Below are 57,512 nucleotides of genomic sequence, written 5' to 3'. Positions count from 1 at the left end.
AGCCTGTGATGTCGTCGGGGACGGACCGCTGGTGGTGCTCTCGCACGGCATCGGAACCTCCCGGCACGACTATCGCCATCTCGTACCGCGACTGGTCGCCGCGGGCTACCGGGTGGTGAATGCCGACCTGCGCGGGCACGGCGAATCCAGCCCCGGCTGGCCGTCGGTAACCGGCAAGGCGGCCATCAACCGAACCGATGTCGCGGGCGATCTGCTCAGTGTGGTAAGGCATTTCGGCGGCCCGGCGGTAATCGTCGGCCACTCCCTGTCCGGCGGCGCGGCGACCATTGCCGCGGCCGAGGCGCCCGAATTGGTCAGTGCCATCGTCGAGATCAACCCGTTCACCAAGAGGCAGCGACTGGATATCGGTGCTCTGTGGACGGTGCCGCGATACCGGCGCGGTCTGGTGCGGTTGATGGGCACGCTGCTGTTGGGCTCGCCTCGGCTGTGGCGCGGGTACCTCGATATCGCGTATCCGACCAAGCCCGAGGACTTTTCGAGCTACCTCGACGGCGTGCTGACGACCCTGCGCGAACCCGGCCGGTGGCGCGAGTTCCGCAAGGCCGGTAAGACCACTCCGGCCGATGCCGAGGCGGCGCTGTCACAGGTGCACCGGCCCGCGCTGCTGATCATGGGTGCCGAGGATCCCGATTTCCCGGACCCGAAGGCCGAAGCCATGGCGATCGTCGCGGCCATGCCCATGGGCATCGGCAAGGTGGTCGTCATCGAGAACGCCGGGCACTATCCGCACGCGCAGTTCGGTGACCGCGTCGCCGATCTGATCATTCCCTTCCTCGGACGGCATGCCGCCGGTGTGGTCGCGCCGGTCCGGCACGCGGGGTGATCGGACTGCACATTGCCGTGACAGCCCTGGGGGTGTGCGGTGATGATAGGGACGTGTCGACGCCCCGCACGATTGTCCTCGTGGTCTACGACGGCATCCAGCTGATCGAATTGGCCGGTCCCATGGACATTTTCGGTGCGGCCAACGCCATCCTCGGCGCACCTGCCTACCACGTAGTGACGGCATCGCCGCGGGCGGGCACCGTCGCGGTGGAGGGTGGTCTGAGGATGCATGTCGAACATGCCCTGCCCGAGATCGCCACCGGTGACGACGAGATCGACACCATGATCGTGATCGGTGGAAACGGCGCCTTCGTCCCGTCGGTATCCGCCCAGGTGGTGCGCGAGCTTCCGGCCATTGCCCGGCGATCGCGGCGGGTGGCGTCGGTATGCGCCGGTTCGCTCCTGCTGGCCGGTGCCGGATTGCTCGACGGTTATCGTGCGACAACGCATTGGGGCGCGTGTGCGGTGATGGCCGAGCGTTTCCCCCGGGTGCTGGTCGAGCCGGATCGGATCTACGTCAACGATGGCAACCGGTGGACCTCGGCGGGGGTCACCGCGAGCATCGATCTCGCGCTCGCCCTGGTCGAGGCGGATCACGGCACCGAGGTGGCGCAGTTGATTGCCAGATGGTTCGTCGTCTTCACCCGAAGACCCGGCGGCCAAGCGCAATTCAGCGCCCAACTACGTGCGCAGCCCGCGCGCACCCCGGCGATCCGGGCGGTGCAGCAATGGCTGCCCGACCATTTGGACGAAGACTTGAGTGTCGCCGCGTTGGCAGCGAGGGCGGGATTGAGCGAGCGCGCCTTCGCCCGCGCCTTTCGTTCCGAAACCGGCAGTACGCCAGCTGCTTTCGTGGAGAATCTACGTGTCGAGGCGGCCCGGCGACTGCTCGAGACGACAGATCTGACGGTTGTCGCGATCGCCAAAGCGGTCGGCTACAAATACGGTGAGACGCTGCACCGGGTCTTCTCGCGGCAGCTGGCCACTACACCCGACCGATACCGGCAACATTTTGCGATCACCGGTTCGGACACAGCCGTTTTCAGCTTCCGGGAAAGCCGGGCGGCAGCGGCTGGAAATCCGCCTTGAACTTCGGCCCCGGCGGCAGGCCGCGCAGCACCGCGCTGGTCCAGGCCACCGCGGGCGGCCAGCCGGTGACGGCATTGACGATGTGTTCGGGGACCGGAACGGTGTAGAAGCGCAGATCCGCGCCACGCTCCCAATAGCTTTGGACCGTCGGCAGCACTACCGACGGTGGGATCAGTTCATCCCACAGGCCGTGCCACCACAGGATCGGTGTATCCGGAAGGTATCTGCCCAAGCTGTTGTCCTGCAGGACTCGAAGGATCCCCGGCGACGATTCCAGCGACTTGCCGGGCTGGTAGTAGGCACTGATGGGTCGGTAGACACCGGTGAGTGCAATGGTTGCGTAGCAACGACTTCGGACGTCTTTGATGATCTGCTGCCCCTCGGTGGTCAGCAGATCGGCGGGATCGAAGACGTCCGGATACTCCCGGGCCAGACTCGCGAAGCCGAGCCACATGGTGAAGTTGCTCGTACCGGTGAGCCCGGGTTCCGCTTGGGTCGCATACCAGGCCTCTGCCACCAGGTCGCCAGGCGTGCCACCGATGGTGGTGCCGAGCAGCCGCACATCGGGTGCGTAGCTCGCTCGCAGCTCGGCCGCGCGAATGGAACCCGAACCGCCCCCGGAATATCCATACAGCGCGATGCCGGAATCGGTGAGTCCGAGGCCCGGCTCGTTCTTCAGCGCGCGCAGACTGTCGAGGACCATCTTGCCCTCGGCGTAGGTGTTGAAGGTATTGAACTTCCCGTCGAAGTCCGGCAGGTTGATCGCGAAACCCTGTGCCAGCCAGGAGATCACCAGCGCGGACTCCTTCATGGTGCCGGTCTGCAGGGTGTGCGAGGGGTTGCAGGCCGAGTCGGTGGAGTCGATCGCCTCCTGGAAGGACAGCACGGGCCGAGGGCTGCCCTGCCATGGAATGCCGGGCACCACAACGGTTGTCGCGGTGACGATCGGATTGTCGTGCACATCGTTCGAGCGGAACAGCAGCTGTTCGGTGTACACCGGGAAGGGGATGCCGAGCACCCGCGTCTGCACTTCGCGGCTGCGCACTATCTGGCCCGGCTGATACGACGCGAGATCCGCGGGATCGTCGTACCACGGGTCCTGATCCGGCGACGGGATCGGCAATAGATCGTAGATATGCGGCTCGGTCGGCAACTGCGGCAGCTGATTCTGATCCGGCGGAAAATTCGGCGGGAATGCCGGATCGGCGGCCGCCACCCCGAAACTGCCCATCGCCAGACCCGCCGCCACCGCCAGACCTGCCGCCACCGCGAGCACCGTGAGCCGCCGCCGAGATCGCTTCACCACATCCTCCGAATCTCCATTTATCCGCCAGCCGATCATGGGTTCGGCGTGCTGGATTCAGCTCACCGCAATTGACGGCGCGGGGCTATTGGCATGATGCAGAGCCTCGACCTCGGCTTTTGTGCATCTGCACGAACCGGTTGGCCGGTAGTCTCGGATGTGATCGGACCCGCTAGGGTACCCGTTGAAACTTCAAACAAACTCATTGAATGTACCGCTAAATAACGGTACATTCTTCCGCGACATGACTTCCCGCACTGGAAGGCCTGGTCGTGATCGCAGTTCGGGGACCAGTTGAATTATCGGCGCTCGCAGATGCGCTGCATGCCGAGGATGTCGGTTATCGCAGATCGCTGCGCGCGCGCCAAGTGCAGATGATCGCGATCGGCGGGGTGATCGGCACCGGGCTATTTCTCGGTGCCGGTGGGCGACTGGCCAGCGCCGGACCGGGATTGTTCCTGGTGTACGCCGTATGCGGCGTATTCGTCTTCTTCATCCTGCGCGCGCTCGGCGAATTGGTGCTGCATCGGCCCTCCGCTGGATCGTTCGTCTCCTATGCGCGCGAGTTCTATGGGGAGAAGCTGGCTTTCGCGGTCGGGTGGACCTACTTCTTCCACTGGTGCATGACCGGGATCGTCGATATCACCGCCATCGCCACCTATGTGCACTATTGGGGCGCGTTCGAGGGCGTCCCGCACTGGGTGATCGCGCTCGTCGCGCTGATCGCGGTTGTGAGTACCAATCTGATCTCGGTGCGCTGGTTCGGCGAACTGGAGTTCTGGGTCGCGCTGATCAAAGTCCTGGCCCTGGTGGGCTTCCTGATCGTCGGTACCATCTTCCTGGCCGGCCGCTTCACAATTCAGGGGGCGCCGACCGGTGTAGGGGAGATCACCCAGCACGGCGGGTTGTTCCCGACCGGCCTGCTGCCGCTGGTCACGGTGACCACGGGCGTCGTATTCGCCTATGCCGCAGTCGAATTGGTCGGCATTGCGGCTGGCGAGGCCGAGCATCCGGAGACGATCATGCCGCGGTCGATCAACTCCGTCATCGCCCGTATCGGACTATTCTACGTCGGCTCGCTGGTACTGCTCGGACTACTATTGCCTTATACGGTCTTTCGGGCCGGGGAAAGTCCATTCGTCACGTTCTTCGCGAAAATCGGTGTGCCAGCGGCCGGTTCGATCATGAATCTGATCGTGCTCACCGCTGCCTTCTCCAGTCTCAACGCCGGGTTGTACTCGACCGGCCGGATTCTGCGTTCGATGTCGATGAACGGCAGCGCACCCGGTGTGGCGTCGCGCATGTCGCGGACGGGCGTACCCTACGTCGGCATCCTCGCGACCGGCGCGATCGCCCTGGTCGGGGTCGGGCTCGATGCGGTGGTGCCCGACCAGGCCTTCGAGATCGTATTGAACGTATCGGCGCTCGGCACCATTGTGTCGTGGACCGCGGTCGTGCTCTGTCATCTGCGACTGTGGCGCGAGTGGCGGCGCGGTTTGGCCTGGCGTCCAGCCTCCCGGCTACCCGGCGCGCCCTACACCGATGTCGCGACCCTGCTCTTCCTTGCCGCCGTGGTAATCCTGATGGCCTCCAGCGGCGATATGGTTCAGCGCAGCGCCGTACTCGCCATGATCGTCATCCTGGGCCCGGCCTTGGTCGGTGGCTGGTTCCTCGCTCGCCGAAAAGTATTGCGAATAGCCCGCATCCGCGAACACCATACGGGCCAGTTCGCGGTAGTCGCCGAGCGTCCGCCGCTCGGCCCCTCCGCTGAACCGGAAGTGATCATCGAGCCGCCGAAATCCGGCTACGTCAACCCGGATCCGCTGTAGGGTCGGTATTCATCGGGAGATCCGATGATTTTCGCGATGCTGCACGCTCGCGGTCACAGCGATAGACGGGCAATCGTCGCTATTCCTCGATCGAACTAGCGGTCCAAGCCGGGACAGACCGGTAGATTAGGTCGCTATTCTGGAAAATGCTGGGCTACAGCCGCTTCAGTCGGCATGCACGCTCAGTCGAGCAGCACCATAGGCACCGCTACGGCGGCATCCGCGCCTGATGATGCGTCGCCAGCGCGAATATTCCGCGACCTGGCGGGGCGAACAAACAGTGAACAGCTCCGGTCGCGATGAAAACGAAAACCCAACGGGCTCTGTTGATTTCGCTGTGCGCTGTTCACTGAGTGGAGGGGGGTCGTTCACGGCGCGTGGTTAGCGTTCGGGTGGTCGTTTCCGGAGACTGTTGAGCAGCTCCGAGGGTTTGTCCGCTTCGATGCTCGTCTGGCCATGCCGTGCCTGCGATTCGGGTGCGCGGAAACGAATCAGGTTGTAGTGGTGAACAACTGGAGATCGGATTACTGGGATCCGGATCGTTGGCAGTTGCCCGCGGTGCTGCTGCGGTGTCGTAGGTGGATCCGCGCTACGCGCCGGCGCCGCTGGACGGTCGGGGTCCTGCTCACTGTCTTCGTTCTGGTCGTCTTCCCCGGTCTGCTCGGCGCCACGGCCTCGGCCGCGGCCGAGAGCGGCACCCGCACCGCCGGATCGTCGGTGGGCAGTGCACTCGGCTGGACTCACGTCTCCGATTCCTCGGGCGTCGAGGCTGCCAGCTATGTCTTCGCCACCGATCACGGCGGCGTACTGAGTCCGGGAAATACCGCGATATCCCTGGTGATCGGCCTGGAGTTCGCGGGCTGGAAAATCATTGTGATCACGGCAATCTGGCTGATCGGCTACGCCCTGAGTTTCCAGTGGCTGAACATCTTCTCCAAGGCATTGCTCGGGGTAGCGCACAGCCTGACCGGCCAGATCGCGACGCCGATCATGTTGGTGACCGCGGCGACGCTCGGTGCGTTCTTCGTCGCGTGGTTCGTCGTGCGCGGCTTGTACTCCAAGGCCACTCTCCAAATGGGGACCATGCTCATGGTCGCCGTGCTGGGGCCGATATTCCTGGCCGAGCCACTGGCCGATGTGCTCGCATCGGACGGTCTGCTGGCGCAGGGCCGCGATCTCGGCATTTCGGTGGCGGCCGGGTTGAACGGCGATAGCAATGTCGATCCGTCGCGCATGGTGGCGACCATGCAGGGCACCTTGACCGATAACTTCGCCCGTCGTCCGCTGCAGGTCTGGAACTTCGGGCATGTGGTCGACGATCAGCCCGCATGTCGTGCGGCGTGGTCGGCCGGTGTCACGGCGCGCAGCGAAGATCGGGTGAAAAAGGGCATCGGCGCTTGCGGGGACGGCGCGGCCGAGGAGTCGATGGACAATCCGAATTTCGAGCAGATCGGCACCGGCCTATTGCTGCTGCTGGCCGGGGCGATCCTGCTGGCCTTCGGGGCGGTGCTGGCGATCAAGGTGATCCGTGCCGCACTCGACACCATCTACCACGGCTTGATGTCGATCTTCGGTTTCGCCGCAGGCGGATTCATCTACGGACCCACCCAGACGTTCCTGATCCGCAATGTCGTCGACGGCTTCGTAGCCGCGGCGCGCATGACCGCCTACACCATCTTTCTCGGCGTCTACGTACTGATCCTGCGAGACCTGTTCACGCTGGCCCGCGATCAGGTCATGGTGGTGTTCATCATCGGCGCGATCGTCGAGATTGTCGCGATCCTGCAGCTCAAAAGGCTCAGCGCGGGTCTGGACCGGGGCAACGAGTGGATCGCCAATCGGTTCGCGCTGGCGGCGCAAGGCAGTGGCGCACGGGGTTCGGGTGGTAGCGCGACCGCACTCGGTATGGGCACGGTCGGGGCTGGACATTCCATGCGGGCGGGGATGCTGCCTGTGCTTGCCGCTTTCAGCACGGTCAGCGGTTCGCCAGCGACCGAATGGCTCTGGGGAAAGACCCGTTCACCGCTGCGGCCGTTCGCCCGGATGGAGCGCGAGGCGCAATTGGGCCAATGGGGATTCTGGGGCGCGCCAGGTGTGGGTGGACCCACGGGTTCCTATGCACAGGCATACGTGCACCGGCCCGTATTCGCGCGGGCTGCCCGGGAGGCCGCGCTTGCCGCGCCGAATGGCGGCATCAATACCGTGCGCGGCGCGGCCGCGGCGCTGCAGGGTCTGGTGGATATCGGCGGGAAGATCACCGATGCGCCTGCGGCATTGCTCGCCGCCGGATTCACCGACGAGGACATCATGTTCAACGCCATTCGCTCGTGGTCGATCGTCGATGACAACTCCAAGGGCTGGACGCTCGCCAATAACCATCTCGGTCGCGCGGTGGCCGCGGTCCAACGCGTCCAGGACTCATCGCTTCGACTCATCGACGGTGGCAGTTCTCCCGGCGAAGTCGCGGCGGATCTCGCCACCTTGCAGGCCGCCGCATTCCGGTATCGGCGCTCGGCGCCAGCAGGTGTCACCCTTACCGCGGGCGAGGAGCAATTCGTCAATGCATACCTGGGCACACCCACAGAGGACGCGGCCCGGGCTCTCCAAACAGTCGCCGGCGGCGGCACTGTCACGTCGGGCCCACTGGCTGGTGGTCCATTCGCGAACGACGCCCTCGCCGCCAGGCGCATGTTGGGTGAGATCGGCAGCAGGCAGGCGGACCTTGTCTTGACCAGCGTCAACAATGTATTGCGTAATCCAGCGGATCAAGAGTTGCTCCGCGTGGCTCGTGGGCACATCTCCGATACGGTTCTCACCGACCAAGCATTGAGCGGGGCCAAACGAACAGCGACGAACACGCCGACGCCGCCGAGGCAAGGCAGTCCGCAGCGGCCCCGCTGGGCCCCGCCGATGGCCAGGGTAGGCGCTCGGCTGAATTGAGTTGGTGCGCTATCCGCGCAGCGCGTCGCGGATCATCGGCCACGATTTGTGCAGGTCTTCCTGCCAATAGCCCCACGAATGGGTGCCGGTGGGGCGCAGGTCGAAGGTGGCGGGGATGTTCAGTTGTTGGAGGCGCTCGCGCAGTGCGTGCGCGCACTGGTTGGTGATGGCCTCCAGCACGCCGCCGTTGACGAGCTGGCCGACGAGTTTGCCCGCGTTGTCCCGGATTCCCGGGCCGTCGAGGGTGTCCAGCGGTCCGGGAACGCCGGTGCCGGTCGAGACGTAAACGGCTGTGCCGCGCAGCATTTCGGCATGCACATAGGGGTCGTTGGCGGCCCAGGCCGGATCGTTCGGCGGCCCCCACATATTGCTCGGATTGCCGCGCCAGCGCAGTACGACCGCGTCGATCATGGCTTGGCCCAGTGGGTCACTGGTCTGCACGCAACCGCTGTAGGAGCCGATGGCCCGGTAGCGCCCGGGTGCCGCGAGTGCGAGCTGGAATACCGATGTCGCGGCCATGGAGATCCCCGCGATCGCGTTGGCGCCGCTGCCGTTGAAGGCCGAGTCGATGATCGGCGGCAGTTCCCGAGTCAGAAAGGTTGTCCAGCGTTGGCGGCCCAGGATTGGATCGTCGTCGCGCCAATCGGTGAAGTAGCTGCCGTTGCCGCCCATCGGGGTGACAACCGTGACCTGCTTGTCGCGGAAGAACTCGACGATATCGGTTTGCTCGGGCCAACTACTGGCGTCCGCGCCACCGCTGGCACCGTTGAGTAGGTACAGCGTGGGGGCGGGCGCCGAACTATCCGGCGCCCGAAGCACTTTGACGAGGATATCGGTGTCCATTGCGGCCGAGTGGACGCGCAGGTCGAGCATGCCGTCCGCATTCTCGACCAGGCCCGCGAGAGCGGAACCATCGGCGGCCGGGCGTGCGGCGGCGGTGGCCGCGGCGACCGTGATCTGTCCGCTGGGTTCCGATCGTGCGGTCACGGGTACGGCGGCCAGACCCACTGCGCAGATGAGCGTCATGAGCCCTGTCGCAGTTCGCACTCGCTCATCCTTCCCACGATCTATTGCGTGGCCACGATAGTCGGCGATTACCAGCGCAGATAAGGCTATTTGGACGATCTTTCGGCGAAATCCATTGGTTCTGGGGAACATCACAAAGTTCGCGCCCGGCCATGGTCGATCGGCAATACATGCCGTTGACTGACATTCTCCTGGCTTCACGAATCGAGGGCATCCATTGGTCAATTTCGGTTTCTTCGATGAATGGCATCCCGAGCGCGGTCGGCTCACCACATGGATGGCGTCACCGAGTTCGCGGGCGGCGGTGCGGACGGCCCCGATACACCCGACAATGCCCTCTTACCAGCAGGAGGCATATCTGCGGACCGCGCATCGCAATGCCGATACGGGCGTTCGGGCATCGCGATTGTGCATGATTGCCTTCGATATTCCCGGCGCTCCGGTCCGCGAAGCGCTGACCCGGACATTCAACGCATTCCTGCGTCGCCACGACACGTTTTCGAGCTGGTTTTCGTTTACCGCCGAGGGTCGGGTCGTGCGGCATGTGGTGCGGCCGGATGATATCGAATTCGTCGCGACGGACCACGAAGAATTCCTTGACAGCGATGCGATTCGCGAGCGGGTGCAGGCCGAAACATCGGGTCCGTTCGAATGGGATTGCTTCAGTTTCGGCGTGATCGATCACGGTGATTCATTTACGGTGTACGCCGCCGTGGATCATCTGCATACCGACGGGCTCGCGCAGGCATTGTCCTGCGTCGATCTGCTGATGCTGTACGGCAATGAATTGTCCGGCGGCCGAGTCCCTTCCGCGCCGGTCGACGGCCACCTCGCGTACTGTGCGCGTGAACGCCGGCTCAATGAACAACTCACGCTGGAATCACCGCAGATCCGGCACTGGGTCGAGCTGCTACAGCTCAATGACGGTGATATGCCGTCGTTTCCACTGGACCTCGGACTGGCCGACGGCGGCATCCGTGGCGCGCAGGTGACGCTGCCGCTGATGAGCGAGGCCGACGCCGTGCGATTCGAACAGGTCTGCCAGGATCACGGTGGCCGATTCATCGGCGGACTGTTTACCGCGCTGGCCATGGCGGAGCTCGAATTGACCGGTCGGGATTGGTATTTCGGCCTCGCCCCGGCCAATACTCGCGCCACCCCCGGCGAGGCGACCTCGGTGGGCTGGTACACCAACCTCATTCCGGTCACCGCGGCGATCCGGCCCGATGACACCTTCACTTCGCTCGTTGCCTCGGTCCAGGATGCGGCCGAGCGTGCCAAGGATCTGACCGATATTTCACCGCATCGGGTGCTCGAGCTGGTCACCCCGGAGCTGGGCATCCGGACCAAGCCGGGCTGGACCGCGCCGATGCTGTCATATGTCGATGTCCGCAGGATGGCGGGTGCGGAAATGTTCGATCGGATCAACGGCGGTCTGTACGGCAATCGGGCCAGCGCGAGCGAGGTGTACCTCTGGATAAATCGGTTCAACGAGGTGACCACCCTGACCCTGATGTTTCCCGACACCCCCCAGGCGCACGCGTCGATCGATCGGTACGCGAAGGCGCTGACCGCCGTCGTTACCGCTGTGGTCGCGGACGGTGACTATGCCGTGCGGGTCGACGTCTTGTCATGACCGTCCGGGTTTGCGATGCGACGACCCGCACGGCCTGGGGGGTCGTGTCGAGGAGGCGCTTGTGACGACTTCCGCTGCCACACGGCACGCCGAACTGCGAAATACCTTGCCGCCGTTCGCATTGCGACCGGTAGTCGCGATTACCGGGCTCGTCTCGGTTGTCCTGGTCGCGCGGGCGGACCGATACGACTACTTCGGTGACGAACTGTACTTCTTATCGGCCGGTGCTCGGCTCGCCTTCGGCTACGTCGACCAGGGGCCATTGCTACCACTTCTCGCTCGATGCGTGGACTGGATAGCGCCGGGTTCGCTTGTCGCACTGCGCATTCCGTCGATCGTCGCCGCTGTGCTGGCAATCGTGACCGCCGCCGCCTCCGCCCGCGAATTCGGAGGCGGGCGTATCGCGCAGGTACTCGCGGCTCTTGCCTACGCGTGCTGTCCGTTCGCGATCACCCAGTCGGCCACGCTGTCGACCTTCGCTCTCGATGCCACGCTGGTTGCGGTCTTGATCTGGCTGATAGTGCGCTGGATTCGGATCCGTGACGATCGGCTTCTGATTGCCGCCACCGTGGTCGTCGCGCTGGATCTACAGGTGAAACTATTGGCTCCGGTGTTGGGCGCCGGAATCGCTATCGGCGTCATGATTTTCGGTCCGCGAGATCTGCTCCGGCGGCCGGCCTTGTGGTTCGGTGCCGCATTCTCGCTAGCGACGGTCCTACCGGGACTGGGGTGGCAGGCGCGGCATGGGTGGCCGCAACTGGCCATGGGCGCGACGATACGAGCCGAACAGCAGGCCGCGACCGGCGGCATCGCGGGACTGCCGATGCAGTTGGCGATGCTGACCGGTATCGGTGGATTCCTTGCCGTGGTGGGCATTTGGGCGCTGGTCCGGCATTCCGCACTGCGGCCTTATCGGTTCATCGTCGTCGCCGTTGTCGTCCAATCCGGGTTCGTGCTGGTGACCGGGACGCGCGCGTACTACGTCGCGGGGCTGCTTCCGGTTCTGTTCGCCGCAGGCGCGGTGTGGGCACAGGCCCGTGAGTTCAGCCGGTGGGAGAAGGCGACGGGGATCACCATGGCTGCGCTCGCCGCGACAATCGCTGTCGCCGTGGTGTTTCTGTTACCGGTATCGTCGGGTGCCCTGGACCGGCCGACGAATACGCAAAGCGAATTGTCCACCCGAATGCGTGTATTCGGCTCCAGCGGCTGGTCGGAACTGACGGCGTCCGTCGATGCCGCCTACCGCACAATAGATCTCGGCGCCCGCGCCCACACGGTCATTGTCACGCAAACCTATTGGGCAGCGAGCGTGCTGGACCGACTCGGTAGCCCGGATTTGCCTCCGATCTACAGCCCCAATCGTGGATTCGCCTATTTCGGTAAGCCTTCGGAGACTGATACCACTGTGCTGTATGTCGCCGCCGACGCAGCGGAACCGCTATTGCGACAGACGTTTTGGGATGTTCGTCCATTGAAGCGCCTCGATGATCGCCTCGGATTTCCCGGTATCAACCGCAACATCGTCATCTGGCGCTGCGACCGCAGCATCCGTCCATGGGCCGAAACCTGGCCGCATCTGATCACCAACGTGCTCGACCCGGGCATCTGACACTAGGCAATTACCGATGACAGTTCCGAGCACTGGATCCGCGATTCGTACCGGCCTTGTCGGCCCCGCTGTTGCTCCCCGAGCAATTGGAGCTGGTCACGGGTCTTTATCGTCGACGCCTGGCCACCGATCCATTCGACGACCCGGACGGTGGCGGGCGCGTCACCTAATTGGTGGCGCGTCCATTGCTGGCCGCATGCGAACACTCGCTCTGCGCTTGGTAGATGACGCACGCCGATCAGGAGCGCTCGTGATCGGTTCCATCGACAGCACCCAGCCTGCTCGAATCCGCTTGCTCTGTGTCGCAACGGTTCTCGGCGTCTTCGGCGCACCTGTCGCCGTGGTGCACGCCCAGCCGCCGCCGAAACCGATAGCGGTGTCGGCCGACGGATCGCGCCTGGACCGCATCCGGCAACGAAACGACCGCCTGATCGAGATATCGGTGTATTCGGCCGCGATGAACACCATCTTCCCCGTGCAGGTGTTGCGCGCCCGCGACGAGCACACCGCAGCACCCACGCTGTACCTGCTCAACGGCGCCAATGGCGGTGTCGGTGGCAGTTGGTACGACGAAACCGATGTCGCTGACTTCTTCCGTGATAAACCGGTCAATGTCGTAATCCCCATCGGCGGTGCGGGCAGCTATTTCACCGACTGGAAATCCGACGATCCGCTGCTCGGGCGGCAACGCTGGACGACCTTTCTGACCGAGGAATTGCCGCCGCTCATCGACCAGGCATTCAATGGCAACGGTGCCAACGCCATTGCCGGGCTTTCGATGTCCGCGACCTCGGTCTTCCAACTCGCTTTGGCCGCACCCGGTCGCTATCGGGCGATCGGCTCCTACAGCGGTTGTGTCCGAACCAGCGACCCGCAGGGACAGGCGTTCGTCACCGGGGTCGTCGCGCGGTGGCGCGGCAATGCACTGAATATGTGGGGCCCGCCCTCGGATCCGACATGGGCCGCAAACGATCCCTACCTGCACGCCGATCGGCTGCGCGGCACCGCCATCTACGTTTCCGCGGGCACAGGGGCACTCGGACCGTTGGACACCCCCGAAGGCACGCGAGGCGACCTGATCCAGCTCGTGTGGCAGGTGATGTTCGGAGTGCCGCTGGAAGCGGTCATGAACATGTGCACCCACCAACTGCACGACCGACTCCAATCCCTCGGCATTCCCGCCACCTTCGATTTCCGATCGAACGGCACGCATTCGTGGGGCTATTGGCAGGAGGATCTGCACAAGTCCTGGCCGATATTCGAAGCAGCACTGATCAAGTGAGCCACTCGGTAAGCGTCATCGAAATCCGGCGAATTTTTTGTGTCGCTTCACCATCGGCTGCCAGGTGCGTATCGCACGCCGATAATCTGTCGTAGCGTGACCGACCGACGGTAGCGTCGATTTTCGGCAGGGAGCACGATGGCTGGTGAATTCTCGCCGACCATGCCGCGCCCGGCCTGCCGGTCAGTGCGAATCTCAGGGGAAATGCCATGACGGTCACGAATGATTCTTTCGAGCCGAATTACTCGGCATTGTCGCGCAAGATCGTGAACCGTCTCGAAAGCGCATCGGTCGAAGGCCTCGGTGGTGCCGTTCAGGGCGACCTGATCACGGTCGCACGCTGCGGTTTGGAAGGCCTCACGGCCGCGATCCGCACGGGCAGGCCGGTACCAGAGCGAGCCGTGGCGCGGCTCGAGACCATCGCGGCCAGAATGGCGGATCGGGAGTTGCCGATCGCACTGATCCAGCACGTCATGCACGCCGGAATCAAAGCCGGTTTCGAACTCGTTGCCGCCGATCGGCCGCAGTCGGTTCGGCAGGAGATTTACACCGACGGCGCGCGCCTGATCCAAGCGACACAGGAGCTTTCGACCGCGGTATTGCGCGGGTACGTCGGCGAAGTGCGTGCCATGACCGGTGATCGCAGAGTCACCGCGCAGACACTGGCATCGGCGCTGCTGGCCGGAAAAGCGGATCCGACGACGGTGCACCGATGCGGCGCCGAACTTTCGTCGTCCTACTTTGTGATCGCGGTCGCGCTGGGGCCGCATCCCGACGAGAACGATGCTCGACTCGATTCCAGGGTGGTCGCGCGCCGCAAACTTCGCCGCGTCCAAGCCGAATTGGCGACCACTGGCGAATGCCGGGTGCTATCGCTGCTCAGTGTCGATGGCGGAACCATCCTGGTCCCAACGGAATTCGCGGCCATTACTGAAGAATGGCTGGTCGACCTGGTCGCCCGGCTGATGCGCGCCGCTGCCGCCCCGGTCACCGCGACATTCACGGCGTCGCCGCGTGGCCGGATTCCCCCTGCGGCCGACCGCGTGCACCAACTGCTCGATCTCGCCCTGCGCCTGGATCGTGGACCCGGTTTGCACCGGTTCGAAGATCTGGCACATGAGTACCAACTGATCCAGCCTGGTCCCGGCTACCAGCATCTGCGGGCGATCCTCGATCCGCTGCGGACCGAGCCCGGACTACTCGACACCCTGCGCACCTACTTCGTCGCGCAGGGCAAGCGCGCGCCGACCGCCCGCCGGCTCGGCGTCTCGACCAGCGCTGTGCGCCGCCGCCTCATCCGAATTGCCGAATTGACCGGACTCGATCCCGAAAACGTCACCGACGCCTGGTATCTGAGATCGAGCCTGGTCGCCTGCACCTTCGCGGACTTTCCGTCGAGGCAAGCACCGGGCGCGGCGTTATGCCTGGTCGGGTCCTGAGTCGTCGGTATCCGGCGGTGCGGCCGGTAATCCTTCGCTCGCCCGGAGTTTTTCCGCCATGGTGGCGAGCAGATTCTGCGATTCCTCGGAAAGGTCGAAAGCTCTGCTCGATAGTCGGCGCAGGTGATAGCCCTGAAGTTGAGACAGCAGTTCCAGATCGTGGTCGATTTTGGCGGCGTAGACGTCATTGAAGAAGTAGTCCGGTTTGACCTTGAAGAATTTGGCGAGGGCGGTCATGGTCTCGTTGGAGGGGTTGGCGCGCTGCCCCGACCGTAGTTGGGACAGATAGGGTTTCGAGATCGGGTACCCGGAGTTCGTCAACGCGTCCGCGACTTCGGCATTGGTATGCGAGCGGCGGCCCGGGGGATGCACGGTTTCGAACAGCTTGTTCAACCGCTCGGCGAAATCAGCCATCTGAGGTGCCCATCTTCTTCGCTGTCCTGGTGAACCGATCATCGGTTCGATTTGCGCTGTCGACGAAAACCGCTCCAGCCCATCGGGTCCGAAGTCGAATCGCAAGTGTGTTCGGTTGATTACCCGTGACTGCCTGGTAGGAAACGGATCGAAACATCGGCCTCGCAGGTTACCGTGCCCGCTCACGGACCACGCGGGCGACGTCTGGCTGTCCGGTGCGGGTAAGGTCCTAACATCGCACCGACGGAGGAGGATGATGGCGACCTCAGCCCGCTCGACACCATCGGACTCGGTCGACGAGGTCACCGACGCATTGCTGACCGCGTCCCGCCTGCTCATGGCCATCTCGGCCCGCTCGATCGCGCACGTCGACGATACGATCACGCTGCCGCAGTTCCGCACGCTGGTGATCCTCGCGACTCAGGGCCCGAGCAATCTGGCCACCTTGGCCCAGCAATTGGATGTGCAGCCATCGACCGCGACCAGGATGGTCGAGCGGCTCGTATCCGCGGAATTGCTTACCCGCCAACCCAATCCGCAGTCCCGGCGCGAACAGATCGTCGATCTCACCGAGCACGGGCGACGCGTCGTCGCCGAGGTGACCGCGCGCCGTCGCGCCGAAATCGCCCGCGTAGTGCAGACCATGCCCGCTGCCCAGCGCCAGGGGCTGGTGCGAGCGCTGACCGCGTTCACCACGGCGGGGGAGGAATGCGGTGCCGCCAAGGGACTGCAGGCGTACCCGCTGTAGGGCCTGACGTGCGACTACCAGGTCCGCTTCGTGCTCACGTTCGTCAGGCATCGGCACGTCGGGCGCGACGTCCGAGAGTTGATGCTTGGGCCGGATATGGGCGTACTGCAATGCGGCAAGTCCGGCAAGTGCCGCCGCAATGCTGATCTTCCACCCGGGTGGCCGCCAGGTGAGGAGCAATTCCGCGTTGTCGGTATGCGGTGGGATATCGATGGCGATGAACGTGCCTGCCACGGTGGTGAACGGAATTTCGTTGCCGTTGAGCGTAACTCGATAACCGGGCCAGCCGAGGCGTGCGAAAACGATGCGTCCGCCGCCGGTTGAGGTGGCCCGGATTCGGCTGGTAACGCTGTCACCCGATACCGAACTCGCTTGCACGCCTTCGGTATCGGCGATCAGACCGTTACGGGTCGAAAGCGGGCCGTCGACGCGTTCGAGTACCCAGATGTAGCGTTCGTGCCCCGGATAGTCGACCCACTTCCAGCCCGGCGGGGCCGGATGGTCGGGGGCATCGGGGAATTGGGCCCGCTGCAGGACGACCCGATCGACCTTCATCAGATCGACAATCGTTTTGCCAGTGGATGATTCGGGCGCGAACGCGCGCCGGTACGCGTCTGGACAGGTGCTGCCGTCCCAACCCATGCACAGCAGCGCGCTGAAGGCAGCGTATCCGATCGGGGTATATGCGTTGACGTAATCCAAGCGCAGGTTCTTGGCGTAGTTGCCGAAGGCGAGGGAGCCGTACGCGCCCGCGAGGCTCATATCGCTCGGCTGCAGAAGTGCGCGATCGGCGAGTTGCAGTGTGACACCGGGGAAATCGGCGAAGGCCGCCCGCATGTCCGAGCGCCGTTCCGGAAAGTTGTACGACATCGGCGTCGGCGGTGCGCCGTGCACCTGGGAGTAGGCGATCGGGAACATCGCCACAATGCTCAGCAGGCAGGCCACCGCGACCCCTCGGGTGCGGATCACCCACAGCACCGCGGCCCCGAGCGCGGTCACCGCGACGACCGCGACCAGATGCCACACCAGCAGTGCGGGCGCTGCCGAGAACGACCGCAGCAACAGGAACCCGATGAGCACCCCCGCAGCCGCCCCACGGCGCCGCCATTGCTGATGCCACGAGTTCGAGACACTACCTGGCAGCGGCAGTATGCAACAGTTGCTGTCTGCATCAGTTGCGGTTCGCGGCCGCTGCCCATGGAACGGTTCAGCAACTGGGACTATGCCAACAAACCGGGGGTCCGGATCCGTTCGTGGAATAGAGCGGCCGAAACCAGCAGTTGCAGAGATATGGAGATCATCGAGTTCCCTGGATACGAGTGGACGACCGTCGCGGATTCACCTGTGCGAGAGCTGTTCCCGGGCATTCGCTCGCGGGCGCTGTGGCGCGGGGCGAACGGCGCGAAAGCGTACCTACTGGAAATGGATCCGGGCACCTCGTGGGAGGGCATCGATCTGCACGAGCCCGGACCGGAGGAGGTTTTCGTAGTATCCGGCACATTCAACGACGGATTCCGCGACTATCCGGCCGGATCGTTCATCCACGCTCCGGCCGGATCGTCACACATTCCGCAGTCGACGACCGGCTGCACACTGTTCGTCTTCTACCCCGAGGGCTGAAAGCCGTCGGGTGCCGCGCTAGTCCTGGTTGAACCGCTCCCGCACCGCGTCCATTCGCGCGTGCAACTCCTCCGGGACGATCCATCCACGATCCATCAGCGTGTGAGCCGTGACGACGACCGATCGGGTGTGTACGGGAAAGTCGTGGTAGATCGTCTCTCCGAGCGCATCCTCGGCATGGCGGCGTTCCAGATTGTCCAATGCGCCACGCCAGGACAGGCATTCGCACGTCGCCTGCATGCTCGACTCCCATGGGTCGGGCTTGCGATCGAGTTCGGGAAGCGCGTTCTCTCGTCGCGACTCGGGATCCAGGGTCCGCAGAAGAACGTCGTAGGGACTGCTCGTCACTGCCCACCCCTTCCCGAGGCCGCCTCGACCTGATCCGGCGGTGCCTGCGCGGTCCAATCGACCTGCGGCACGGCAACGCCGATCATCGTGTCCCGGGTGACGATGGCCGCCAGCTGCTCCTCCGTCCAGCCCTCGGTGCCCGCCGGGCGCATCGGCATCACCATGAAACGGGACTTCTGATTCGAATCGTGCACCCGGACCTCGACCTCGGGCGGAATGTGCAGGCCGAATTCGGCGAGCACCTCACGGGGCCAACGCACCAGGCGCCGACGGTAATTGGGAGTGCGGTACCAGTCCGGTGACATGCCGAGAACCGGCCGCGGATAGCACGAACACAGCGTGCAGACGATCACGTTGTGCACCTCGGGCGTGTTCTCCAGCACGTAGAAGAAGGTGTAGTCGCTCGGCGTGCCGGATCCGGTCGGGTCACGCCAGTCGATGCCGACTTCCTTGCACGTCTCGGTGCCGTCGGCGAGCAGACGCGCCTTGAAATCGGGATCCGTCCACGCCTTCGCGACCAGTTTCGACCCACCGTGCGGACCGACCGATTCGGCCCATTCGGAGAACCGTCGATGGTCTTCTTGCGAAAAGAGGCCCTTTTCGATGGCGAGCTCGCGAACCGCCGTCTCCAGAATCTCGAACTCGCTGATCTGTGAGCTCGTCTGGATCGGCGCGTGCGCCCCGTGATCGTGGGTCTGACTCACTTGGCATCCTCCTCTGCGGGCTCGAGCCAGCGCTCGGAGACCTCCGTCTCCAGGGTGTCGACCTCGAAGCCGGTGTATTTGGGCCAAAGATCTGTCTGGCGGAACCGCACGACGTAGAACGGTTCGAAGCGACCGTCCGCACGTCCCCACGCCTCGTCCTCGGGAATCACCCATTCTGGCCGGTATTCGACGACGACACCTGTGCGGCCACGGGTGTATGCCTGGGTGCGGGTGTGGAACATCGACGTCGCGTTTCGCACACGGACGCGATCGCCGATCTCGTACTTCCTGGTCATTGCCCCGTCTCCAACCGTGCGCGTACATCGTCCAATTTCGCGGACAGTTCGTCCGGGGTGATCAAACCCTTGTTGATCAGCACCTTCGCCGCGACGGTCGCCCAGCGCGCGTAGTAGGGCAGACCGAAATACAGCGTCGCGCCGAGATCGTTCTCGGCCCTTCGGCGTTCCTCGGAATTCCACACGCCACGCCAGCCGAGGCATTCGCAGGTGACGTAGGTATTCATCTCCCAGGATTCTTCGGCCTTTTCCCGGTACTCGATCGGCACATCCGGCTGTCCGCCCACGTCGTGCAGGACGTGTCGGAGTGCGGCAAATAATTCGTTGGAGATCTCGTACGGCGAGTCCAGCGGTTTGTGGAACACGGGAGCGAGATCTGCTACGCGAGTTTGAACTTCGTCGAATCGATTCGGTGAACTCATGAGGTCTCCGTAGTGACGGATCCGATGTTCCCCCGGCAGGGTGATCGCATACTGCGCACACCCGGCTGCGGGGCCGCGAGCCCTATTCAAATTGCGTTGATCCGACTGCCAAGGCTACACGTCAAGATCGTTCGATTGAAGATTTCGCCGCCCGATCAAGGATTGCTGACCATTGCAGCGTTTATGAGGAAATCATCAGTTGATGTGATACCGTGCCGGTGTTGTGCGCGATCGCTCTGCTGATGTGTCAATTGGTGTCTCGGTGAGAGGACCCGTATGTCCCGGTATCTATTCGCGCTCGGTCAGGCCGTAGCACGTCGCCGCTGGTGGGTGCTGGCACTATGGATCGTCCTGCTGGTCGGCGCGATCGTGTTCGCCGGCGGAACCGGTGGTAAGACCAACGACAATTTCACCGTCCCCGGCACCGAGTCGCAGGATGCCGTGTCATTGCTGCAGCAGCGAATGCCCGCGTTCAGTGGCGCGCAGATGCAGGTTGTTTTCCAAACCCCCGGCATGGCCAAGGTGACCGACCAGCAGGCGAGCGCACAGATCGAGCAGGTAATGGCGGGGTTGAAGGGACTGCCGCAGGTCGCGGCGGTCATCGACCCGTTTCAGGCGCAGGTGGTATCGCCGAATCAACGCGTGGCACTGGGTAGCGTGCAGTTCTCGGTGCCGGCGGGGGAGGTCGGCGAGGACACCCTCGACGAGGTGAATCACATCGCCGACTCGGCTCGCGATGCCGGTCTCACGGTGGAATTCTCCGGTGCGGTGTATCCGGGTTTCACGGCCGAGATCCCGCATACCCCAGAGATTCTCGGCATCGTCGCGGCATTCATCGTGCTGCTGATCACCTTCGGCGCGGTGGTCGCCGCCGGACTGCCCATCATCACAGCCTTGGTGGGTGTGGGTATCGGGCTCACCGGGATTCTGGGCGTGGCCGCCTTCGTCGACGTGGCCTCGGCGGCGACATCGCTGGCTCTGATGCTCGGTCTGTCCTGTGGCATCGACTACGCGCTGTTCATCCTTTCACGGCATCGGCACCAGATCGTGCTGGGAATGGCTGCGGCCGAGTCGATTCCGCTGGCGGTCGGGACCGCGGGAAGTTCGGTGGTGTTCGCGGCGGTCACCGTGATCATCGCATTGTGCGGTCTGGCGGTCGCGGGCATTCCGTTCCTCACCGTGATGGGACTGACGGCGGCGGGTGCGGTACTGGTCGCCATGCTGGTCGCGCTGACACTGCTGCCCGCGCTGCTGGGCTTCGCCGGTGACATGGTCGCCAAGTTCATCTCGCCGCCGCTGCATCCGGGCAAGCCGGAGCAGGTCGCGCGCATCGCCGCCTATGAACCCGAACGCACATTCGGGCACGCATGGGGACGATTCGTCACCCGTTTCCGGATCCCGATGCTGGTTGTCGGTATCGCGATTCTCGTCGTCCTGGCCATCCCGGCCACGCGCATGGACCTCGGATTGCCCAGCGGTGAAACGCAGTCGGAGTCGAGCACCGCCCGCAAGGCGTACGGCATCGTCAGTGATTCGTTCGGCCCCGGTTTCAACGGGCCCCTGCTGGTTGTGACCGACCTGTCGGCCGCCACCAGCCCCGACGCCGGACAAACACTGATGGGCCGACTGCGGCAGGAGTCCGACGTCGCCGCCGTGCAGCCCGCGGGCTCGGGCAACGGGTTGCTGCTGATCCAGGTGATCCCGAAGACCGGTCCCAACGACTCGGCGACGACCGATCTGGTGAACCGGTTGCGCGACGATCGCGACCGCATCGAAAGCGGCACCGGCGCAACATATCTGGTCGGCGGTACCACCGCCGCGAATATCGACACCTCGAACCAGTTGGCCAAGGCGCTACCCATCTTCCTCGCGGTCGTCGTGGGCTTGGCGCTGGTATTGCTCACGATCGCGTTCCGCACGATCCTCGTGCCGTTGTCCTCGATCGTCGGGTTCATCCTGTCGGTCTTCGCCGCCCTCGGCGCGCAAGTCGCGGTATTCCAATGGGGCTGGGGTGCAAGTCTTTTCGACGTCACCAAGGCGCAGACGCTGAGCTTCCTGCCGATCATCACGTTGGCCATCATCTTCGGCCTGTCCAGTGACTATCAGATCTTCGTCGTCTCCCGGATCAAGGAGGAGTACACACGCACCGGTGAGGCGATCAATTCGGTGCGCAACGGCGTCGCCCACTCCGCGCGCGTCGTCACCGCGGCGGCACTGATCATGTTCGCGGTATTCGTCGCGTTCACCACCACCGATAACCCGATCGTCAAGCCCTTGGCCTTCACCCTGGCGATCGGTGTTCTGCTCGATGCGTTCATCGTCCGACTGACCCTGGTCCCCGCCGTCATGGCCATTGTCGGAAACCGCATGTGGTACCACCCGCGCTGGTTCGCGCGCTACGTCCCCGACCTCGACATCGAGGGAGCCGAACTCGAACGCCGATTTGGCCACCACACCGAAGCCGAAGTGCCGCAGGACATTACCGGAGCATCATGACGCCTGCCAGAGGCCCCAGCGATCGACGGGTTCGCTGCCGCCGACGCCGGTGGCGAATTCCCGCATGCGCAATGGTCCCGCAGCGTCGGCCGCCAATGGCGGTGTGAGGCCGCACCTCGATGCGGTCCCGGCGCGTGTGCGCAGACCGGCAACCAGCCGCCGGGCACCTCGCGGCCGTCGGCGGGCGGCGGATCCGGCAAGCGCACCACATCGCGGTCGGCGGATACCGGCGACAGGTGCCGAACGTAGACATGCGAGGACGGCACCGATGCCACACCGATGATGCCGGCGGATCGGCCGCAGCGGGCGCCCGTGCGCACCAGCGCATCGGTCACTGCGATACCGCGAGAGTCCCGGGTGTGGGTAGTCGATAGTCGCGTTCGAGGTCGCGCAGGAGCATGGGCCGGCGCCGACCGCCGCCGCGCGGCTCGACTTCCGCGTACGGAACCGGACTGTGCCTTATCGCCTTGACCTCGACAGGCGCGGCCTGCTCGGCCGTGGCGGCGGGTACGAGGAGGGTTCCTGGACAGATCATCATGCTTTCCGCCTTTCCGGCTGAATGCACTCTGGTTGGGTCAGTCGGTCGTACCCGGCGTCGGTACGAGCAAACCGACGCTATATGTGAAAGCACTCCACCGCCGAACGCGAATAGCTCGTGATGCTGCCGAACCGCATGTCTTCTGACACCGCTACCCGGCCCGGAATAACGCGGTCACTGGCGACAATTGTCCTCCGGTGACAATGCCCGCGGCGAATTTCGTTCACGCACGACGGTGTCCGGCGACGGCGTGATTCCTATCGTTGTCGTCATTCCCCGCACCCACCCCTTAGGACCGCCTATGAATCTTTCGACTCTGCCGGACCTTCGTGCGGCCGCCGCACCGGACGCAGCCGCCGTCGCCGACGACAGCACCGACCTGAACAACGCAGGATTCCTCGACGCCGTGCGGCGCGCCGCCACTACCCTGCGCGCCGCCGGAGTATCGAGCGGCGACGTGGTTGCGATCATGTTGCCCAACACTGCCGCCTTTGTCGTATCCCTGTTCGCGACCTGGCGTGTGGGTGCCACGGTCATGCCTATCGACCCGTCGCTGAGCGCCGCGGAAGCCGACTGCCAGTTGACCGACACGGGCGCCAAGGTCCTGATCACCGCGCAGCGGACCAGCACCGACGCACCGGTGCGCGCCGTCATCCCCGCCGAGGATCTCACCACCGCCGACCACGATGTCGCCGAACCCGCACGCCCCCGCAACGACGCACTGGCGCTGCTCTTCTGTACCAACGGCACCACAGGCAAACCCAACAGCGTGACGGTCGACCACGCCAACCTCAACGCCATGTGCGCAATGGTGATCGAGGCGTTCGAACTCACCGGAGCCGACCACAGCCTGTTGAACCTGCCGCTGTTCCACGTCAACAGCATCGTGGTCGGCACCTTGTCGCCGCTGCTCGCCGGTGGCCGCGCCACCGTGGCCTTCAGCCCGAAGACGTTCTTCGACCGGATCGAGCGCAGCCGCGCCACCTACATCTCCGCAGTCCCGACCATGTACGCCCTGCTATCGGATCTGCCCGACCGAATCCGGCCGAACGCCGCATCGGTACGATTCGCCATCTGCGGCGCGGCGCCGGCCGACGTCGAACTGCTGACCAAATTCGAACGCCGCTACGGAGTACCGATCATCGACGGCTACGTCTCCGAAGTTCCCGCGCGATGGACACCGTCGGAGTACTCCTGCCGGGCGAGCTGATCAGAGCGCAACCCAGCAATTTCCCGCACGGCAACCGTCGAGTAACTACCGTTGGGGGGTGACGAGTTTTCGTCGCGACGGTGATGTCGATGTGAGCGGCCTTGTCGCGGGGATCGCCGCCCGTATGAATGAGCGGGTGACGGATATCAGCGCGATCCTGCGGCGCGGTCTCGAGGACGATATCCCCGAATTGCGGGATGATCCCCGCACCATCGAACTGCTCGGCGCCAGCGTGGAAGGCAATGTCGACACCCTCCTGCACGCGCTGCAGCACGACATACCACTGGCTCGGATCAACGCTCCCACGGCGGCCATCGAATACGCCAGACGTCTTGCCCAGCATGGAGTTCCGCTCAATGCCCTGGTGCGCGCCTATCGGGTCGGCCAGCGTCGGATGACAGAGTTGGTCTTCGCCGAAGTACGGGCGACAGGTATCGCGCCAGCGGATCGGATCACGGTGGTGGAGGCGATCACGACGACGTTGTTCGAATACATCGACTGGATTACCCAGCAGGTCGTCGCGGTGTATGAGACCGAGCGCGAGCAGTGGCTGGAGAGCCGCAACAGCGCTCGGGCCGTGCGCGTGCGTGAGGTGCTGGCCGGGGGGAAGCCGGTCGATGTTGATGCCGCGACCGAATCCATCCGCTACCCGCTGCGGTGGCACCACTTGGCGCTGATCCTCTGGTATCCCGACACCGGTGCGAGTAGTGACGAGCTGAGTCGGTTGCAACGCTTCGTTCGTGAGCTGGCCGAGGCGGTCGGCACTGCGGCGGCGCCGCTGTTCGGGGCCGCTGACCGGATGAGCGCTTGGGCTTGGCTGCCTTATCGGTCCGAGCAGTCCGATGCGGTGGCCAGGGTCTGTGATTTCGCGAGTAAGCGTCCGGACGCACCACGGCTGGCGATCGGCATCATGGGCCAGGGGGTGTCGGGCTTCCGTCGGTCCCATCGGCATGCGCTGCGCGCACGCTCGGTTGCGCTCGCGCGCGGCGGCGTGGAACTGAGGATCATCGCGGCGAGCGAGCCGGGGTTGTCGGCCGCGGCGTTGCTCGGCGGCGGCGCGGAGGTCGGCGAATGGGTGGGCGGGGTGCTGGGCGAATTGGCTGCCGATACCGATAACGATGCCCGGTTGCGCGAGACGTTGCGGGTGTTCCTGCGCACCGGATCCAGTTACAAGGCGGCTGCCGCGGAGCTGGATCTACATTTCAACTCGGTGAAATACCGGGTTGGGCGGGCGGTTTCGCGGCGCGGGCGGGTGATCACCGACGACCGGTTGGACGTCGAGCTTGCGCTGCTGATCTGCCACTGGTACGGCACAGCGGTGCTGCGGCCGAATACGGACTGACCGCGGAGACGGCACGGCGAGTCGATTCTCAGTCGAACAAGTCGACGAGCATCGGGTCTCAGTCGAACAAGTCGATGAACATCGGGGCCCGATAAGAATTCGTCGGTGGATACTTCGGGCTCGAGCCTGTCGACTCAGGTCGGCGCCTGCAGGGTGTGCAGGACCCAATGCCCTTTTTCGTTTGTTTTCGCGTAGTAGAGGCTGGCGTCGGCCGCGTCGAGCAGGGATTCGGCATTGGCGCCGGCGATCGGTGTGATCACGGCACCGATGCTGGCCGCTATTCGCAGCTGCTGGCCGTCGATGGTGATGGGGTCGGGAAATACCGACAATAGTTGGTTCGCGATGCCTGTTATTTGGTCAGTGGTGGCTGGTGGCGGGATCAGCACCACGAACTCGTCGCCGCCGAGGCGGGAAATGAGGCAATCGTATCCGCGCAGTTTGTCATGCAAGCGGGTGGCCACCGCGACCAGGACTTTATCGCCGGTTCCGTGTCCGAAGCGGTCGTTGACATGTTTGAAGTGATCTAGATCGGCGAAACACAGTCCAGCCCGGTCGCTTTCGTCGGCGGCCGTGATGAGTTCTTCGATCCGCTCGAGCAGGTAGCGTCGGTTCGGGAGGCCGGTGAGGGGATCATGTCGGGCCTGCCGACGAAGTTCGAGTTGGAGCCGGTGTTCCTCGGTGATGTCGGCTCCGATGGCCAGCAGGTAGTCGGGCTGTCCGTCGATGCCTTTGACATAGGAGATGGCGAATGACATCCAACCGACGCTGCCGTCAGCACGCACCAGTCGACGCTCGAGTCTGACCGTGCCTTCCTCGGATGGAACCAGTTTGTCGTAGAGCAGGGCGCGGATATCGTCTCGGTCGTCAGGATGGGCGAAGTCGTACACCGATATCCCGCGCAGCGCCTCGACCGGTACGCCGATCATGTCGGCCAAGCCCCGATTGGCTTCCAGCAGTGTGCCATTGGTGTCGCCGATGGCGATCGCGACGGTCGTATTGTCGAACAGGATGCGATATCTCGCGTCCTGTTCGTCGCGGTTGTTGTTTTCGGTCGAGTGATGGTGCGCACGAGACTGATCCAGGTGTGCCTGATGGCCTTGTCCGAGAGCGGCCAGCAGTCCGGCGAGTCGTTGTCCGGCATCGGGCCGAGCGGTGTAGTCGGCCAGCCGGCACAACACCTGTGCCGACACCGTGGGCACTCGGCCATCGGCCAAGTGCGCAGCCGATAGTGCCGCCCCGACTCGGGCGCCCACGGTCACGTCGAAGGGTTCGGCATCGAGGGCTGTGGAAAGTTCAACGATCAGGTCGGATAACTGTTGGTATCCGAAGTCATCGGGCATACGCATGCCGTCGACGGCGGCAAGTGTTTGCCACCAGGTTCGAGCCAGTGCCGCACACTGGGAGTCGTCCACCACAACCCTTCGATACCTCGCGCCGCTCGTCAACCCCTGACCGAGAGCGGCGTTGTGTTCAACGAACGATAGACGGTGGATACCGTTTCGTGTGGAAATTTCCGGCTAGAACAAGATTCACGAGCGATGGTTTTCGCCGAAGATCGACGTCCCTTTATATCTGAGGGTTGTGTTCTGCCATACCCAGGTGGCTTGCACACACCCGAGCAGGTCCTCGACATGGGCTGATACCGGCTCAGCGACGTAGCTGTCGGTGATTTCCGCGCACCGACAATCGATCCTGGCCCGAATCTTGCGGAATTCGCTCAGCCGGTCGCGCACGAGTCGTGCGGCGTCGTGCACGGCGTCGGCAAGGCTGGCGCCCGGAGTGTTCAACAGGCAGACCGGGATCAAATTGAAATCAGCGCCGTCGTGGATGCATTCCTTTTCGAAGGAGAACATGTCGTTCATCAACGCTCCGATCTCCACGGTCGCGCGCCGTAACTGCCGCAGATCGGCGTCGAGACCGACGGCGCGAATCCCATCCCACGGCAGATATGCGTCGCGACCGAACTCGCACAGCGCGATCGCCGGATACATACCCGACACCTGCGCACGCAGGTCGATGTAGTCCGCCACGGTGAGCAGCTCGCCGCGGGCGCGGGCGTTCTGATCCCGGATCGCCGGACGCAGATGGTCGATGGTCGAATCCAGGAACCGAGTCAGCCAGTCCGGGTCCGCCCGAGGCCCGACCCGCTCCAGGAATTCCAGTGTCGCGGCCGCTACGGGGGTGGGATTCGTTGCGGCACAACGTGTATCGAGAAGCTGACACAGCTGATCCACTGTCGCGCGGGCCTGCTGTTTTTCGGGATCGGTCAGATGGGCGAACTTCTCCCGGCCGACAGTATCGTTGAGCCAGAACAGGATCGCGTTGTAGATCCCGATAGTCGTCATCCGCTCCGCGGTGACAGCATGCGGATGCAGGTACGGAGTCATGCTGTTGTAGTGCGCGCCCCCGGCGTCCAACCAAATCCCGTACCGGCGGCAGAGTTGTTCCACCTCCGCACATGCCTGCTCCCCGAACCGATTCGGCGCGAAACCCGCACAGAAGTCGACGATGTCGCGGTCGGAAGTGCTGAACAGCTCGCGCAGCGACCACCTCCGCCGCGCGCGCACCAACTCCGCATACTCTGCCTGCATCGTGGCGAGCCGCGCCTCGACCACCGGCGTGTACTCGCCAACCACGAAACTCCCTCCCCGACCACACCGCGCCTCGACAGAGTGCCGGACCGAATCCGGCAGTGGCCGCACCAGGCAATCAAATGATAAACGATCGTAAGCCAGATAGCTTCACTCGATTATCTGGTGAAAGGTCTTGCCGGAGAACGGGTGTACTCGAGGTGGTCCGGGCAGGGCAGCCCAGCGTCTGAGATGTGCCAGCGCGTATCGCCGGCCAGTGCCGCACCGGGAGTTCACCGGTGCAGTTGGCCCACGCCACACGACGGTGCCGCCCGGACGCCCGGCCTGGACGGCGGTTCTGATCCCCCGAGCCGGACTACAGGCTTGGGTCCTGCTGGGCGAGGACGAAGGTGCCCTGGCCGTTCGGGTCCAATTCGGTGTCGAGGATCTTGTCGTCGAGGAAGGCGGCGGCCTGCTCGTCCAGGAAGATCCGCGACCCTTCCGCAGTCAAGACCTGGTCCTGTTCGGCCGGTTCCGCGGCGATCGCGAGGGACATCGTCTCGGCGCCATCCGTCGTGGAGATCCGCAGCCCGGCATCGGTCGGCGTGCCCTCTGCGGAGGTGATGGTGCGAACTGCCTCGATGGCATTAGGGGTGAGCATCAGCATCTGTCTGGTTCCTTCCGCTGTCATTACAGTCGGCCGAGGTGGGCAAACCGCATTTCTCGCAGGCCGGTCTCCAGCCCTGATCGTCAGCCGGTGGCCCCATCGGCACCGGCATCCACCTAGCAGTAGCCATGAACTGGCTCGCGCAAACAACCTTTTCGCCGACCTGCGCGAGTCGATGGAGGACGGGCACGACCGAACGTCTCGCCGACCGGTCCGCAAGCGTCACCCGCTGACCGGGTCCTCCACGCCGTCGGATTGCCGGGTGTGGCGGATGCCTCGCCAGCCCAGTGGCAGTTGCACGCGGCCTGCCCGGATATCGCCGATGAGGTGCGCATAGCCGTCACGGACCTCGCCGAGATGGACCCATGCCGAGTGTCGAAGCTCCTCGCAGTCGGTGTGCAGCACCGTCCACCACGCCTCGGCGTAGGTCTTCGCGACATGACTGATCACCTCACCGAAGGTGTGGGTGTAGCGGCGGGCGCATCGGCTGTGGCGGACGTAGGAGGCCGCCCAAGAGTTGATCTTGTCGATGACCTTCGCGATATCCGCATGCAGGGCTGTCTCGGTGACCTCGGGCGGATGTCGCTGCGGATTCAAAACCGCCGAAATCAGGGCAGCGTGCAGATCGCCGAGTTCTCTCGCCCACGCGATCATTGGGAACGGCTCGGTGAGGCGCCCGGCGATCGCGGCCAACAGTTGGTCCGGCGACAGCACCGATGCCGCATCGATCGTGCCATCACCCTGCGCCGCTATACCCGCATCCATGGGGAGCACATGTCCTTCCGGCAGCGAGTGCTCACGGCGCTGTGGACCACCATCTGCGGCCGGCGCCGAGGTAGCGGTCGCCGCCTCGGGCGATGCCGTCGAGATGTTGGCGGTGCTGGCAGAGAGGCTGGTCATGCGAAGTATTCGCAGGCTCGATGTTCCGCCTCGGCGGTATGGGCGTACTGATTCATAGGTCGTGCTCGACTATTTCGAGATGAATGGTTGATGCGACGAGCGCGTCGCTGCGGCTCGGCGCATAATGCTAATACTGACTGCGCACTCAGTCAACGACTGGCTGGGCAGTCAGTGAGTGCTAGAGTCTCCGGAAATTCGGCCGAGGAGGGGTGGGTCAGTGGGTGAGCGTGCGACGGGACCGGGCAAGTCGGGCGCGATTCTCGATATTTTCACGCGCCATGTCGCCGAGAAGGGGTACGACGGGACCAGTTTCAGCGGAGTCGCAAGCGAGCTGGGCATCTCACAGGGCTTGATCGTGCATCACTACGGCACAAAGGCGCGGTTATTGGAGGCCCTGCATGTTTCCTATATGCGGCGCCGCCTCGATGAGGCACAGCGCATCGTGTCCGAGTTCGCTACGTCGACCGAGCAGCTTGCCGGGCTGTTGCACGCGGCCATGCTCTATCAGGTGCACGATCGAAATCGGACCGTCGCCTTCCAGCGTGAGGTCGCACGGCTCGCGCAGGAGGATGAGAATTCCGAGGGGCGCAAGCTGCGCAGGAGTTACCTCGGAATCCTGCACGGCGTGGTCGATGCCGGCGTTGCGTCGGGTGAGTTCCGCGCCGTCGATACCAGTATCCGGAGCCTGCTCATCTTCGGTGCCGCCCAATGGGCGTGGACGTGGTTCGAGCCGGAAGGGCGACGATCTGCCGCGCAGGTCGGTGCCGAATTGGTAGATCTCACTCTCGGATCACTGTTGGTGAATCGCAGATCGTTACCGCGCCTCAAGGATCCCGACGGCCGCCTGGTCGCAGCAGTGATCAAAATAATCACCGCACCGGGTTCGCCCGAACGAGACGAGTCCGCCGCAAGCCTTCGAGACCACGATAAGAACGGCTGATCAGCGAGAATCAGGCTTTTGCGAGACCACCCGCTCGAGCGCGCGCAGGTCTGCATCCAGCTTGCGGAACAACCAATAAGCCGCGACGAACGCGAGCCCGGAGGCCGCGCACAACCCCAGAACCGAATCGCGTACGAGCGGAAGCTCCTCGGGTTCGAGGGCGGTGAATCCAGCCAGCACTCCGACCAGCGGCACCGACGCCGTCACCGCGAGATAGGCCGTGATCCTGCGACGCAGCGCCCGCAAATAGGCGGCGTCGTGCGCCGATGTGCGGCCGTGGCGCAGGTAGACGGGATAGACACAGCGCACGACGTAGAACGTGGAAAGGAAGAATGTGTAGGCAACGGAGATGGTGCCCGCCACCAGAACGGTCGCCGCAGCATGGACCATTAGCCGCGCCGGTAGGTCGGTGAACCAGCGAAGCAACATCACCCCCGTCACGGTCGCGCAAACCGCGAACAGCAGGGTGTTCATCGCACACAGGTCGCCCCAGAACAGCGTTCGCGACCGCACCCGCGCGAGCATTGCCTCGTCGTAGCGTCTGCCGGCGCGCAAGCCACGAGGAACCGCGATCAAATCGCGCGACATGTATGCGTAGATGAGGATGGCCGGCGGCGAGGCGCACAGGACGAAAATGATGACACCCTCGTCGAGCTGCGCGTTGGTGGCATCGGAGAGCCGCTCTCTGATCAGTTCCTGGACGTGCACGGCCATGTAGACCGTAGCGAGGGTGACGCCGACCAGCGAAGATAACCACAGGACGGGGGTTGGCCATCGTGAAAGTCGTGCCCGCCAACTGTTCGGCGGCGGATAAACAAGGTCGCGCGCTCGTTCCTCGAGGCACAGGTCGAACTGCTGGGCCAATTCCGAACCGCAGGAGTAGCGGTCTTCGCGCTCGGGCGAAAGACACTTCAACAGCACCCGGCGCAACGCCACGGGGCAATCCGGGGGTAGCTCCGCTAAGAACGTCGACTCGACGGGTCGGCGTCGCAGTTCGAGCATGCGGGCCAGCGATGTCTGCGACTCGCCGGCCGAGGTTTCGTCCGCGAATGGTCGGTGTCCCGTGAGCAACTCCCACAGCATGACACCCAGCGCGTAGATGTCGCTTCGGGTATCGAGGTCGGCGGCGGTCGCCGGGAAGTCCGGATGGCAGGCTTCGAGCTGTTCAGGCGACATGTATGCCAGTGATCCGCCGAAGTACGCCAGGGGACTTGTCCCCCCGAGGTGTTTGCTGGAGCTGACATTGAAGTCGGCCAACTTCGGGATTCCCTCGGCGCTCAGCAGTACGTTCGCGGGTTTGATGTCTCGATGCAATACCCCTCGGTCGGACGCGTGCTGCAGCGCGTCCGCGAGTCGGCGGCCCAGCCAGGCGACGGTCTCCGGCCATGTCAGTGCGGCGAGCTGTGTCCGAACAGCTGATTCCGTGGGTCGAACCTCGCCCTTATCGGCAAGTACCTTGTCGATGGCATCGAGCAGCAGTTGCCCGCTGCGGTATTCCGGATGCGTCGAGCGCTGTAGGCGCAGCACGTCGAGCAGCGTGCCCCCAGGGAGGTACTGCATGTACAGCAGCTTCAGCTCGCCGTCGGCGATGAGTCGCTGGTCGAAGATGCGCACGATGTATTCGTGGTCCAATTGCGCGAGGGTCTGCGGCTCGTTGCCGTGGTTATGGGAAATCTTGACCGCGACCAGTCGCTGCATTGATTGTTGTCGAGCGAGATAGACCTGGGCGAAGGCGCCCGCCCCGATCCGCATCAGGAGATCGAAATCGTCGATCCGGTGGCCGACATCGATGGCGTCGAGAACCACTTGGGCACTTGGACGAGCAATCATCGTGCTGCGGTAGTCGCTGGTGAGCTGTGCGAGCTCAGGGCCGGCCGCCGTGGCGGTGGCCTCGGCGAGCATGCCGGCCGCATCGACTGCGTGTGAACCGCGGCGCAGGGCGTGGAACTCCTCGTAGACCAGCTCGGCCGGAAGCGGACCACCTTGCAGCTCTGCGAATTCCGCACGATATTCGATCAGTCGTTTGGGAAAGTCATAACGAAGCCAGCGGTATTCGAGATCGATCTTGATCAGTTCGATCAGTACCGTGCGCCGCTCAGCCTGCGCACGCGGCAGGTACGCCGCCAGGTCTGGTGGGGACTCGGACGCCCAAGCCTTGGAAAACCGCGCCACCGCAGCGGCAAGCGCTGTGCGGGTTCGCGCAGCTGGATCGACCAGATCGGTCGGCTCGTACATCGGTCGCTCGGAGATCAGCGCCGGACGATCAGCTGGCGGCTACGCGTGATGCGGTCCATGTCGCAGTTGCCCGACATTATTTCCTTTCCGCCAAACCTCCCTGCCTAAGGGTATCGCCCCGATACGAGCGCATGGTCGCCGAATTCGCCGAACCGAGCATGGTGTGCGCGAGCATGGTGGTGCGATATTGGAGGTGAAGCGACACAGTCCCTACTGATCTGGAGGGCAGTGCGAATGCCGTCGAAAACTTGGAACATCGCCATCGCCATCGAAGAACTCGACCGCCTGACCAAAGTAAAAGCCCAGCTGATCGGCCGCGGAGATGAGCCGTTGGTCGCCGCCGGGTCAGCTCACACCAATCCCGCCGACGAGAACATTCCTGCCATCGGTGATGAGCTCGCTTGTGCCCGTGCACTGCAAGATCTGGCCCACCAACTGCTGCACGCGGCGATTACGGATATCGAAGCCCACACGCACAAGCCGGTTCAGGGCTTGCAAGCCTGACATCCGACCAGGCCGGGCTCGGGTCCGACAGTGCTGGGGTCCGACGGTGCTGGGGTCCGTGCTGGCCTGACCGGTTCCGAAGTCGAAGGCGTCACAGCGCTGCCAGTGCAACCGCGGCAACCCACAGCTCTCGATCGATCGGATCGTCCGGTACACCGTTTTCGGCCGACCGGAACGTTTCCACGACATCGGCTCCTGGGTCGCCCCGGGATGCCGTCCAGAGGTTGCCCCGCGCGTCGGCGGTCCGCATCAGGACCGCTTCCGAGTGAAATCCGAACCCCCACAGCGTCTGTCGGGGCGCCTGCGAGAACACCAGCGTCGCCAAATCCTGGAACGGCGGGTCAGCGGACGTCGGCTGTGTCAGTACGCCGATCTGATCCGGCCCCGCCAGGGTGAGGCCGAAAAACAGGGGAGTCGAGTCCCACTGCTCGTTGGCTCCGAGCAGGGTGGCGGTCACGGTTCGGATCAACTCGTCTGATGGGTACAGGATCGTTCTCGACATGCATGCCTTCCCAGGATGGGTCACGCTTCCCCGCAACGGTAATGGGTGCTGCGCAGACATGGGCTCGGCCACGGCGGAATAGACCTGCACTTCGGTCCGACGAGGTCTCCGGACCAGTCAGGGGGTGATGCCGGTGAGGGAGAGGAACTCCTGGCGGGAGCGGGCGTCTTCGCGGAGGGAGCCGAGGAGGGTGGAGGTGACGGTGGTGGTTCCGGCTGCTTGTACGCCGCGCAGGGTCATGCAGGTGTGTTCGGCTTCGATGACAACGCCGACGCCTTTGGGCTGAAGCTGTTCGGCGAGCCAGTCGGCGATCTGCTTGGTGAGTCGTTCCTGGACTTGGGGGCGGCGGGAGAAATGCTCGACGATGCGGGCGAGTTTGGACAGCCCGAGGATGCGGTCACCAGGGAGGTAGCCGACGTGTGCGACGCCGACGAAAGGTAACAGGTGGTGTTCGCAGACCGACCGCAGCGGGATGCGGCGGGCGAGCACCAGTTCGTCATAGCCTTCGTCGTTGGGGAAGGTGGTCAGATCGAACGGGCGTGGGGTGAACAGTTCGGCGTAGGCGCGGGCCATCCGACCGGGGGTGGCGTGCAGGTGTTCGTCGTCGAGGCCGACGCCGAGCGCTGTCAGGAAGTTCCGGGCGGCGAGCTCGGCGGCGGCCAAGTCGATGGTGCTGGCGGGGTCGTGGACTACTCGCAGCGCGGGATGGGACACGATGATCAGCTCCCACCGACGCCGAGCGCGGTCAGCAATACAAGGACCACGGTGGTGACGGCAAGGACGCCGTGGCCGCCGACGACGGCCACCGGGAAGTGTTTCTCGGCCGGTTCGGGGTTTGCGGTCGCTGCGGTTTCGGTGCGTGCGCGGTAGACGGGCAGCCAACGCAGCAGCATGACGAATCCCAGCAGTGCCACCGGGATCAGCAGTGCGAATGCGATCCAGGCAAGGGCGTCGTTGTCGAGGACGAGGTAGACGATCCACACGACCAGCCCGGCGACGGCGAGCGCGAAATGTCCGAATAAGACCGGTACGGGAAGGTGGCTGGCACTCGGTTGGCGTGCACCGCCTTTGGCGATCCAGGTGCCGAGTAGGACGAACCCACCTACGGCGGTGAGCAGCCAGAGGATTAGTGCTGCGATACCCATGATGCCTCCTGACTAGTTACACCAAAGATTATTGGTGTAATTGCTTGGATCGGTCAAGTTACCTCGCCGGTCGGGTACCCAGCATGTTTCGGCCAACACCGGTCGGCGTTATTGTGGTCGTGTGACCAGTGAATCGGCGATCGGCGCGGTGGCCGCGCTGGAGGACGAGCTGCGCCGAGGCATGTACTGGTTCATCCGCGCTGCCGGGCGCCCGGTCACCCGCGACGAAGCCGCCGAGGAGGTCGGAATCTCACGGAAGCTGGCCGCATTCCACCTCGATAAGCTCGTCGACGCCGGACTGCTGCAGGCCCGTTACGAACAAGTCGACGGGGTCCGGCGGGTCGGGCGGGCACCGAAGGTGTACGAGCCGACCGATACTGAGGTCCGGGTGAATATCCCCGAGCGCCGCCACGAGGTACTGGCCGACATCCTGATCGGCGCGGTACTCACCGAGACTTCCGACGAGACCGCTCGAGCCGCGGCGCAACGGGTGGCCGTCGAGCGTGGTGTGGGCATCGGAGCGGCCATGCGGGAGCGGTTGCGGCCCGGTCGGCTCGGTGCGGAACGCGCCCTCACCCTGCTCCACGGGTTGCTCGCTGAGCACGGATTCGAACCCGCCCGCGCCGCGCCGAACTGCATCCGGCTTCGCAATTGCCCGTTCCATCCCTTGGCCGCGCAGGCGCCCGAACTGGTGTGTGGACTCAACCACGCCTATCTCACCGGCGTGCTCACCGGCCTGCGGGCCGACACCGTGACCGCGGAGCTGGCACCGAAAGCCGGCGAATGCTGCGTCCAACTCCGTCCCGTCACGTCGGACACGGCTCGCTCTGCGCCCGCATGACCTGACTGTCACGACCGAGCGTGACCGTCTTAGTTGTGCACAAATCCGGAAGGACGCCTTCCTTTACGACGTACCATCGATTAATGTGTCGTTATATAGCGGTACGTTAATTGAGGGGAAGAAGCTGATGGAGATCGCGACGAAGTTCTGGACGGTGCGTCGTGTGGTTGTCGCGACGCTGTTCGCCATCGCGTTGGTGATGCTGACGGTCGCCTCGCCGCACCTTTTCGCGGCCACGGCCGGGCCTCGGGACTCGCACAGTCCCGGAGGCGGTCACGGCTACGGATCGGGGACACGCCCTAACAGCACTGACCACGGTCAGCTCAACAGCGGTTACGGTTCCGGAGTGCGCTCCAACAGCGGTGGCCACGATCAGTACCGGGGTCGCACCGAGAACCCCTGTCAGTACACGCCCACGGGGACGTGCGGAGCGCGCTGACAACGAAGTCGACGTACTCCTGGCGGGATCGAGCAATCCGCCGTTCGGTTCGACCGATCCCAGTTCGTCGCCGCGGTATTCGATGATTCGTGCACCGAGGTTGTCGTTGTCGCAGGCAGTGCGTGTGGGAGAGGTCTGACTGATGCGCTGGTCTACGCGTCTTCGAGCGCTTCGCCGATCTGGTGGGCGACGCGGTTGTGCTGATTCTGCACCAGCCAGTGCCCAGCCGCGAGGACAACTACGACGGGCCATTCGATGATCTCCGCGGCGGCCAGGGCGCCGAGAGCACCGTAGTACGCCAACTGCTCGGGCCGGGGGATGCGGACACGGCCAAGCATCGGCAGATCCACCGCGAAACCTTGTGCGGAAAGCACCCGGTCGACGGCGTCTCGGTGGCCGGTTGGTGATTTTTCGGCCATGTGTTGCCTCCCGGTCATGGTGTGTTCGAGTATTCGACTCCTGGCATCCGCATGGTGTCCAGTGTGATGAGTACTGGTGTGGGCGTTGGCTCAGATCCTTTGACAGGCGCGTTGACGCAGGTGCTGGCAGTGCCGTTGCGCGAGTTGTACGCGGTGCTGTGGCGTCTGGGGGTCATCGAGATCCTCGACTGATTATCCCCCCGGTGCCCGCCCGTGGTGAACAGTCGGGCAGCGATGGCCGCGATGACGGTGGCGACGGCGGCGGTGGACAGCGCCTGCCACCAGCCGATCGGCCCCAGGGGTGTGCTGCCGAGTAGTTGGCTGATTCCTGGGGTGCTGATCAGCGCGGCGAGGGCCAGCAGGGAGCCGGCTGCGGTGGCGACGACCAGCGGGCTGTGGGAGTCGATGAGCGTCTGTCCCAACTGTGTGGCGACCAATGCCACCAACGCGACCGTCGAGGCGCGCCGTCTTCGGCCGGTGAATTTCGCCCGCACCCAGGCGACCATGGCGGCGGAGGCGGTCGTCGCGCCCCGCACCGCTATCGTCCGCCACAATGCGGCTCGGTCGGGTCCGCGGCCGGTGTACCGCGATTCGGCGCTGGGCGGGCTGACCGCGAGTGCAGCGGCGGGCAGCGCGTCGGTGAGGATGTTGACCAGCAGCAATTGGCGGGTGTTCAGCGGTGCCCGGCCGGTGAGGGCAGTGCCGGCGATCGCGAAAGCCACCTCGCCGGCGTTGCCGCCGAGTAATACGGCCACCGCCGACTGCACGCGCCGCCACAGTTGTCGGCCTTCGTCGAGGGCGTCCAGCAGTGCACGGATTCGCCCGTCGAGCAGCATGACATCCGCCGCGGTGCGGGCGGGGTCACTGCCGCGTGCGGCCACGCCGATACCGACGGTTGCGGTGCGGATGGCGGCCGCGTCGTTGGAGCCGTCGCCGACCATGGCGCACACGTGACCCAGCCGCTGGATCGTCTCGACGATCTGCACCTTGTGCTCGGGTGACATCCGGGCGAACACTCGCCGACTGTGCACCGCCCGCTGTTGTTCGTGCCGGGACAGCGCCTCCCATTCGGGCCCACTGATCACCTGATCATCGTCGATGGGCATGCCCACTTCGGCCGCGATCGCGGTGGCCGTCACGGGGTGGTCGCCGGTGATCAGCCGCACCCCGATGCCGCGGTCGGCCAGCTCGGCCAGCACCTCGGTCGCGTCCGCGCGCGGTGTGTCCGATATGCCCAGTAACCCGGCGAACCGCAGTCCGTTGCCGCACAATTCGGCGAAGGCATCGGCGTCGTCACGAACCGAGCGGGCCTGCGTCGCCGAAAGCTCCCGGGTGGCGACGGCGATCACCCGCAGCCCCTCGGCGGCCATCTCGCGCACCTGCCGCTGTGCCGCCTCGTCGGTATCGACGCACGCGGCGAGCACCACCTCCGGCGCTCCCTTGATCGACAACTGCGTATCGTGCACGGACACCGAGAACGCGCGACCGGACCGGAACGGCAGATGCGCCGCCGGCTCGCCGTGGTTCAGGTGTCGCCCGGCGTCGGCGACCGCGCGGTCGGTGGCGTGTTCGTGCGGTTCACCGTTGGCGAGCGGGGTGGCCCGCAAGGCGTGGATGAGCACATCGTCGGCGGACAAACCGGAAGCGGCACACACCCTGGTCACCCGGAGTCGGTTCTCGCTGAGCGTCCCGGTCTTGTCGAAGCACACCATGTCGACACGGCCGAGGGCCTCGACCGATCGCGGACTTCGCACCAGCGCGCCCGCGTGGGTCAGTCGCCGCGCTGAGGCCTGCTGCGCCAGCGTCGCGACCAGCGGCAACCCCTCCGGGACCGCGGCCACGCCGACGGCGACACCGCTGCTGACCGCCTGGCGCAGACCCGTGCGCCGCAACAGCCCGAGCGCGGTGACCAATCCGCCGCCGACAAGGCTGAACGGCCACGCCTTGTTCGTCAGATCTTTCAGTTGCGTCTGCAGGCCGACAGCGGGACTGTCTTCGTGTGCGGGGGCGGTGGCACGATGTGCTCGGGTCTGTTCGCCGACATCGGTGACGATCGCGACCGCGGTGCCCGCCACCACCGTCGTGGTGGCGTAGAGCATGCAGGCTCGTTCGGCGACGGGCGCGGCCGGTGTGGCGTCGATCTGCTTGGGCACCGGCAGCGATTCCCCGGTCAACGACGACTCGTCGACTTCTACGTCGAGCGCGTGGGTGAGCCGCGCGTCGGCAGGCACGACTTCACCGGGCCGTACCTCGATGACGTCACCGGGGCGCAAGTCGGTGGCGTCGACCATCGCGTAGCGGTCGGCGTCGACCAGCTTGCGAGCCGGTGGGGCTTGGGCGGCCAGCAGTCGCCGCAGCAACCGTTCGGCGCGAATCCGCTGAGTCGCGGCCAGGGCCGCGTTTCCGGCGAGCACCGACCCGACCAGGATCGCGTCGATGGGCGAACCCAGCACCGCGCTGGCCGCGGAACCCACCGCTAGCACCGGGACCAACGGGTCGGACAGCTCCGCGCGCATCGCGCCGGCGAAATCCCCGATCGCTCGGCGCACCGGCGCGATGACCGACTGCGCGGGATAGGTCGCAGCCGCCGACTCCGCCCGCTTGTCCGCTTCGGCTGCCTGCGGCGCCAGCACACGACGCACGTGTTCGACGGACATGGCGTGCCATTCGTGCACGCTCGCGGTAGGCGGCGGTGGGCTTTCGAGCGCTGCGCGGGCAAGCCGGTATCCCGTCCATGCGCCAGCGGCGGCGCCGGCGCTGACCGGGCCCGAGCCGCGGCCCCGGACCCCGGGAATCATCAGCAATGCACCCAGTAGGGAAGCGCCGGCGGCGATTTCGACGCCGCGCTCGCTGGCTTGACGGGCCACGGGCAGCGCGTGCAAGATCCGCCACACGTCCTGCAGGTTGTCGACGAGCACATCCGCGTGCCACGGCGGCGGCCCGCCCGCGGTGACACCGATCGCGACGTCGGCGTCGGCCAGTGCCTGGGCCGCGGCGCTCGACACCACTGCCACCGTGCGGCCCTCCCGCTGCAGCCGGTGCACTGCCTCGGCGAGCGCTTCATCGAGGGATCCGGGCACCGGATCGAGATCGTCGAACGACGACCGCAGGTCATCGAGCATATCGACGTCGACCGACACCGCCTCCGCACCGCTGCGGCGCGCTTCGCGCAGCACCGCCGAAGCCAGCGGATGATGCGCGAATCGCACGAGCACCGCGCCGCCTCCGCCATTGCCGGACAGCGGCCGCGGGACCGGGTGCCACCCGGGCTGCCATGTGCCACGGTCCAATCGATCCTGTGCCCACTGCCACGCCACCGCCCGCTCGTGTTCGGGCACATCGCGGATGCGGGCCACCCGCAGTTCCTCGCAGCACAACACGCGAGGATCGACCACCACCGCATCGACCCGGTCCAGGCGTCGGAACATCCGTGGCCGCAAGGACAGCACACCGTACCGGTCGGCCAGGCCGCGGGCGAGTGTCGCGGCGAACGACTCCCGGCTGGTGCGAGCCGCTTTCGGCGCGGCGACGGTGACGGCGCTGGCGGCGGCGTCGAGGTCGGCCGTGATAATGCCGATCGCTGGTGCGGCGGCCGCTTGCGCTGCCGCACTGCGGTCTGCGTGGCGCTCGACCGGTCCAGGCGGCAGCGGTGTCGGTCGGTCTCCGGAGCGGACACTGTCGACGCATCCCGCGTGCGCCGCGAGACGGGGCTCGCGGCGTTGCCAGAGCGTGGCCGCGGCGCGGGTCTCGGCGGCTCTCGCAATATGGATGAACACCTCGACGCCCAGTGACGCCGGTTGCTGGGTGACGGCGGCCGCGGCGGCCGCGGCGAGCGCGATCACGCTATCAGCGGCGCTGGTGCCGAGGCGCTGTTCGACCGCGCGACGCAGCCGCGGCTGGTAATCGACGAGCGCGACAACGGCGTTGAGGCCTGCTGGCAACCGCCGCCAACCGCCCACTCGGCCGGCCAACGCTACACCCAGACTCACGGCGTTCACCGCCGCCGAAACCACGCTGTCGGCCAGCACGATACCGTCGGCGGGCAGGTCAACCGGCCGGAGACCCGAACCGGACTGATGCCGGCGTTCGGCAGCGGCCACCACTGCGCACAGCTCGTCGACGACAGTCGGGTCGTCCACCTCGGCGATGACCCGCGACAGCGGATAATTGAGCGCCACCGAGATCACGCCCCGATGCGAACGCACTGCGGCGAGCACCGCGGGACCCAGCTCGTCGCGCGGCTCGCGTCCGCCCAGGCCACGCACTTCGATCCAGCAGCGGCGCTTGCCGCACCAACGTCGCCGGGCCGGTCTACCACCGAGCAGTTCCGACGCAGCCTCGGTGACAGCCTCGACCAGCCGGCGATCGAGCATCGTGCGCACCGGCACGGTGACAAGCTCCACACTCGCGGCGGCGGCGCCCGCGGCCGCCCGCACACCCGAGCCGACGGCGCGCGGGGGCAGTGACGACGCGGTCCGTAACAGTAGGCCCAGGTCCACGTCGCGGACTAACGCTTGCTCGGCGAGCGTCGCGCCTGGGCCGCGTTCTTGGACGCGGGGGTCGCCTTCGTTGTAGTGGTGGGCTGTGTGTTCGCCTTCTGTGTGCGGCCCGAGGTCTGTTCGGCGCGATCGCCGTCGGCGGGCGCCTGCAGTCGACCCGATCGCTGCCCGAGATGATGGACCACCAGGGCAGCGCCGCCGACGCCCAGCAGCACCGGCCAGTCCACCAGCCCCGTGGCACCGATCGCCGCCAACGTCAACACTGCCGCTGGTGCCGAGTGGCTGCCGCTGCCCAACCCGTTCTTCACGCCGACCGCAGCACCTCGGATACCGCCGATCACGCCCTCGACAGCAGCGCCGCCCACGGCCCCGGCCGCCGCCGTCGTCGCATCGGCCGTCCGAGCGATCACGTCCACCACGCCGTCGGAAATGTTCATCATCACTCCGTCGTGTTCACGATATGGACACCAGCGAGCTAATGGGAGTTTATCCCAAGTGGAGGGGACAACATCAAGGTTAGGCCGATATGTCCACCGGCTACGCCTCCGTCAACAGCTTGCAAGTTACTAGACAGCAATCCGACGCGGTCGCGTCCACCGAACCTGCCGGAAGCGAACTTGACTGGGGCCGGAACTTGGCTGGGGCCGGAACTTGGCTGGGCCGGAACCTGGCTGGCGCCGGACTGCAACCGAGGTGAGACGGCGATGGGTAGAACTGATCGACAGCTGCCTCGAGATCGGACTGGCTGCGGTTGCTCGGGGGCTGTGCCCGACTACATCTTGGTTTGTCGGGCCATGACGAAGCTGTAGAGGCCGTAGGTGATGATGCCCAAGCCGGCCGCGATGAGCAGCGCTGCCCCGTAGGGTTGGGCCCCGAGAGTTTTGAGGGCGCCGTCGAGTCCGGTGGCTTTGTCGGGCTCGGATCGGTTGACGGCAAGTATCACCAGCAATCCGATGGCGGCGATGGCCAGCCCTTTCGCGATGTATCCGACGGTGCCCAGCCGGCGTACCAGGTCGCTGGTCGTGCCCTCGAGGTCTTCGAGGAAGTTCTGGCTCACTCCTTTGTAGATGTGGTAGCCGCCGATCGCGATGATGATCAGCGCGATCGCAATGAGGGCGATCGTGCCGGCGGTGGTTTGCATCAGGCGGGCGGTGAAGCCTGCACTCTGTGCGCTGCTGGACTTGCCGCTGCCGCGTGCGAATCCGAACGCGGACACCGCGAATGCGAAGTAGACGACTGCCAGGGAGAACGCCTTGACGCGATCGAACGTTTCGGATTTCTTGCTGTCGGGCTGGGGTTTGGACGCGCTGCCGAGTGCCGCTTCGGCGAGCCGCCACAGTGCCATCAGTGCAAACGCGACGACGCCCACCCACAGGGCGAGCAGGCCGCCTGGCTTGGCGGCCAGTTCCGCCATGGCCCCGGATTGGTCGGCGGAGCCAGCTGGGCCACCGAAAGCGATCCGGATGGCGATGTAGCCGATGATCAGGTGCACGATGCCACTCACGACGAAGCCGGTGCGGGCGAGGCGTTCGAAGATGCTGTTCTGGGCCAGCCGGCCTGTCCTGGAGGACACCTTGTCGTTCGACGCGGACGGCGGTGCGCTGGAAGACGTCGAGGACGGATTGTTGTCAGGCATGGCGCTCGCCCCCATATCCGTGGTGGTGAAAGGCGCTGCCAGCGTAACGCCGCCTTCCCTGCCGGCGGTAGGTCCGGGCCGGGTCGGCGGGGCGTCTGGTCGCTCATTTTCCCAGTTCGGGGGTGGTCGAGTGGCGTTAGGGTAGAGGGGGGAGGGTGCGAGGAGTCGAAAGATGAGCACCACCATTGTGATCGTGATCATCGTCGTCGCGGCTGTGGTCATTTTGCTTGTGGCTGTATGGGTGTTGATGCGCAAACGTCGCGAACACCATCGGGTCGAAGCCGCGGGCATCCGTGACCGGGCGGCGGAACAGGAATTCGAGGTCGGTCAACGGGAGGCGCTGGCGCAGGAGACTGCCGCCAAGGCCCGGGTGGTCAAGGCGGAGGGCGAGGCCAAGGCGGCGCAGGCCGAGCGGCTTGCCCAGCAGGCGCACGTGCATCGCAGCGCGGCGGAGGATTCGCGAACCGACCTGGATAAGGAGTGGGAGCGCGCGGACAAAATAGATCCGGACTCGAAGTCAGGTGGGACGCGTCAGGGGGCTGAGCCCGAATAACCCATCGCACAACCCTGATGTCGAGGTTTCGCCGACTGTTCGGGCTCGGGAAGATGAGCGCGAACAGGTGAGTGACTGCGTTGTGGGGCGGTTGACGCCCTTTGATCACGTTTCGATTACGACAAAGGTGGTACCCCACTGACATCGAACTTCATGTGAAGTGAGGGGAAATCTCGGATGAGTAGAACGACAGTTCGCAACGAAGGATCCCGACACGCCACCGGTGCCGGGGACAGCTACGACGACATCGAGCCATGGTTCGAGAAGCTGGCTGCCTTGGAGCCTGGCGACTCTCATCGGCAGGTCGTGCGTGAGGAGATCGTGCGTCGGTGTCTACCCTTGGCCGACCACATCGCTCGCAAGTTCGCCGGCCGCGGCACGGAATTCGACGATTTGCAGCAGATCGCTCGGCTAGGGCTGGTGCAGGCGGTGGACCGTTTCGACATCACGCGAGGCTGTTCATTCCTGTCGTTCGCGGTGCCGACTGTCATGGGCGAGGTGCGGCGCCACTTCCGCGACCACACCTGGGCGCTGCGTGTTCCGCGCCGGGCAAAAGAACTGCAAGCGCTGATTCGGCCGACCGTGGAGAGCCTGGCGCAGCGGCTCAGTCGAATGCCGACCGCGCGGGAGATCGCCGCTGAACTCGACCTCGAACTCGGTGAGGTCACTCAGGCGCTGGTCGCGGCCAATGCCTACCAGACCAACTCGCTCGACATCGGGGTGGGCGATAACGACGAAGGCACTCGCCTCTCGGTCATCGACACCCTCGGCGCCGTAGAGCCGTGCTACCGATTGTTGGAAGACGCGATGTCGGTGCGTCCGTTGATCGCTGCGCTTCCCGACCTCCAACGTCGGGTGCTGATCATGCGTTTCTTCGAATCCAAGACCCAAAGCCAGATCGCCGCGCGTCTCGGCGTCTCCCAGATGCAGGTCTCCCGCATCCTCACCAAGACTCTGCACACGCTGCGGGAACAGGCAATCGGCGCGGATAGTCGCCGCGAAGTCGCCTGATCCAGGTCGCTGCCAGTCGTGCGAACGTGGTGATCGGTCGTAGCCGAGTAGCGTCGAGATCAAACCCGCCGAGATCCTTGCCAACTCGGTGCGGCCGACTTCGTATCGCCCGACCTGTTTCGACTGGTATCACCGGGGAAGTCACTGGTCGACCGCGCCGAAACGGCGTGGTCGTCAATCCGCGGAGGGCACTAGGTCGGGACGAACTCGATCCGCCAGAAGCGAATGCGAGACACCGTTCGGGTGAACCACGGTGGCTTGCGACCGGTGCCCGGAGGAGGTGGGTGATGGGTCGTTTAGTGCCATTGCTGGTACTCGTGTGGCTGATCATCGGGGTGGTCGCGGCGGGTCAACGTGGCTACTTCACCGATCGGGAGCAGAACTGTGCAAGCGTGGGAACGATCGCGGTCACGGTCATCGCCGGGCCCTTGAACTATGCGGGGGTCAACCCCAAGGTCACCAACTGCAACGTCCCTCAACCCAGCCCGTAAGTCGTCCGATCACACGATGAACGAGGACGACGAACAAGGCCGAACTGAGGAGCGCCGCACTCCCGGCGAGGCGGAGCAGGGCCACAGGGACCTGGTCGGGCAACCCCACACTGCGGACGAAGGCGGACCGATCGTCGCCGCGGAAGCGGCGGCGCAGCAGGCTCGGACGACGCGCAACCCGCTGGGCGAGCCCGGGCGACGATTCGATCCGCGGTCGCCGTTCATGGTCGGCATGACAGGCGCGGCGGGAGTGGCGGTGACCTACGGCGCGATTCAAGCGATGATCGCCGCGAGTCAGGTGCTGGTCTTGATCACCATCGCGCTGTTCCTGGCAATAGGCCTCGAACCTGTTGTGTCGTGGCTGGTTCGGCCCTGGTTTCCGCGATGGGCCGCAGTGACCGCGGTATTCGTGGTCGCGATCGGCTTGCTGGCAGGGTTTCTTGCGGCCGCCATACCTCCGCTGGTCACCCAAGGCAGCGCGCTGGTCCACAACGCTCCGGACTACGTCGACCATCTAGCTAACCGATATCCACTCATCGACACGCTCAACACTCGGTTCCATCTCCAGGACCGAGTCCAGCAAGGGCTCGGTTCCGATCCTTCGAAGCTGGCCGGGGGTGTCCTCGGCGCGGGCCGCCTCGTATTCAGCATCGTCAGCGGCACGGTGATCGTCGCGGTGCTGACCGGTTATTTCCTGGCCAATTTCGCGCAGGTTCGCGCTTCGATCTATCGACTGTTTCCACGCTCGCGCCGACCGCGGGCGATTCTGATCGGCGATGAGATCTTCGTGAAGGTCGGCGGCTACATCCTCGGGAATCTGGTCATTTCGGTGATAACCGCGGTATTGACCTTCATTTGGCTGCTGATCTTCGACGTGCCCTACCCGCTATTGCTGGCCGTCCTGGTCGCTGTCCTCGACTTGATCCCCGTAGTGGGCTCCACCATCGCCGGGATCATCGTGGCCCTCGTCGCGCTCACCGTATCCCTGCCCGTCACAGTGGCTACCATCAGCTTCTTCATCATCCTGCGGATGTTCGAGGACTACGTACTGGTCCCCAGAATCATCGGCAGAACGGTCCGGGTTCCCGCCATCGTTACGGTGGTGTCGGTTCTGCTCGGCGGCGCATTGCTCGGGATCGTGGGTGCGCTACTCGCCATCCCGGTCGCTGCCGCGGTGCTGCTGATCATCAGTGAAACGATGTTGCCGTCTTTGGACGAGCGCTAGCTATCAGCGTTCGTCTGAATGCGCGGAGAGGCGACTTGAACACGAACCTGTACTGACCATGGACGTTGCTGACCCGGTCGTCCAGTTCCATCCCACCTGCGCGCCGCACGTTGACGTAATGATTACGTCATTATATTGTAGCGTCGTGCTGTTCCCGACGCCCGCTCTGACCGCATCCGATGTTCGCGTCCTCGCCGACGTGGACCGGATGCGCGACGAACTGCGTCATGAAATCCAGGCCAAACCCGGAAAATGGGCGGGTGCCCTGCGTAAGTTCCTCACCGCGGATGCCGTCGCCGCATCGAATTCCATCGAAGGGTTCAAAGTCGCCACCGTCGACGTGGAGGATCTGATCGCAGGCGAGCGAGATGTTGAGGTCTCCGAGGAGAACAGGGCCGAGACGCTCGCCTACGAGCGGATGATGACCTACATACAGACGCTCCACGACGAAGGCGATTTCGCCTACAGCAAAGGCTTCCTGAACGCTCTGCACTGGATGCTGCAAGGGCATCGGCATACCGAACGCCGCCCGGCCGGGCGGTGGCGCCGCGGCCCCGTATACGTGACCGACGCCCGCGATCCCAGTATCGCCGCCTATACCGGCCCCGACGTCGAGCACCTGCCGACCTTGATGGAGGAACTCGTCGATTGGCTCAACGGCGACAACGGCACCCACCCGCTGGTGCGCGCGGCGATGGCGCACCTACATCTGGTCTCCATCCATCCGTGGGCCGACGGCAACGGACGCATGTCACGATCACTGCAAACACTGATGATCGCGCGGGAAGGTGTTCTCGCACCGGAATTTTCGTCCATCGAGGCATGGCTCGGCAGACCTGGTAACACATGGGAGTACTACCAGGTTCTCGGCCGACGAGGCAGCACCTATCAGCCGGATCAGGATGTGTCCGAATGGATTCGGTTCAATCTCACCGCCTACCACCAGCAGGCGCAAACGGTACACGCCCGCTGGGGCCGGTCCGGTACGGTATGGACGCTGCTCGAGGAGTACGTCGCGGGTATCCACCTGGACGAAAGAGTTGTCAGCGCATTGCATGATGTCGCGATGTCGGGCCGGGTTCGCCGGACCCGCTACGAACAAGCCGAAGGCCTGAGTCTGCAACAGGCGCAACGCGATCTGCGCGATCTCGTTGCACTCGGGGTGCTCGAGCCCGTCGGTCGCACCCGAGCACGCTTCTACACGGCCGGACCGGACTACCCGGGACACGTATCAGAAGTCGCCGGCACCCCGACCATCCTCGACAATCCTTACCGGCGCTAGCGCGGACCGCCGCCGTCGGGTCAGTTCCAGAGGTCGTGTGCCGCCAGCATGGTTACCGCGGCGACGGCAGTCGGGCCGCCCACGTTGTGTGCCAGGCCGATTCGCGCGCCGCCGACTTGGCGGTGTTCTCGCGCCGTCAGATGGCGCTGATGAGGCCGAGCGCAGGCACGTGGGTGGGTACCCGAACAGATAAGCGTGTGTATCGCCTCGAACGAAAGATGGGACGTGACAGCCGGTATCGGCGTCCAGCCCAAAGCCGGGCGCCGGTACCTGTCACATCAGACCGGCGTGCTGACCCGGTTTAGATGATTGGCGAAGAACCTGGCTCGGCTGTCCGCCTCGAATCCGCGCATGCGGTTGTGCGGACCTGGATAGATGTGCATCGCCTTTTCCCGGGAAGCGCAGGCATCGAACAACGCCAAGCCGGGTTCGCGGTCGATTCCCTCGTCGTCCCACGCGAGCACGAACTCGACAGGGATGGTGATCTTCCTGGCTGCCTCGGTCAGCGCCTCGTACACGAAGACCGGGCCGAATGACGCTGCGCTGATGCGGGGTTCGACCGCGGTGAGCATCAGTCCGATCGAGACGCCCAGTGTCATGCCGCCGTAGCCGATCGGTGCCGCGGTGCCGATCTCGGGCAGTGCCTGCAGAGCATCGATAGTTGCCTGCCATTCCGGCACGGCGCGTTTCGCCAGAGAAGTGTTGTAGTCGACAATGATCGGGCCCATCGGCTCTCCTGTTTCCCGAGCCCGCGCGAATGCGGCGCGGGCGGCGTCGTCCTCAGCGTCGCGCGGTCGGTCGCCGTGTCCGGGCGCATCGATGGCGGCGACGGTGAACCCGCACGTGGTCACGAGGTGGTGGGCGTTGGCCACGAGCCCTGGTGCTCGCTTGTGCAGGCCACCGGTGTGACCGCTCAGGATCAGGGGTGCGCCATCGGGGCCGGAGGCGGGCGAGAAGAGCACGCCGGTGACGCCATCCAGAGTGAAGTTGCGTTCGATGACACCGTTCGCCGATGTCTCCGAGGTGAAATGCATGGTGTGTTGTCCTTCGGGATTGCCATGTGGTTCAGGCGCTCCCGGCGACACCTATGTCAATCGCCCGACCGTGACGGCGAGTGGGAGCACCCACGTTGCTGCTGTGTTCATGGGTCTCACCTCCTCGCAGTGTGTCACGGTGTTCGGCACGCTATCAGTCCGCGCGTCGTTGCGCCCAACAATTTTCGGCGGACCCAACGCGCAAGGCCTGGAGCACCGCAGGGTGCCATGGTGGTCGCCGCCGGGCGCGTACGAAGGGTTTGTTCCACCTCCGACCTGAACCAAGATCGGCCGCACATCGGCATAGATGTTCGCGACCGCGTGCATCCTGGCATGGGAGGCGAAACTGGATCTCGGTTGCGGCCCAGGCCACGAACCTGCACCGGGTCTCATCGGTGCCACCCGAGAAAGCGAAGTCACCGCCACTATCACTGCGAGTCACACCATGGCCGGTTGGATCAGCGGTATCTCGGCATTGCAGGATGCACTGAGCTACAACGGATCTCGCGTCGCGATTCGCCCTCCGTGGCTGACTCGGTCGACGCGGTTTTGCTCGATCCGATCCTGTACGTCCTGGGTTCGGCGTCCTCGGTGATGCCGTCGGCCAGTTGACGAATGCGGGACGCAGGCAGGCGTGCCCATGAAAGCGGGGGCGCAACGATCTTCATTCGGGACACGAAATGCTCGGTAGTACAGAGGGGAAAGGACTCTCGATGAAAAGGATCATCGGCATTATCGTTGCGGCCGCGGCGGTGACCTTGGCGGCGGCCTGTCAGGACGGCGTGACGACGCAGACGTCCGGGGGGTCGTCGGTGTCGAATTCCGCTACCGTTGCCGTGCCGGGATCCGCTCAGCCTCCCGTCACTCAGCCCTCACCAGGTGCCACGCAGCCTGCTGGTGACAATGCTCCTGCCACTGCCGGAAAGGGCAGATGTGTCGATCTGGAGTCGGCGGTGGTCACAGCCGCGCTCGGCACACTCGGTACCGGGGTCGGTGGCGACGGGTTCTACGCAGACAGCGGCACTGATGCCTCCGTCGGCGCCTGTCCCGCCATACTTTGGGTGCTCGCTGGGACTCCGCGCGGCACCGCTAGCTCACCCTGGCACGTGATGCTGTTCAACCACGCGGGTTATCTGGGCACCGCGACCAAGAAGTCGACTGCTTATACACAGGTGGTCGGCTCGTCCGATCGCAGTGTCGGGGTCCAGTACCGTTGGCTGACGGGTAAGGACGCCAGTTGCTGTCCCTCGGGTGGGCCGGCCATCGTCACTCTCACCTTGGGCGCCGACGATCGCACCGTGACCCCGGACCGTGATTTCCCGACGGAGGTGATCGATCCTAGTTCAGCGAGTTCGCCGCCGGTGTGTCCGGTTACCAAGGCCGTTTTGCTCGAAGCGTTGCGAGGCACCGACATCGAGTCGCGGCTGGCGACGCCGATCGAACTCGAGGATCGAATCGACTGTGCGGGTGAGTGGGCGATGGCCCATACGGGAACCCACAACAATACTGTCAACCGAGCCCAAGTCTTGTTCCACTACATAGCGGCCGACGGAGGCTGGAAGCCTGTGGACCTCGGCAGTGCGCTGCACTGCACCGAAATCGGCGTGCCCGCCGATGTCGCAGACAAGATCTGCCGCTGAGCGTCGGTGAGCTGCTCCCCAAGACCGTTCAGCACATCGAGTAACCACGAAGACAGCGGATTCACCGTTAGTGGGAGTGGAACGCAGTTGTCTATCCGCACCACAAGGTGAGTGCAGGGGCGGTGATCGAGTCGAGTCCGAGTAGCGTGCGCTGCTCGGACTCGACGAAAAGGGATGTGCCCTAGGGGATCAAGGCAGCATCTGAGGGATGACGTCCGGGTTGATCGAGCCGACGATCCCGCCGATCACGGCGCCGATAAGGGTGGGCACGGGACCGATGAAGGAGCCGGTGGCGGAGCCGATCGCAGCGCCCGCAGCCGCGCGAACCTCGGGCCGGGTAACGCTTCGACATGATGGGGACGGTTCAGCATCCGCAAGTTCCGTTTCAACCGCCGAGCTTGACCGCGCGGTGTCACGTGGACCTGGCCGGTGGCTATCGGGTCCGCTGGCGGCTGGGGTCGGGTTGGATTACCGGGTCCGTTGGTGGGTGTCCGGTCCGCTGGCTCGTGCGGTCCGGAATCGAGACATGATGTGCTGCTGGTGGTCTCACGCACCGGAAGTATTGCCGCCGCCCGCTCCGGGTGTCCGTGCCGCTGGATGAATGAGGGGTTTTCGGTGGGGCGCTGTGGGGGTGATGTCGCGAACGGTCGGGTCCGGCTCTCTGATCGGGGTGCGCCCCTGGACGCTCGCGGATTGTCATGGCGGGCGGCCGAAGTGGAAGTCGGGCCAGGGTGTCCTGGCCGCCCGTCGTGGTCGCGGCGACCGCACACGTCAACAGACTCACCCCATCCGTTGACCACCGTCCACCCGAGCTGACCTCACATTTCACCACCTGGATCAACCACGTCGCCCAACGCATCCGCGAGGCGGAGGAAGACCACTCGTAGCCCGGCGTTACGGGGGCCGCGTACCAAACCCGGATTGAGCACTGGCACAAAATGTTCACTCGATGGAACCGTTTCGGAAGGCGGTGCGTCCAGTACTGATACAAGTGCCTAACCCGACTGGAACTCGGTTCCCCAACCGTGAACCGCCCGCAAGGACCGGCGAGCGAGATCTTTGGGCCGGCATGGAGATGACTTTGCGTGAAGGAGAGTGTTGACTTGGCCGGGTTTCTGCAGGTGGACATCGATGTGTTGAGCAAGACAGTTCAGTCTCTACGCGGCGCCGAGCAGGTTCTCAACGATGCGATGAACGCGATGAAGGACGGCAGCCACGGCGACATCGGGACCAAGACTCTCAACGATGCCGCCGACAGCTTCCAACGACGATGGAGATTCGGCATCGAGCGGATCGGCGAGTCCGCCAAGGCAACCGCGGACGGCGTCGCGCAGTGCCTCGATGCGTATCAACAGACCGATCAGGCATTCGCCAAGGTGGTCGAGCAAGCCACGAGCGCCGTTGACGGACAGCCGAGCCCCTCGGCCACAGCATGAGCCAGAACCCGTACCCCTACATCGGTTTCAACCCGGTTCCGGGCGCGCCTGACGACGTCGCAGGGCTGCACGGGCAGATCAGCACAGCCGCGGACGCGGTCAAGGAAACCAACCAGCTGTTGAACAGTCTGCGCAACAGCAACGAGAACGTCTGGCAGGGTGAGGGCGGCGACGCTTTCCGTGCCAACTTCGATGCCACGCTTGCCCAAGACCTCGGCTACGCACAGAACTCGCTCGAAAAGGCCGTCGGCCTGCTCGCCGAATGGCACACGGACCTGGTGGGCTTCCAGGACACCGCCAAGGCATTGGAAGCCGAAGCCGCCGAGGCCAAAGGGCAGTACAACAGTGCACTGCAAACGTTGCAACAAGCTCGGTCGAACACAGACCTGGGTCTGGGCAGCATGACCTTCACCGATCCGGTTGAGTTGCAGGCCGCCCAGACCCGCCTCAACGCCGCCACCGCGCAGGTCAATGCCGCCGTCGCAGCAGTTGACACCTGGGAAGGGAACGTCGATTCGATCATCCGCCGTGCGCGAGATCTCGAAAGCGCACACGACAGCACAGCCCGGCGGATCGCCGGTGAACTGGATGCGGCCGCAAAGGATTTCGCGCCCAGCCCACCGGACAAGAGCATCTGGGATCGCATCACCGATGCGATAAAAGGTGTCGGCCAGTGGATCAGCGATCACCGACAGCAGATCCACGATGTCTTGGCAGGAATAACTGCGGTTACCGGCCTGCTCGCGCTGGTGACACCACCGCCCGCCGACGCGATCTTCGCAGGCATCGCGCTCGTCGCCGGTCTAGGTGTCCTCGCAACGGATGCTTTCGACCCCGAAGTCCGTGACGCGTTCAAGGATGTCTTTTCTAGGGATTTCAATGGTGATGCACTGAAGAAGATAGGGATGACGGTGGGTCTTGACAGCCTAGGTGTGATACCTGGAGTTGGAGGCGCGGTAAAGGGCGTGAAAGCATTTACCGAACTCGGAGAACTCGCGCCTGCAGTACGGGCATTCACAGAGGGAGCGCAGGCGCCGGGAATAGCAACGAAAATTATCGATGGTGTTCCGAATGTTGTCGACAAGGTTCCGCTGATGCCGTCGGCGGTGACCCGATCCATGAGTGACTTCACTAGCTTCTTCGAGGACTTCGGCCAAGCCGGCAAGTTCGAGGCGGGAACCTCGGCGGCTGGCATCGAACTGTTCTCACGCGCAGGGAAGGCAGGGCTCGGCCTCTTCAATATTGGGAACAGTGGAAATGGCTGAGATAATGGTAGACATCTGGATTCCGCATGGCTTCATGGAAATGCCTCTGACCGATATCGAGAGTCGGATCGGCGTTGCTCGGGAGATCGTTGGAGAAATGCAGGCGTCGACCATGAAATCCATGGCTCAGGCTATCTTACCCACTGCGGCAACGCTCTTCGCCGAGCTGGCACACAGGGATGCGAGGTACTGCGGCATAGGTCGGCACCTGACATCAGACGGAAACCTGATCACGTCATGCATCACCGTCTGCGTTTATGAAACCGGCGGAGAGACGATCAACCCACGGTTGGCCTTGACGAATCTGGTCGAGTCCAGGGCCGAATCCGGGGAAACATATGATATCGAAATGGTAGATGTAGGGGGTCGGCCAATGATGTTCGCTGAACGAGTCACAGAGCTCCCAACGCCGGAACTTCCCGGGAGACCGTACTTGAGTAACACAACGGCCACCTACCAACTCGAAGCGGTAGTGCCGTCGAATGACGGGTCAGCACTTGCTGCTGTCGAATTATCGACCGCATCAGTCGACTATGGTCCGGAATTCCGAAAGATGATGGTCGATATGGCGCAGTCGATCGAATTCCGGGCGCATAGTCGGTCGACGCCCCGCCCCTCGTCGCTGGACTTGTGAGGTCTTTCATCGTGGAAACATCATCGTCGGCCGCATCTTGGCCAGCGACACGCGCCGAATTGCGAAAGGGCGCGCTGTTGCCGTGGATGGCTCTGGCCGCGGGGGTCGCCAGCATTCCAGCATCGGTAATCTTCATCAGTTTGGGCGATCCTGGCCACAGCCATTTGGCCCACCGCCTGTCCGCTCTCGGGAGCATATTGTCGATAATCCTGTTCTGCACAGGGGTTATCGGCGGATGCATGGTATGGATCAGGAGACGGACAAGGCAGATATTGCTGCGGCACCCTTGGCTGGAGTATCGAGTCGGCCACGTCACCAACGGCCGGTACGAGTGGGTCGAGTTGAAAGATGTCAACGACACTCGGATCTCACAATTGATCGTCAGCAGTTGGGTTCATCAAATAGGAGAGGTAGTCGATAACGGGTCTTCGATAGTGTGGTTCGCAGGCGATCCGCGCAAACGTGGAGTCCTCTCGACACCGGGGGGAGCAAATCTGCGATACGCTTATTATAGAGGTGATATATCGGAACCCAAGCGTATGGATGTCAGGGAAGCCGGCCTGGCACGATTCGGCGGTAAAGATGATCGCCGTTACCCATCACCTCGTACATTGCGTCGAGTCTGTGCATTCGCGTTCGACTGGTTATTGCATTTCGGAACTGCCGCTGCAGTCGTCATTTTCGGTAAAGGTGTGATACCGCTTGCCGGAGCCGTTGCGCTTGGCGCGTGGTTGACAACTTCCTTTGTTAATCGAGTCATACTGCAAGGAGTATTTCACACGACGGTCGGGAAAGCGCTGTTCGGTCTCTGCGTGATTCAGCCCGGCGACGGTTTGTTTCCGTCATATGGCAGACTGACAAAAGTCTGGTTTATGACTTTGTATTTTTCTGTGATGCTACCCCTGGCGTTATTTGGAGGGGATGGCCCGGGCCCCGACAATCTCAGCGACTACTTCCTGCCCGCAGTGCGTCGTCGCGACCTTCGCGTGCAGACGGAATTCCTATAGCTTATAAGCACGGATCCACGCCTCTGCCGCTATGCCGGGCAGTCGGCGCCGCCGGCGGCCAATAGGCAGCGATCGCGCTGGTCCGAGCACCTGCGAAAAACGCGAGACATGGCGCCCTGGTCGCCGCCTGGAGGGCATGGTGGTGCTGCACCGGCACAGCCCGGCAGCCTGGTGAAGTTGGCCGAACACCTTTACCAGCGCACCGGCGGTGCCATCGCGAGTTCCCCCCGTCGGGCAGCCCGCCACCACCGATGTCCGGAGTCGATGGCACGCCGGATCTTGCGCACGGTGGGTACCTGTGTGAGCAGGTGTTGCTGATATCGCCACGGCATTTGTAGCCCGTGCCGAGCCGCCATCGCATAGGCGAACTGCACGGCGCTGCGGTCGAGATACCGGTCGGCGTGTTCGAACCAGATCATGCTGGTACGGGCGGCGGCCTGTATCGGGCGCAGCGCAGCGCGCCGCTGCGCATCGTAGTTCTCCAGCGCATCGGCGACCTCGGCATGCTCGTACAGGTTCTGTGCGAGCACGACGGCGTCGACGATTGCCAACCGGGTGCCCGAACCGATGGTGAAGTGCGTCGTGTGCGCTGCATCGCCGAGCAGCACCACGTTGTCGTGATACCAGGTCTTGTTGGTTACCTCGGGAAAGCGGCTCCACCTTGCGAACTCGCCCCGTGTCTTGCTGATCAACGAGTGACCGTCGAGATGGCGCGTGAATATGTTCTCCAGAACGCTCGAGTTCTCCAGGTTGTCCAGGGAATCGAATCCCAGTCCATGCCAAGTCCGCGGTTGGCACTCAACGATGCAGGTGCTGATTTTCTCGGCAACCGACGGGTAGGCATGGAACCAGATCCAACCGGCCGAGGTGTGTTCGAAGGCGAAGGTAAATCGGGTGAAGACCTTGTCCGTACCGAGCCAGATATATCGATTCTCACCGAATGTGACGGAGGTGCCGAAGCGATGATTACCCAGCTGCCGTACCTGGCTGTTCGCGCCGTCGGAGGCGACGATGAGATCGGTGCCGTCGAAGCCGGACAGATCGCGGACCTCTTGCCCGTGCTGGACATCGACGCCCAGTTCGCTCGCCCGTCGGGAAAGTACGTCGAGCAATGCCGCGCGCCCCATGCTGAACCCGTAGCCCCCGAAATGTGCGGTCTGGTCGTCGCGCACATGGATTGCCTGTTCACGCCATAGGACCGACCCGGCACGTACCGCCTGGGCGCTGTCGAGGTCATTTCTATACAGAATGTCGAGCAGGTCGTCCCAATACACAACGCCCCAGCCATAGGTGGACCCGGGCGGCTCGCGGTCGATCACCGTGATGTCATGGGCCGGGTCGCGCCGCTTCATCGAAATAGCGAAGTACAAACCGGCCGGCCCGCCACCGATACACACAATCTTCATCTCGTCACCAGTCCAGCCCGGTGGTCGATCCTGGCTTCACATGATCGGTACTCGATGCGACCGAGCCCGGCACGCTGTGCGTGTCCGGGCTCGGTTACCGGCGCTAGAAGCTACCCCAGCCACCCCAGCCGAATGGGTTCCACCAGCCGGGATTCCATCCCCAACCGCCGCCTCCCCAACCGCCGCCGCCTCCCCAACCGCCGCCTCCCCAACCGCCGCCGTGACCCCAACCGCCCCCATTACCCCAACCGCCCCCGTGACCCCAACCGCCGCCGCCCCAACCGCCGCCGCCGTGACCCCAACCGGGGTTGTCGACGAGTTGGGTTGCAGACGTGGGCGTCGTTGCGCGCGCGGAAGGCGCTTGCGCCGCGGCTGCGACGACCGGAATCGCGGCAGCTGCGGCTATACCGGCGGCGGCCGCCAGCCGGGCGAACTTCGTGTGTGAATTCTTTCTCTCGGTCATGATAGGGCTCCAGATGCTGTCCCGACCTGCTCGAATTCTACGCGGTTTCGCCGAACTCTAGAAGTCGCCGCGTTGCCCCATCTATAATCCCGCCACATTCCCATCGGCTACCCCCGATATACCCTGGTCCTAATACCAGCCGGACTTCGTGATCATGGTGTGAGCCGGGATCGGTGCTGGTGGTGGCTGCGTCGGGCGCGAGATACGTGCTGCGCGTAAGGCATCCGTCATCACCGAGGTCGTCGCTTTCTGTCGGATTCCATCAGCGCGACCGGTATTCAATGGGTGGACTCGGGTCCGTGCTCGGGCGCGGCCTGCAGTTCGGGCGCCGCGGCGGCCAGCAGTGCGTCGCGGTCGCGGCTCAACGGAGGATAGATACGCCGGGTGTTGATGGCGCGCTTGGTGTCTTTAGCTACCTCGCCGCACGCGACCACGTGGCGGTCCCAGCCCTCGGTATACACCGCGCCTGCCGGTCCCAGATCGAGAACCGTTACATACCAAGGGATCCGCAACGGTTTCATGGGTTTGCCCAGAAGATCGCCGATGACGTTGTATCCCGCCCACCGGCCCATGGGGCGGCTGTGCTGGCAGGACATCACAGACATATGCTCGTCGTCCATTTTTGCGGCGGCGACGTCACCGGCGGCGAATACCCCGGCCACACCGCGGACCCGCAGATAATCGTCGACAGGGAGTCGACCCAGCCGGTCACGTTCGATCCCGAAGTCTGCGGTCAGCGGGTTGGCTCGCATGCCGGCACACCATACGACGGTGGCGGCGGCCACCACTTCACCCGAGGACAGCGTCACGCCGCGCTCGTCGATGGCGACGACCCCGACGCCCAACTTGGTCTCGATCCCGATGTAGGCCAGCGCCGCCTCGATGACCGGTCGCGCCGATGCGCCCATGTCCGAGCCGACGAACGGGTTGCGGTCGATCAGGATGACCCGCGGTGTGACCGCCCGCGTGGCAAAGGCGTCGGCGAGCATCGCGGGCAGCTCAGTCGCCTCTTCGATCCCCGTCAAACCTGCCCCGACGACGACTACTGTCGCAGCCGCCGGGTCAGCGGGGCCCTCGGCAAGCCGGCGCAGGTGGGCTTGCAGTCTGGTCGCTGCGTCATGCGTGTCGATATCGAAACCGAACTCACGCAAGCCGGGGATATCGGGCTTGACCACCTGGCTGCCCAACGCGAGCACCAGCCGGTCGTATCCGTGAGCGCCAGCGGTGGATTCCACGACGCGCGCCAGAGCATTGATCGCCGTCACTTCGCCGATGATGTGCTTGATTCCGACCGGATCGAGAAGAGCGCTCAGCGGGATGCGGGAGGTGCTCAGATCGGTCTCATAGTCGCGCACGCGGATGTCGTGGTACGGCGTGGAACTGATCATGGTGACATCGACGGTTCCGACCGCTACTCCGAGCTCGTCAAGCCGCCGGGCCGCCGCGAGCGCCGCCCACAGACCCGCAAACCCGGACCCGAGAACCACCACAGGCGAAGGATCGGTCACCGCAGCGCGCTGCACATCGTCATTTTAACACGACAGTTGTATTTCGTTGTGCTGCAAGATAGTTGATCCTGCTGTAGTTTGTCGCGCGTGCTTGATGATGTTGTGGCCGAGGATGTTTCGGCT

General features: G+C 64.4%; 51 protein-coding genes and 4 pseudogenes (1 of these 55 running past the window's edge). 28 read left to right on the top strand and 27 right to left on the bottom strand.

The annotated features are described in order from the left end of the window. Both AB0J47_RS24685 and AB0J47_RS24680 read left to right on the top strand, forming a co-directional pair. Nucleotides 1–844, top strand: partial view of an alpha/beta hydrolase gene (locus tag AB0J47_RS24685; RefSeq protein WP_364350301.1) — the 3' portion only. The gene continues 35 nt to the left of window position 1, outside the view; only the last 844 of its 879 coding nucleotides appear in the window; its start codon lies beyond the left edge, outside the window; its stop codon occupies nucleotides 842–844. 53 nt (nucleotides 845–897) lie between these two features. Further along, nucleotides 898–1,935, top strand: a complete 1,038-nt coding sequence (locus AB0J47_RS24680; protein ID WP_364350298.1) for a DJ-1/PfpI family protein — start codon at nucleotides 898–900, stop codon at nucleotides 1,933–1,935. Here AB0J47_RS24680 and AB0J47_RS24675 read toward each other — a convergent pair. Beyond that, complete coding sequence (locus AB0J47_RS24675) at nucleotides 1,889–3,166, bottom strand: lipase family protein (RefSeq protein WP_364350678.1); 1,278 nt, start codon at nucleotides 3,164–3,166, stop codon at nucleotides 1,889–1,891. The two genes, AB0J47_RS24680 and AB0J47_RS24675, sit on opposite strands and share 47 nt — an antisense overlap. A 344-nt stretch (nucleotides 3,167–3,510) precedes the next feature. On the opposite strand from AB0J47_RS24675, the gene AB0J47_RS24670 reads away from it, so the two are divergent. Both AB0J47_RS24670 and AB0J47_RS24665 read left to right on the top strand, forming a co-directional pair. Beyond that, entirely contained in the window at nucleotides 3,511–5,067 is a 1,557-nt protein-coding gene (locus tag AB0J47_RS24670) for an amino acid permease (RefSeq protein WP_364350295.1), read from the top strand. A 504-nt stretch (nucleotides 5,068–5,571) separates the two neighbouring features. Continuing rightward, complete coding sequence (locus tag AB0J47_RS24665) at nucleotides 5,572–8,007, top strand: hypothetical protein (protein ID WP_364350292.1); 2,436 nt, start codon at nucleotides 5,572–5,574, stop codon at nucleotides 8,005–8,007. Between the two features lie 9 nt (nucleotides 8,008–8,016). Here AB0J47_RS24665 and AB0J47_RS24660 read toward each other — a convergent pair whose 3' ends face one another. After that, nucleotides 8,017–9,054: an alpha/beta hydrolase family protein gene (locus AB0J47_RS24660; protein WP_364350289.1), complete on the bottom strand. Its 1,038-nt coding sequence runs from the start codon at nucleotides 9,052–9,054 to the stop codon at nucleotides 8,017–8,019. Nucleotides 9,055–9,364: 310 nt separating this feature from the next. Here AB0J47_RS24660 and AB0J47_RS24655 point away from each other — a divergent pair, with 310 nt between their 5' ends. From AB0J47_RS24655 to AB0J47_RS24640, 4 genes are all read left to right on the top strand, one after another. Further along, entirely contained in the window at nucleotides 9,365–10,669 is a 1,305-nt protein-coding gene (locus tag AB0J47_RS24655) for a condensation domain-containing protein (protein ID WP_364350286.1), read from the top strand. 61 nt (nucleotides 10,670–10,730) lie between these two features. Further along, on the top strand, nucleotides 10,731–12,278 hold the full coding sequence (locus tag AB0J47_RS24650; RefSeq protein ID WP_364350283.1) for a glycosyltransferase family 39 protein: 1,548 nt from the start codon (nucleotides 10,731–10,733) through the stop codon (nucleotides 12,276–12,278). Nucleotides 12,279–12,654: 376 nt separating this feature from the next. Then, nucleotides 12,655–13,560, top strand: coding sequence for an alpha/beta hydrolase family protein (locus AB0J47_RS24645; RefSeq protein WP_364350675.1), 906 nt, complete (start codon nucleotides 12,655–12,657; stop codon nucleotides 13,558–13,560). A gap of 209 nt (nucleotides 13,561–13,769) precedes the next feature. Continuing rightward, nucleotides 13,770–14,999, top strand: a complete 1,230-nt coding sequence (locus AB0J47_RS24640) for a helix-turn-helix domain-containing protein (RefSeq protein ID WP_364350280.1) — start codon at nucleotides 13,770–13,772, stop codon at nucleotides 14,997–14,999. Here AB0J47_RS24640 and AB0J47_RS24635 read toward each other — a convergent pair. Beyond that, nucleotides 14,979–15,413 (bottom strand): helix-turn-helix domain-containing protein, encoded by a 435-nt coding sequence (locus tag AB0J47_RS24635; RefSeq protein WP_364350277.1) that lies wholly within the window; start codon nucleotides 15,411–15,413, stop codon nucleotides 14,979–14,981. The two genes, AB0J47_RS24640 and AB0J47_RS24635, sit on opposite strands and share 21 nt — an antisense overlap. 256 nt (nucleotides 15,414–15,669) lie before the next feature. Here AB0J47_RS24635 and AB0J47_RS24630 point away from each other — a divergent pair, with 256 nt between their 5' ends. After that, complete coding sequence (locus AB0J47_RS24630; protein ID WP_364350274.1) at nucleotides 15,670–16,161, top strand: MarR family transcriptional regulator; 492 nt, start codon at nucleotides 15,670–15,672, stop codon at nucleotides 16,159–16,161. A gap of 78 nt (nucleotides 16,162–16,239) precedes the next feature. Here AB0J47_RS24630 and AB0J47_RS24625 read toward each other — a convergent pair. Beyond that, nucleotides 16,240–17,265 (bottom strand): annotated as a pseudogene (locus AB0J47_RS24625) (hypothetical protein); the annotation flags it as partial. Nucleotides 17,266–17,451: 186 nt separating this feature from the next. On the opposite strand from AB0J47_RS24625, the gene AB0J47_RS24620 reads away from it, so the two are divergent. Then, entirely contained in the window at nucleotides 17,452–17,781 is a 330-nt protein-coding gene (locus tag AB0J47_RS24620; RefSeq protein WP_364350271.1) for a cupin domain-containing protein, read from the top strand. Nucleotides 17,782–17,799: 18 nt separating this feature from the next. Here AB0J47_RS24620 and AB0J47_RS24615 read toward each other — a convergent pair whose 3' ends face one another. Genes AB0J47_RS24615 through AB0J47_RS24600 form a run of 4 tightly spaced genes read right to left on the bottom strand, consistent with a single transcriptional unit; the run spans nucleotide 17,800 to nucleotide 19,551 of the window. Continuing rightward, complete coding sequence (locus AB0J47_RS24615) at nucleotides 17,800–18,129, bottom strand: ScnB (protein ID WP_364350268.1); 330 nt, start codon at nucleotides 18,127–18,129, stop codon at nucleotides 17,800–17,802. After that, the gene (scnC, locus tag AB0J47_RS24610) at nucleotides 18,126–18,833 is read right to left on the bottom strand and encodes a thiocyanate hydrolase subunit gamma (RefSeq protein WP_364350265.1); all 708 of its coding nucleotides are present in this window, start codon (nucleotides 18,831–18,833) and stop codon (nucleotides 18,126–18,128) included. The genes AB0J47_RS24615 and scnC overlap by 4 nt, the downstream gene beginning before the upstream one ends. After that, complete coding sequence (locus AB0J47_RS24605) at nucleotides 18,830–19,129, bottom strand: SH3-like domain-containing protein (RefSeq protein ID WP_364350262.1); 300 nt, start codon at nucleotides 19,127–19,129, stop codon at nucleotides 18,830–18,832. Before AB0J47_RS24605 ends, scnC begins: the two co-directional genes overlap by 4 nt. Then, a complete protein-coding gene (locus AB0J47_RS24600; RefSeq protein WP_364350259.1) occupies nucleotides 19,126–19,551 on the bottom strand; it encodes a hypothetical protein in 426 nt (141 codons plus the stop codon). The genes AB0J47_RS24605 and AB0J47_RS24600 overlap by 4 nt, the downstream gene beginning before the upstream one ends. 276 nt (nucleotides 19,552–19,827) lie before the next feature. Here AB0J47_RS24600 and AB0J47_RS24595 point away from each other — a divergent pair, with 276 nt between their 5' ends. Continuing rightward, nucleotides 19,828–22,047, top strand: coding sequence for an MMPL family transporter (locus AB0J47_RS24595; protein WP_364350256.1), 2,220 nt, complete (start codon nucleotides 19,828–19,830; stop codon nucleotides 22,045–22,047). Nucleotides 22,048–22,193: 146 nt separating this feature from the next. Here the strand turns inward: AB0J47_RS24595 and AB0J47_RS24590 are convergent. After that, a pseudogene (locus AB0J47_RS24590) lies at nucleotides 22,194–22,331 on the bottom strand (glycosyltransferase family 1 protein); the annotation flags it as partial. Between the two features lie 47 nt (nucleotides 22,332–22,378). Further along, entirely contained in the window at nucleotides 22,379–22,585 is a 207-nt protein-coding gene (locus AB0J47_RS24585) for a hypothetical protein (RefSeq protein ID WP_364350253.1), read from the bottom strand. Between the two features lie 301 nt (nucleotides 22,586–22,886). On the opposite strand from AB0J47_RS24585, the gene AB0J47_RS24580 reads away from it, so the two are divergent. Then, complete coding sequence (locus AB0J47_RS24580; RefSeq protein ID WP_364350250.1) at nucleotides 22,887–23,795, top strand: AMP-binding protein; 909 nt, start codon at nucleotides 22,887–22,889, stop codon at nucleotides 23,793–23,795. Nucleotides 23,796–23,853: 58 nt separating this feature from the next. After that, on the top strand, nucleotides 23,854–25,137 hold the full coding sequence (locus tag AB0J47_RS24575; protein ID WP_364350247.1) for a helix-turn-helix domain-containing protein: 1,284 nt from the start codon (nucleotides 23,854–23,856) through the stop codon (nucleotides 25,135–25,137). 134 nt (nucleotides 25,138–25,271) lie between these two features. Here AB0J47_RS24575 and AB0J47_RS24570 read toward each other — a convergent pair whose 3' ends face one another. The 4 genes from AB0J47_RS24570 to AB0J47_RS24555 all read right to left on the bottom strand — a co-directional run bounded on the left by AB0J47_RS24570 (nucleotide 25,272) and on the right by AB0J47_RS24555 (nucleotide 29,274). Further along, on the bottom strand, nucleotides 25,272–26,549 hold the full coding sequence (locus AB0J47_RS24570) for a sensor domain-containing diguanylate cyclase (protein ID WP_364350244.1): 1,278 nt from the start codon (nucleotides 26,547–26,549) through the stop codon (nucleotides 25,272–25,274). A gap of 117 nt (nucleotides 26,550–26,666) precedes the next feature. After that, on the bottom strand, nucleotides 26,667–27,773 hold the full coding sequence (locus tag AB0J47_RS24565) for a terpene synthase family protein (protein ID WP_364350241.1): 1,107 nt from the start codon (nucleotides 27,771–27,773) through the stop codon (nucleotides 26,667–26,669). A 310-nt stretch (nucleotides 27,774–28,083) separates the two neighbouring features. Further along, a complete protein-coding gene (locus AB0J47_RS24560; RefSeq protein WP_364350238.1) occupies nucleotides 28,084–28,374 on the bottom strand; it encodes a hypothetical protein in 291 nt (96 codons plus the stop codon). Between the two features lie 222 nt (nucleotides 28,375–28,596). Continuing rightward, complete coding sequence (locus AB0J47_RS24555) at nucleotides 28,597–29,274, bottom strand: hypothetical protein (protein WP_364350235.1); 678 nt, start codon at nucleotides 29,272–29,274, stop codon at nucleotides 28,597–28,599. Nucleotides 29,275–29,491: 217 nt separating this feature from the next. Here AB0J47_RS24555 and AB0J47_RS24550 point away from each other — a divergent pair, with 217 nt between their 5' ends. Beyond that, nucleotides 29,492–30,214, top strand: a complete 723-nt coding sequence (locus AB0J47_RS24550) for a TetR/AcrR family transcriptional regulator (protein WP_364350232.1) — start codon at nucleotides 29,492–29,494, stop codon at nucleotides 30,212–30,214. Here the strand turns inward: AB0J47_RS24550 and AB0J47_RS24545 are convergent, their stop codons facing one another. Then, the gene (locus tag AB0J47_RS24545) at nucleotides 30,215–32,449 is read right to left on the bottom strand and encodes a serine/threonine-protein kinase (protein ID WP_364350229.1); all 2,235 of its coding nucleotides are present in this window, start codon (nucleotides 32,447–32,449) and stop codon (nucleotides 30,215–30,217) included. It abuts the gene before it with no gap. 234 nt (nucleotides 32,450–32,683) lie between these two features. Between AB0J47_RS24545 and AB0J47_RS24540 the strand changes: the two genes are divergently transcribed. Beyond that, nucleotides 32,684–32,953 carry a DUF1876 domain-containing protein gene (locus AB0J47_RS24540; protein ID WP_364350672.1) on the top strand — a complete coding sequence of 90 codons (270 nt, stop codon included), beginning with the start codon at nucleotides 32,684–32,686 and terminating at the stop codon, nucleotides 32,951–32,953. Nucleotides 32,954–33,044: 91 nt separating this feature from the next. On the opposite strand, the gene AB0J47_RS24535 is transcribed toward AB0J47_RS24540, so the two are convergent. The 3 genes from AB0J47_RS24535 to AB0J47_RS24525 all read right to left on the bottom strand — a co-directional run bounded on the left by AB0J47_RS24535 (nucleotide 33,045) and on the right by AB0J47_RS24525 (nucleotide 34,600). Further along, entirely contained in the window at nucleotides 33,045–33,455 is a 411-nt protein-coding gene (locus tag AB0J47_RS24535; RefSeq protein WP_364350226.1) for a hypothetical protein, read from the bottom strand. Between the two features lie 117 nt (nucleotides 33,456–33,572). Beyond that, a complete protein-coding gene (gene folE / locus AB0J47_RS24530; RefSeq protein WP_364350223.1) occupies nucleotides 33,573–34,169 on the bottom strand; it encodes a GTP cyclohydrolase I FolE in 597 nt (198 codons plus the stop codon). A gap of 5 nt (nucleotides 34,170–34,174) precedes the next feature. After that, nucleotides 34,175–34,600 (bottom strand): hypothetical protein, encoded by a 426-nt coding sequence (locus tag AB0J47_RS24525; protein WP_364350220.1) that lies wholly within the window; start codon nucleotides 34,598–34,600, stop codon nucleotides 34,175–34,177. A gap of 121 nt (nucleotides 34,601–34,721) precedes the next feature. Between AB0J47_RS24525 and AB0J47_RS24520 the strand changes: the two genes are divergently transcribed. Continuing rightward, on the top strand, nucleotides 34,722–35,441 hold the full coding sequence (locus AB0J47_RS24520; protein ID WP_364350217.1) for a helix-turn-helix domain-containing protein: 720 nt from the start codon (nucleotides 34,722–34,724) through the stop codon (nucleotides 35,439–35,441). Nucleotides 35,442–36,032: 591 nt separating this feature from the next. On the opposite strand, the gene AB0J47_RS24515 is transcribed toward AB0J47_RS24520, so the two are convergent. Next, nucleotides 36,033–36,299: a hypothetical protein gene (locus AB0J47_RS24515; RefSeq protein ID WP_364350214.1), complete on the bottom strand. Its 267-nt coding sequence runs from the start codon at nucleotides 36,297–36,299 to the stop codon at nucleotides 36,033–36,035. A 51-nt stretch (nucleotides 36,300–36,350) separates the two neighbouring features. Between AB0J47_RS24515 and AB0J47_RS24510 the strand changes: the two genes are divergently transcribed. Continuing rightward, nucleotides 36,351–36,491, top strand: coding sequence for an Rv1535 domain-containing protein (locus tag AB0J47_RS24510; RefSeq protein WP_364350669.1), 141 nt, complete (start codon nucleotides 36,351–36,353; stop codon nucleotides 36,489–36,491). 50 nt (nucleotides 36,492–36,541) lie between these two features. Here the strand turns inward: AB0J47_RS24510 and AB0J47_RS24505 are convergent. The 3 genes and pseudogenes from AB0J47_RS24505 to AB0J47_RS24495 all read right to left on the bottom strand — a co-directional run. Next, nucleotides 36,542–38,815: pseudogene (locus AB0J47_RS24505) on the bottom strand (cation-translocating P-type ATPase); the annotation flags it as partial. Between the two features lie 1,991 nt (nucleotides 38,816–40,806). After that, a complete protein-coding gene (locus AB0J47_RS24500; protein WP_364350211.1) occupies nucleotides 40,807–41,235 on the bottom strand; it encodes a hypothetical protein in 429 nt (142 codons plus the stop codon). A 335-nt stretch (nucleotides 41,236–41,570) separates the two neighbouring features. Beyond that, nucleotides 41,571–42,434, bottom strand: a complete 864-nt coding sequence (locus AB0J47_RS24495) for a DUF1206 domain-containing protein (RefSeq protein ID WP_364350666.1) — start codon at nucleotides 42,432–42,434, stop codon at nucleotides 41,571–41,573. A 172-nt stretch (nucleotides 42,435–42,606) separates the two neighbouring features. Between AB0J47_RS24495 and AB0J47_RS24490 the strand changes: the two genes are divergently transcribed. From AB0J47_RS24490 to AB0J47_RS24470, 5 genes are all read left to right on the top strand, one after another. Continuing rightward, nucleotides 42,607–42,987: a hypothetical protein gene (locus AB0J47_RS24490; protein ID WP_364350208.1), complete on the top strand. Its 381-nt coding sequence runs from the start codon at nucleotides 42,607–42,609 to the stop codon at nucleotides 42,985–42,987. Between the two features lie 177 nt (nucleotides 42,988–43,164). Continuing rightward, complete coding sequence (locus AB0J47_RS24485) at nucleotides 43,165–43,998, top strand: RNA polymerase sigma factor SigF (protein WP_364350205.1); 834 nt, start codon at nucleotides 43,165–43,167, stop codon at nucleotides 43,996–43,998. A 287-nt stretch (nucleotides 43,999–44,285) separates the two neighbouring features. Then, nucleotides 44,286–44,489 carry a hypothetical protein gene (locus tag AB0J47_RS24480; protein ID WP_364350202.1) on the top strand — a complete coding sequence of 68 codons (204 nt, stop codon included), beginning with the start codon at nucleotides 44,286–44,288 and terminating at the stop codon, nucleotides 44,487–44,489. A gap of 16 nt (nucleotides 44,490–44,505) precedes the next feature. Then, on the top strand, nucleotides 44,506–45,714 hold the full coding sequence (locus AB0J47_RS24475; RefSeq protein ID WP_364350199.1) for an AI-2E family transporter: 1,209 nt from the start codon (nucleotides 44,506–44,508) through the stop codon (nucleotides 45,712–45,714). A 58-nt stretch (nucleotides 45,715–45,772) separates the two neighbouring features. Then, nucleotides 45,773–46,996 (top strand): Fic family protein, encoded by a 1,224-nt coding sequence (locus AB0J47_RS24470; protein WP_364350195.1) that lies wholly within the window; start codon nucleotides 45,773–45,775, stop codon nucleotides 46,994–46,996. A 278-nt stretch (nucleotides 46,997–47,274) separates the two neighbouring features. On the opposite strand, the gene AB0J47_RS24465 is transcribed toward AB0J47_RS24470, so the two are convergent. Then, on the bottom strand, nucleotides 47,275–48,030 hold the full coding sequence (locus tag AB0J47_RS24465) for an alpha/beta hydrolase (RefSeq protein ID WP_364350192.1): 756 nt from the start codon (nucleotides 48,028–48,030) through the stop codon (nucleotides 47,275–47,277). Between the two features lie 713 nt (nucleotides 48,031–48,743). Here AB0J47_RS24465 and AB0J47_RS24460 point away from each other — a divergent pair. Further along, nucleotides 48,744–49,670 (top strand): LppP/LprE family lipoprotein, encoded by a 927-nt coding sequence (locus AB0J47_RS24460; RefSeq protein ID WP_364350189.1) that lies wholly within the window; start codon nucleotides 48,744–48,746, stop codon nucleotides 49,668–49,670. A 189-nt stretch (nucleotides 49,671–49,859) separates the two neighbouring features. Here the strand turns inward: AB0J47_RS24460 and AB0J47_RS24455 are convergent. Further along, nucleotides 49,860–49,979: pseudogene (locus AB0J47_RS24455) on the bottom strand (glycine zipper domain-containing protein); the annotation flags it as partial. 422 nt (nucleotides 49,980–50,401) lie between these two features. On the opposite strand from AB0J47_RS24455, the gene AB0J47_RS24450 reads away from it, so the two are divergent. The 5 genes from AB0J47_RS24450 (at nucleotide 50,402) to AB0J47_RS24430 (ending at nucleotide 54,012) form a co-directional block, all read left to right on the top strand. Further along, a complete protein-coding gene (locus AB0J47_RS24450; protein WP_364350186.1) occupies nucleotides 50,402–50,557 on the top strand; it encodes a hypothetical protein in 156 nt (51 codons plus the stop codon). Nucleotides 50,558–50,791: 234 nt separating this feature from the next. Next, nucleotides 50,792–51,106 carry a hypothetical protein gene (locus AB0J47_RS24445; protein ID WP_364350183.1) on the top strand — a complete coding sequence of 105 codons (315 nt, stop codon included), beginning with the start codon at nucleotides 50,792–50,794 and terminating at the stop codon, nucleotides 51,104–51,106. Next, a complete protein-coding gene (locus AB0J47_RS24440) occupies nucleotides 51,103–52,371 on the top strand; it encodes a hypothetical protein (protein ID WP_364350180.1) in 1,269 nt (422 codons plus the stop codon). The genes AB0J47_RS24445 and AB0J47_RS24440 overlap by 4 nt, the downstream gene beginning before the upstream one ends. Further along, complete coding sequence (locus AB0J47_RS24435; RefSeq protein WP_364350177.1) at nucleotides 52,364–53,005, top strand: hypothetical protein; 642 nt, start codon at nucleotides 52,364–52,366, stop codon at nucleotides 53,003–53,005. The genes AB0J47_RS24440 and AB0J47_RS24435 overlap by 8 nt, the downstream gene beginning before the upstream one ends. Before the next feature lie 539 nt (nucleotides 53,006–53,544). Further along, complete coding sequence (locus AB0J47_RS24430) at nucleotides 53,545–54,012, top strand: RDD family protein (protein ID WP_364350174.1); 468 nt, start codon at nucleotides 53,545–53,547, stop codon at nucleotides 54,010–54,012. A 191-nt stretch (nucleotides 54,013–54,203) separates the two neighbouring features. On the opposite strand, the gene AB0J47_RS24425 is transcribed toward AB0J47_RS24430, so the two are convergent. The 3 genes from AB0J47_RS24425 to AB0J47_RS24415 all read right to left on the bottom strand — a co-directional run bounded on the left by AB0J47_RS24425 (nucleotide 54,204) and on the right by AB0J47_RS24415 (nucleotide 57,389). Beyond that, complete coding sequence (locus tag AB0J47_RS24425) at nucleotides 54,204–55,418, bottom strand: FAD-dependent monooxygenase (RefSeq protein WP_364350171.1); 1,215 nt, start codon at nucleotides 55,416–55,418, stop codon at nucleotides 54,204–54,206. A gap of 103 nt (nucleotides 55,419–55,521) precedes the next feature. Beyond that, nucleotides 55,522–55,881, bottom strand: a complete 360-nt coding sequence (locus AB0J47_RS24420; protein WP_364350168.1) for a hypothetical protein — start codon at nucleotides 55,879–55,881, stop codon at nucleotides 55,522–55,524. Nucleotides 55,882–56,159: 278 nt separating this feature from the next. Then, nucleotides 56,160–57,389: an FAD-dependent oxidoreductase gene (locus tag AB0J47_RS24415; RefSeq protein ID WP_364350663.1), complete on the bottom strand. Its 1,230-nt coding sequence runs from the start codon at nucleotides 57,387–57,389 to the stop codon at nucleotides 56,160–56,162. Between the last annotated feature and the right edge of the window lie 123 nt (nucleotides 57,390–57,512).

It is taken from the genome of Nocardia sp. NPDC049737 (genome assembly GCF_040674755.1).
Taxonomy (GTDB): Bacteria; Actinomycetota; Actinomycetes; order Mycobacteriales; family Mycobacteriaceae; genus Nocardia.
Note: the sequence above shows the minus strand (reverse complement) of the source record. Positions and strands in the feature narration are given on the sequence as shown.

Coding starts and splice junctions, on each gene's coding strand:
- AB0J47_RS24675 (WP_364350678.1), bottom strand. CDS start 3,166: ATGGGCAGTTTCGGGGTGGCGGCCGCCGATCCGGCATTCCCGCCGAAT.
- AB0J47_RS24655 (WP_364350286.1), top strand. CDS start 9,365: ATGCCCTCTTACCAGCAGGAGGCATATCTGCGGACCGCGCATCGCAAT.
- AB0J47_RS24640 (WP_364350280.1), top strand. CDS start 13,770: ATGACGGTCACGAATGATTCTTTCGAGCCGAATTACTCGGCATTGTCG.
- AB0J47_RS24635 (WP_364350277.1), bottom strand. CDS start 15,413: ATGGCTGATTTCGCCGAGCGGTTGAACAAGCTGTTCGAAACCGTGCAT.
- AB0J47_RS24630 (WP_364350274.1), top strand. CDS start 15,670: ATGGCGACCTCAGCCCGCTCGACACCATCGGACTCGGTCGACGAGGTC.
- AB0J47_RS24620 (WP_364350271.1), top strand. CDS start 17,452: ATGGAGATCATCGAGTTCCCTGGATACGAGTGGACGACCGTCGCGGAT.
- AB0J47_RS24605 (WP_364350262.1), bottom strand. CDS start 19,129: ATGACCAGGAAGTACGAGATCGGCGATCGCGTCCGTGTGCGAAACGCG.
- AB0J47_RS24600 (WP_364350259.1), bottom strand. CDS start 19,551: ATGAGTTCACCGAATCGATTCGACGAAGTTCAAACTCGCGTAGCAGAT.
- AB0J47_RS24595 (WP_364350256.1), top strand. CDS start 19,828: ATGTCCCGGTATCTATTCGCGCTCGGTCAGGCCGTAGCACGTCGCCGC.
- AB0J47_RS24585 (WP_364350253.1), bottom strand. CDS start 22,585: ATGATGATCTGTCCAGGAACCCTCCTCGTACCCGCCGCCACGGCCGAG.
- AB0J47_RS24580 (WP_364350250.1), top strand. CDS start 22,887: ATGAATCTTTCGACTCTGCCGGACCTTCGTGCGGCCGCCGCACCGGAC.
- AB0J47_RS24560 (WP_364350238.1), bottom strand. CDS start 28,374: ATGCTGATGCTCACCCCTAATGCCATCGAGGCAGTTCGCACCATCACC.
- AB0J47_RS24555 (WP_364350235.1), bottom strand. CDS start 29,274: ATGACCAGCCTCTCTGCCAGCACCGCCAACATCTCGACGGCATCGCCC.
- AB0J47_RS24545 (WP_364350229.1), bottom strand. CDS start 32,449: ATGTACGAGCCGACCGATCTGGTCGATCCAGCTGCGCGAACCCGCACA.
- AB0J47_RS24540 (WP_364350672.1), top strand. CDS start 32,684: ATGCCGTCGAAAACTTGGAACATCGCCATCGCCATCGAAGAACTCGAC.
- AB0J47_RS24535 (WP_364350226.1), bottom strand. CDS start 33,455: ATGTCGAGAACGATCCTGTACCCATCAGACGAGTTGATCCGAACCGTG.
- AB0J47_RS24525 (WP_364350220.1), bottom strand. CDS start 34,600: ATGGGTATCGCAGCACTAATCCTCTGGCTGCTCACCGCCGTAGGTGGG.
- AB0J47_RS24515 (WP_364350214.1), bottom strand. CDS start 36,299: ATGGCCGAAAAATCACCAACCGGCCACCGAGACGCCGTCGACCGGGTG.
- AB0J47_RS24510 (WP_364350669.1), top strand. CDS start 36,351: ATGGTGTCCAGTGTGATGAGTACTGGTGTGGGCGTTGGCTCAGATCCT.
- AB0J47_RS24500 (WP_364350211.1), bottom strand. CDS start 41,235: ATGAACATTTCCGACGGCGTGGTGGACGTGATCGCTCGGACGGCCGAT.
- AB0J47_RS24495 (WP_364350666.1), bottom strand. CDS start 42,434: ATGCCTGACAACAATCCGTCCTCGACGTCTTCCAGCGCACCGCCGTCC.
- AB0J47_RS24490 (WP_364350208.1), top strand. CDS start 42,607: ATGAGCACCACCATTGTGATCGTGATCATCGTCGTCGCGGCTGTGGTC.
- AB0J47_RS24485 (WP_364350205.1), top strand. CDS start 43,165: ATGAGTAGAACGACAGTTCGCAACGAAGGATCCCGACACGCCACCGGT.
- AB0J47_RS24480 (WP_364350202.1), top strand. CDS start 44,286: ATGGGTCGTTTAGTGCCATTGCTGGTACTCGTGTGGCTGATCATCGGG.
- AB0J47_RS24475 (WP_364350199.1), top strand. CDS start 44,506: ATGAACGAGGACGACGAACAAGGCCGAACTGAGGAGCGCCGCACTCCC.
- AB0J47_RS24470 (WP_364350195.1), top strand. CDS start 45,773: ATGGACGTTGCTGACCCGGTCGTCCAGTTCCATCCCACCTGCGCGCCG.
- AB0J47_RS24465 (WP_364350192.1), bottom strand. CDS start 48,030: ATGCATTTCACCTCGGAGACATCGGCGAACGGTGTCATCGAACGCAAC.
- AB0J47_RS24460 (WP_364350189.1), top strand. CDS start 48,744: ATGAAAAGGATCATCGGCATTATCGTTGCGGCCGCGGCGGTGACCTTG.
- AB0J47_RS24440 (WP_364350180.1), top strand. CDS start 51,103: ATGAGCCAGAACCCGTACCCCTACATCGGTTTCAACCCGGTTCCGGGC.
- AB0J47_RS24435 (WP_364350177.1), top strand. CDS start 52,364: ATGGCTGAGATAATGGTAGACATCTGGATTCCGCATGGCTTCATGGAA.
- AB0J47_RS24430 (WP_364350174.1), top strand. CDS start 53,545: ATGGATGTCAGGGAAGCCGGCCTGGCACGATTCGGCGGTAAAGATGAT.
- AB0J47_RS24425 (WP_364350171.1), bottom strand. CDS start 55,418: ATGAAGATTGTGTGTATCGGTGGCGGGCCGGCCGGTTTGTACTTCGCT.
- AB0J47_RS24420 (WP_364350168.1), bottom strand. CDS start 55,881: ATGACCGAGAGAAAGAATTCACACACGAAGTTCGCCCGGCTGGCGGCC.